The sequence below is a fragment of the Haloferula rosea genome (assembly GCF_016595525.1).
Classification (GTDB): Bacteria; Verrucomicrobiota; Verrucomicrobiia; order Verrucomicrobiales; family Akkermansiaceae; genus Haloferula; species Haloferula rosea.
Genome location: NZ_JAENII010000007.1, coordinates 1 through 57,671 on the forward strand (window position 1 = coordinate 1; position 57,671 = coordinate 57,671).

The following is a 57,671-nucleotide window of genomic DNA, read 5'->3' on the forward strand; positions in this document are numbered from 1 at the left end:
GGATCGATCCGCACGGAAGGTGGAGAGGTCATCATCCGTGCCCTGGGCAAACGCTTCTCGGCTGACGAGTTTCGCACGATCCCCGTGGCTACGCTTGCAGATGGCTCGGAGATTCTGCTGGAGGACGTCGCCGATGTCCTCGACGCATTCGAGGATGTTGACCTGTCTGCTCGCTTCGACGAGCGGGATGCAGTACTGGTGAATGTTTACCGTGTGGGCAATGAGGATACCCTCACTCTGGCCAAGTTGGTGAGGGAATACGTGAGTCAGGCCGAGCAGCGACTGCCCGAAGGAGTCACGGTATCGGTTTGGAACGACCAGAGTTCGTACCTCAAGGGGCGACTCGAGTTACTCCAACGGAATGCCATCGTGGGGCTGGGACTCGTGCTCCTGGTCCTGGCGCTGTTCCTGCGGCCGTCGCTGGCATTCCTCGTTGCCCTCGGGATTCCCGTCTCATTTGCAGGCGGAATCTGGCTGATGCCGCAGCTGGGGGTATCAATCAACATGATCTCGCTGTTCTCGTTCATCCTCGTGCTCGGGATCGTGGTGGATGATGCGATTGTCACCGGGGAGAACGTGTATTCCCGCATCCAGAAGGGGGAGCACCCACGCATCGCCTCCTACAAGGGCACCCATGAAGTCGGGACGGTGGTCGTATTCGGCGTTCTCACCACGATGATGGCCTTCACCCCGATGCTGGGTCTCAGCGGTGTGAGCGGAAAGATCTGGCCGAACATCCCGTGGGTGGTGATTCCGACCCTGGCATTCTCGCTCGTTCAGTCGAAGTTCGTGCTCCCAGCGCACCTGTCATTGCTTGCCCCGCATCGGGACGAGAAACCGACGAATCCCATCTTCCGTCTTCAGCGCTCGATTGCCGATGGCTTGGAACGGTTTGTCCAGAAGGTCTACAAGCCGCTGCTGGCTTTGGCCTTGAAATGGCGCTACGTCACGTGGTCCATCTTCATCGGTGTTCTGGTGATCGTCATGGGCTATACCGTGGCGGGTCATGTGAAGTTCAAGTTTTTCCCTGAAGTCGAGGGCGACGTGCTGACCGCCAAATTCGAACTTCCTCAGGGGGTGCCGTTCGAAGTCACCCAACAGGTTGCAAACCGTTTGGAGGCAGCGGCCTGGAGCGTCGGCAACCAATTAACCAACAACGCCGGCGAGCCCGTGGTGAAGCACGTTTTGACGAGTGCTGGAACGCAGCCCTTCCAGACGGGATTCAATCCGAACGGGCCTCCCAAGGCGACCCACATCGGCGAGGTGACCATGGAGTTGACCGCCGCCGCAGGACGCTCGGTGCTTGCCAAGGAGGTCATCGACGCTTGGCGGGATGCAGTCGGTGATGTTCCTGGTCTCGTTGACATGAATTTCAAGGCCGAGACTGCAGGTGGTGGCAATGCCTTCGACTTCAACCTGGTCGGTCCCGACATCGAGCGGTTGAAGGATGCCACCAACTGGGTGAAAACCGAGTTGGACAAGTATCCCGGAGTGATCGACATCGCCGACTCGACCCGTGAAGGGAAGGACGAGCTTCGGCTGGTGCAATTGACCCAGTCAGGCAAGGCGCTCGGCTTGCGGCTGCAGGATGTCGCCAGTCAGGTCCGTGACGCATTCTACGGCAGTGAGGCACAGCGTCTTCAGCGTGGCCGGGACGAGGTCAAGGTGATGATCCGCTTTCCTCAAAGCGACCGTCGCACCCTCGACGCGCTGGAAACGATGAAGATCCGGACCCGCGATGGTGCCGAAGTGCCTTTCCGTCAGGTCGTGGAATACGAATTCGGCAGGGGACCCGCCGTCATCAATCGGACTGATCGCCAGCGCTCGATCAAGATCACCGCTGACGTTTCAGGTCAGACCAATGCCAATGATGTGATGCGTTCATTCAAGCCGGATGTTCTCGACCAGGTTTCATCGAAATACCCCGGCGTGCGTTTCGTGCAGGAGGGTGAACAAAAGGACCAGGCGGACAGCGTGCGTGAGATCGGGTTGGGTTTCCTTGGCGCCCTCGTCGGCATGTATGTCCTGATTGCGATCCCACTCCGTTCCTACTGGCAGCCCTTGATCATCATGGCAGTGATTCCCTTTGGTCTGATCGGGGCCATCGGTGGACACATCCTGCTTGGGCTGAACCTCTCGATCATGTCGATGTGCGGTCTGGTGGCCTTGGCCGGCGTGGTGGTGAATGACTCGCTCGTTCTCGTTGACTTCGTCAATCGTCACAAGGATGGGCGCTCCACGATGGAGGCTGCATCGGCGGCCGGTGTGCGGAGATTCCGGGCGGTGATTCTGACTTCGCTGACCACCTTCGCCGGTCTCATGCCGATGCTTACGGAAACCGATGTGCAGGCACGTTTCCTTGTGCCGATGGCGGTCTCGCTTGGCTTCGGCATCCTATTCGCCACGGTGATCACGCTATTCCTCGTGCCATCGATCTACTTGATCCTCGAGGACGTCAGAAACCTGTTTTCCCGCAAGAACCGCCGCTCCCATGCATGAGGCGCATGTTCAGGCGAGGATCTGTTTCACCACATGCCCATGGACGTCGGTCAAACGGAACCGGCGGCCCTGGTGCTTGTGGATGATGGCGGTGTGATCGAGGCCGAGCTGATGGAGAATGGTCGCCTGAAGATCATGCACATGGACTGCATCCGGGTGATACGCATGCTTGTTCGGGTTGATCGGCATGCCATCGGCATCGACGATGCTGTAGCCATAGGGATCCGTGTTTCCGAAGGTCATGCCGGGACGGATGCCACCGCCCGCCATCCACATGCTGAAGCATCGTGGGTGGTGATCGCGGCCGTAGCTGGTGGCGGTCAGGCTCCCCTGTGAATACGCCGTGCGACCGAATTCACCGCCCCAGATGACGAGGGTGTCTTCGAGGAGACCCCGTTGTCTCAAATCCTTGATGAGTGCCGCAGATGCCTGATCGGTCTCCTTGGCCTGCCCACGAATGGCGGACGGCAGATTGTCATGCTGATCCCAACCCTGATGATACAGCTGGATGAATCTCACGCCGCGCTCGGCCAATCGACGTGCCAACAGACAGTTTGCGGCATATGTCCCGGGTTTCCGGCTATCCTCTCCATACATCTCGAAGGTCGCCTCCTTTTCCGATGAGAGATCGGTGGCATCCGGCACGCTCGTTTGCATCCGGTAAGCCATCTCATACTGGGCGATCTTGGATTCGATCTCCGGATCGAGTTCGTTTTTGAACTGGATTTGTTCCAGTTCATTCAGGGCATCCAGGGTCGAGCGTCGACTGCTTCGGCAGATTCCCTCGGGATTGGACAGATAGAGAACGGGATCCTTGCCCGAACGGAACTGCACCCCCTGATATCTGGAATCGAGAAACCCGGACCCCCACAGGCGGGAATAGAGCGGTTGGCCGCCTTGCCCGGCGGAAACGAGCACGATGAATGAGGGTAGATTCTGATTCATCGCCCCGAGTCCGTAGGAAATCCACGAGCCCATCGATGGGCGCCCGGCAATCTGGGATCCGGTTTGGAAAAAGGTGATCGCCGGATCATGATTGATGGCCTCGGTATACATCGAGCGAATCATGCAGATGTCGTCCGCGATCTCCCGGTGATGGGGAAGAAGTTCGCTGAGCCAGAGCCCGGAGTCTCCGTGTTGGCTGAACTCGAACTGTGACCCGGCCAACGGCAGCGATGACTGGTTCGCCGACATGCCCGTCAGTCGCTGACCTCCGCGCACCTCGGGCGGCAGTTGTTCACCGTTTCGCTCCCGGAGCAGGGGCTTCGGGTCAAACAGATCGTGTTGCGATGGGCCACCCGACTGAAAGAGGTAGATGACACGTTTCGCTTTCGGGGCGAAGTTGGCAACTTTCGCCGCCGGCCCGCTGCCAAACGCCGGGCCGAGCATGCTGCCCAAGGCCAGGCCTCCGAGTCCAGTGGCGCTCTGCTTGAAAAAGTGCCTGCGGTTGATCCGCAAAAAATCGTCAATCGATGGGGGCTTCATCTTTTCCAGAGCGTGGCGTCGAGGTTGAGGATGGCGAGGCAGACGCTGGTCGTCGCCGCAAGGTGGACTGGGTCGACTCCAGATGGCGCCGGCGCCTCTCCCTGGGCGATCAGCTTTGCCGCATCCTCCGGATGATCGGTGAAATAGGCCATCTCACTGCCATGCAGCCGGATGAGAATGTTCAGCTCTTCCGTCGAGGGCGGGCGCCCGGCGAGACGGACGAACGCCGCCGTGATCTCAGTGGAAGGGTCTTGATGATGAACCGCCGTAGCGAGGGCCCGGGCTGCTTCAACGAACTGCACGTCATTCAGCATCACCAGGGCTTGGAGCGGTGTATTGGTCCGCGGCCTCGATACGGCACAAACCTCACGAGTCGGCGCATCAAAGGCACTCATGTTCGGCAAGGGAGCGGTGCGTTTCCAAACCGAGTAGATGGAGCGACGGTGCAATGCCTTACCTGTCGACTGGCGGTAGGCCGGAGACATGCTGTTCGATTCCCTCCACAGATCTCCGCCAGGCTGATAGGGCGAGACCGGTGGTCCACCCACCGTGGGATCCATCAGGCCGGAGGCTTTCAATGCCGTATCTCGAATCTGTTCGGCAGCGAGCCGGTGAGCGGGCCCTCTTGCCAGCCTATGGTTCTCGGGATCCCGTTGGAGTGCATCCGGCGGGACACTTGAGTCTTGAGCGTAGGTATTCGACAGCGCAATGCGGCGACATAGATGATGGATGTCCCAGCCGTGGGCGATAAAGTCCCTCGCGAGCCAGTCCAGAAGGTCAGGGTGGGTCGGAAGGCTTCCCTGCAACCCGAAGTTGTCTGCCGTGGATACAAGACCGCGACCAAAGAAATTTGCCCACATTCGATTGACGAAGACACGGGCAGTCAGGGGGTGATCCGGCTGCGTCAGCCACCTTGCAAGATCGAGCCGGTCAGGTGTGGAACCGCGGGGCCGAAGTGGGGGGAGGGCCTTCGGGGTATCCCGTTCGACACGGGTGGATTCATCGGTGGGCGCATCATACTCCCCACGGGCCAGCACGTGGGTCTCACGCGGCTCCGGCAGTTCCCGCATGACCGGCATCGCACGGATTGATTCTTCGAGCATCACCTCGGCTTTGCGAGCTTCCATCATCTTCGCTGCGGCGGCCCTCGTGCCGGCATCCAGGGCCGATTGGAAATACTCGAGCAATTGTTCCCGCTGCGATCCAGGCTGGACCGCCAAACGGAGGATCGCATCCACATTCCCCTCATGTCTGACCTCCAACTCCGAGAGTTCCCTCCGGTAAATCTTCATTTGTCGGACTCCACCTCCTTGGAACCCTCGATCCCTGAAACGCTGTCCGAGGGTCAGATGGCCGGACCCATAGGTTCGGATCATCGTTCGTTGCTGCATGTGGTCACGGAGGATTTCGATAGGTGCAGGCTTGCCATTGAGATGGATCTTCAAGCCCGACGCCTTGCTTGAACCGTCGTATGTGATGGTGACACGGGTCCATTCGCCAAGCTCGATGGGAGATTGCGTCCGCACCCCGATCCCGTTTCCAGGCCACACCCGATAGAGGCGCGCCGAAAGATGGCCATCTTCCAACATCAGGTCGAACCCGTTGTATCCCACGTCCGTTCCGAAGCACTTTTGGAGCACGACCACCGGATGGGCCTGCCTCAAGGAATCATGAAGGGTGAGATCGATGGAAAACGGACTCCAGCGGTCGATCTGCAGGTGACCCGGAAACACCGGCCCATGATCTCCATCGAGAACCAGATGCCGCCCGGCACCCTCCTCGACGATTGCAGCGCCCGCGAGTTTGGCTCCCTTCGGGCCTCCGGAGGCCAGATTCACCATGGCCTGATCGGGATCGGAGGTGAAATCATAATGCGCCTCGAGATCCACAGCGGCAGCAGGGACCGCGGGTTCCTCCAGCCACTTGATGAAACGGACCACGGATTGGCTTCGCACCGAACGGTGATCAGCTTCGGCCCGGCGCCGGGTGGCTTGCGCCGCCTTCAGCCTTTCGGTCTGTTCATCAGTCGGCAGCAGCATGGCTGGAGCCGGGATCTTCACCGAGCTGTCGTAGAGACCATTCTCGTCGATGGAATTGAAGAAACCACTAAGCGCGTAGTAATCGTGCGCGCTGATCGGATCATACTTGTGGTCGTGACAGCGGGAACACTCGAGTGTCAGTGCAAGGAACGCGGTCCCGAACGTATGGACCCGATCCGCGGCATTCTCCGCCATCCACTCTTCGCGGATGGAACCTCCTTCGTTTGTGAGTCGATGAAGCCGGTTGAAGGCGGAGGCCAATTCCTGGTCCTTGGACGGTTGGTCGAAAACATCGCCGGCAATCTGCCAGGTTGCGAACTGATCATAGGGGAGGTTCGAATTGAATGCCCGGATCACCCAGTCTCGATAGGGCCACTGATGGTTGAGCTGGTCCGACTGGTAGCCATAGGAGTCGGCATAGCGGGCGGCGTCGAGCCAGGCGGATGCCATGTGTTCCCCGTAGGCCGGCGAATGCAGCAGGCGTTCAACGACCGCCTCCTTGGCCGCACGTCGATCCAATGAACCATCTGCCTTGAAAGCCTCAATCTCGGAGGAACTCGGTGGTAGACCGGTGAGATCAAGAGTCACACGTCTGAGCCATCGGGTGTCAGCAGCAGGAGTGTTTGGCTTCAGCCCATCGGATTCCAGCGAATCGAGGACGAAGGCATCGATCGGGTTCTCGACCCATCCTGCCATCTTCGGAGTGGGGACCTCGATGGCTTTCCGCAGTGGCACAAAGGCCCAGTGCGCTTCGTAGACCGCGCCCTGCTCGATCCACCGCTTCAGGATTTCCTTCTCCTGGCCACTCAATGAGAGATTCGAGTCAGGAGGCGGCATGATCTCGTCTTGATCGGTCGAAAGCATTCGCTTCCAGGCGACGGATGCTTCCGGGGAACCCGGGACGATGGCATGGCCGGATGACTCCTCGAGCGCCGCGTAGGCGGAGTCCGCGCGATCGAGGCGCAGCCCTGCCTTGTTGTTCTCCACATCCGGCCCGTGACAGAGAAAGCATTTGTCGGACAAGATCGGCCGGACCTGCTCGTTGTAGGAGATGGTCTCACCAAGAAGCGGCGAGATGAGCAGGAGGGCAGTGAGCTGACGAAACATGGGGCTGGTCGATCAGGAGAGAACGTGGGCGGGATCGATGAGACTATAATCTCAATTCAGGCACTTTCTTGCATGAAAGATGTGAAAAACAACCACGAACTTGAGCGCCATGCCCAGAGTGCAGGGTGTCCTTCCGGGCAACTTCGACCGATTCCAAGGTTTCCCATACGCACTGGCTTGCCCTAGCGTCCCGCCGGAATGTGGATGAGAACAATATTGGTGATTTGGGCGGCGATGGGTTTGTCATTGGGGCAGGCCGCCGCGTCTGCGGAGGTCGGTGAGCCTGATATCGCCGCGCCACCCGGCCAGACCAAGGTGACGGTCGGCGTCTACTTGATCGACTTGATCGAAGTGGATGGAGCCTCCCAGACGTTCACCGCGGACCTGTGGTTCAAGTTGAGCTGGAACGACCCTCGGCTGGCCAAGCCCGGCAGCGGCTTGCGTCGAATGGACCGGGCTGATGTCTGGTATCCCAAGCTTCTCCCATCCAATCAACGCTCCGGCGACCCCAAGTGGCCGGATGAGGTTCTGGTCGATGACGAAGGCACGGTGGTTTATCGGCAGAGGAGTGTCAGCACCTTCGCCTGCCCGTTGGACCTCAGGAAGTTCCCGCACGATGTTCAAAGCCTGCATGCTTTGGTGCTGGGGGTCGAATCGACACCCGAAGATCTGGTCTTCGAAGTCGACGAGGCGGGAAGTGGCCGCTCGAAATCCTTCACCATCACCGACTGGGAGGCCGGCGAGTTCCGTTTGACCTCAGGTACCCATCAGGTCGCGGGAGTATGCATCGAGGTCCCGAGTTTCCGGATCGACTTCAAGGTGACGCGGCTGAGTCGTTATTATCTGGGCACCATCTTCTCCACCGTTGCCATCATCGCCCTGATGGCCTGGCTGGTGTATTGGCTACCGGTGGGAACGCTGCCGCCACGCGTCAGTGTGTCAGTCACCTCAATGCTGGCCCTGATTGCCTATCGATTCGTCGCGGCCCAAGACCTCCCGAAGTTGCCCTACCTGACGAGCATGGATTTCTTCCTGCTTGGAGCCGCGGTGTTGATCCTTGTCGGGCTGACCACCGTGGTGGTCGTTGCCAATCAAGACGGGAAGGGGAACACCCAACTGGCGAAGCGGCTCAATCTGGTGTTCCGCTGGGCCTATCCGTTGGTGCTGCTCGCACTGTTGGCGGCTTTCGCCACGAGCTGATCTCTTGGGTTTGCAGGATGGAGCCGGGCGACTATGCTTTCCACCATGATCGATCTCAAGATTCAGCCGGACGGTGTGCTCATCATTCGTCCCACCAGCGGGCTTTCCGAAGCCGATTTCGACGGGCTGAATGATGCCGTAGATGCCCATCTCGCAGCGGGCGGACAGCTCCGCGGATTGGTGATCGATGCCCCGAGTTTCCCCGGTTGGGCCTCCCTTTCCGGCTTGGTTTCCCACATCAGGTTCGTGAAGGACCACCACCGCTTGTTGTCGCGCGTGGCATTCGTTTCGGACAACGGGTTCCTCCAAGCGCTGCCGAAGGTCGGGAGGCACTTCGTTCAGGCGGAGGTGCGGCACTTCGATGGCGGTGAGGCAGCCGAGGCGATTCAATGGGTCAGCGAAGCTCCCGTGAATCCGGACCACTCGCTGCGCTGGGCTTGGTTCCCCGAGGAGACCGTGATGTGGGTTTCGGTCGATGGGAAGGTGACCAGTGCGGGATACCGGAAGCTGCTCGACAAGATGGAGGAGATCCTGAAGCAGCAGTCACCCATCTCCTTTCTGGTCAATCTTGAGAATCTCGACGATTTCGAACTGGGCGCGATGATGGCGGACATGAGGTTCGGGTTTTCCCACCTCAAACACTTCAAGCGAATCGCCCTCGTGGGTCACGAAGGGTGGATCCGGAAACTGACCAGCCTGCCCAACCCGTTTTCCGTTCAGGTGAAGGCCTTCACCAAGGATGAGGAGGAGGGGGCTTGGAATTGGTTGGCGGAATGAGCACGACGGTCCCAGTGCGAAAGAATCGGCAAATCAGGGAAAGGTTCTTTCCGTCTTTCGGCCGCGATGGTAGAGCCCCGCTTGGATGACGCTCGAGCAGGCAAGACAGGTGTTGGGATTGGGACCGACGGATGATCCAGCGGCCCACGTGGACGCGCTCAGCGAGGCTCGGGAGCGACTCGCTGCCATGGTCCGCGATGCACCGAACGATACGATCGCGCTGCGTTATCAAGACAGCCTGCAGGAATACGACCGAGCCATGGCGGCCCTGCGGGAGGAGGCCGAGCGGAAGCGGAAGGAGAAGGTTGCCCCCATGATGGCTCTGGTGCCTGGATCCGTCACCGGAGAGCCCATTGATTCGAAACGAGGCGATTTCCTGAAGGAACCATCTCCATCGACTCCTTTTGCGGACAAGACCCCGCCTGAACCGGAGTCGAAACCGGCTGAGCCAGCAGCAGAGGCGAAGGCCGTGAGCGACGCGGCGGATGATGAGGGCACCGGTTCCAGCGGGCTTCGTTTCGCGCTCTACGCTATGATTTTCATCCTGATCGGGGGTGCCGGAGGGGGCTGGCTGTATTTCCACATGGAGGCGGAGCGTGAAGCGCGGCTCAAGACCGAGCTCATCTTCCTCGAGGGTGTGGGAGGCAAGTTGGTCGAAGCACGCCGCTGGGACGAGGCACGACTCGCCTTTGGCAAGATTGAAGGACTCGATCCTGGTTCTGAGGTAGCGCTGAGAGGACTCCGCAGCATCGAGGTTGGCATGCGTGAGGAGCAGGAGCAATTCGTCGGCTACTGGTCGGGTGAGGCGCTGGCCGCGTTTGAGGCCGGTCGTCTGGAGGATGCGCGGGAAGCGGCCGACAAGGTGATCAAGCGCTACCCCAAGGAAACGGAAGTGGTCGCGCTGCGAAAGAAAATCGGTGAGGCCCGCAGGGCGCAGCTTCGCTCCGAAGCACAGGAAGCCGTGCAGGCCGCGATTGACGAAAAGGATTGGGAGGCGGCCGGTGAGAGCGTTGCGGCCTTCAGTCTCGAGCTGCCCGGTGACGAATTGATCGTCAGCATGACGAAGTCCATTGAGGATGCGAAGGAGTTGCAGCGGAAGGAACACCAACGGGCAAGAGAGTTGGCAGACGCAGCAAGGCTCCGAGACCAAGGTCAATTCGACCCTCAGGTTCTGGAGTGGATGCGGGAAGCCGTCGCACTTTTCCCCGATGATCCCGAAATCCGGGCGCTTTATGAGAAGGTCGCATCCTACAGCCGGACGATCCAGATTCCCGGCGACATTCCGACCTTGGAGGAAGCGCTCGCTCAAGCCCGTGACCGGGATCGCCTGGTTCTTTCTGAAGGCACATTTGAAGCCGGACTGGCGGTCAATGTGGCGGTTCAACTTGAGGGGGCGGGCGAGGGAAAGACCATTCTCCAATCCCAGGCCGCCAGCTCACCGGCACTGACCTTCGGCCCGAAGGCGAAGGGAGCCACGGTGAGCGGGATTCTTTTCCGTCAGGAAGGATTCGATGCCAGTGAGAACCGCTACCCGGTGGTGCAGGTCCGTGCCGGGGAGGTCAGCTTCACCGACTGCATCTTTCGCGATGGCTCAGGTCACGGTCTTGAAGTGATCGACGGTGGTCGGATCGAAGCCTCCCGGTGTCTCTTCGAAGGGAATGGCTGGGATGGGGTGGCGGCCCGTGGCAGTGGCAGTCGAATGGTGGTTCGGGAGTCGCGGGCCAATGCGAATGTCGGGCATGGCTTCGAGGCTTGGGACGAAGCGGTCGCCTCGATTCAAGATTGCATCGCCAAGGGCAACGCCCGGAATGGCATCCTGATCGATTCCGCGGCCGACGGCCTGAACCTGGCGGGCAACGAGGTGATGGGAAACCGGGAATACGGCATCCTTCTTGCAGCGGGAGCTTCCGGTGTGGTCAGCAAGAATTCCAGCTATGCCAACCTGCTTGGTGGAATGCTGGTGCGTTTTGCATCGATCTCGGTGGAGGTCGAAGGCAACCGCCTCGAGAGCAATTCCGGTCCTGGGTTGATCCTGGAGCAGGGGTTGAGGCCGGAGATCTATCAGGGCAATACGGCACGCAAGAATCGCGGGACTCAGGTCATGAGTGGGGCTCGATTCAGCGAGTCGGAGTGAGCGGACTTGACCACCCGTGACGGGATTCTTACTTAGCGGCATGGAACTGCTTTATGAAGGCAAGGCAAAGCGCCTGTGGACGACCGAGGACCCGAATACGCTCCGCATGGAGTTCAAGAATGACGCCACTGCCTTCAATGGAGAGAAGAAAGCCCAGTTCGAGGAGAAGGGGCGCCTGAACAACGCCATCAGCACCCTGATCTACGGGATGCTGGAAAAGGAAGGCGTGCCGACCCACTTCGTGCGCGAGATCGACGAGACCAATGTCGAAGTCCGCAAGCTCGACATCCTGATGGTCGAGGTGATCGTCCGTAATTTCGCCGCAGGCAGCTTTTGCAAGCGCACAGGGGTCGAGGAGGGCCGGGAGTTCTCCAAGCCGATCGTCGAATTTTCGATCAAGAGCGATGAGCTCGGCGACCCGCTGGTCAACGACGCCTACATCACCGAGCTCGGGCTTGCGACCGAGGAGGACCTTGCGTTCTTCCGCGAATCAGCCCTGAAGGTGAATGATCTGCTGATCAAGTTCTTCGCCGAGTGCGGGCTGCAACTGGTCGACTTCAAGCTCGAGTATGGTCGCCTCTGTGAAGACCCATCGGTCATCGTGCTCGCAGATGAAATCAGCCCCGACGGATGCCGCCTCTGGGATCTCAAGACGGGTGAAAAGATGGACAAGGATCGTTTCCGCCGAGACCTCGGAAACGTCATGGAGGCCTATCAAGAGGTGCTTGAGCGTGTGAAGAAGGCCAGCGAGGCCTGAGCCTGCGTTGGCCTTCTACTCGATCTCGAAGAGATCGGCCGCGATGGCTTCCGCATTCGCGCGGTCGAGCAGGAATGGGTTCTCATCGCCGACGACCCTTCCGAAGTAAACGACCGAGCCCTCTTCTCCGACCTTGGCGATGACCAACCCGCGGTTCTTCAGGCCTGCGAACTCTCCTTCGTCATCGTATTCCTTGATTAGGAGGGAAAGGTTCAACCAAGGTTTCTTGAGTGCTGCGGTCGCAGCCGTGTGATCCGGACGAAGCCAGGCATCTGCCTTCAGATCGAGCAGGTTGTTGAGAAGAAGGTCGGCGCGCTTGTTCACCAGTTCCACCGAAAGATCCTTGCCTTCCTTCTTGGCCGTCCAGCGCTCGGTGACGAAATCGTAGCCCAACTCAAGGGCCGGCTCATTTCCGATCTGACGCTGAATCCCGACAACGTCGGGTTGCGAGATCTTCCACAGTTGGCGTTCGCGCCAATCCCATGGGCGCGTGGGAATGAGGGTGAGCATCGAAGGATCGACCTTCACCACCGTGGTCGTGCCGTCACGGACGGCATGGATGTCCCCGTCCTTTCCCTGGCCGAAGGAAAGCTGGATGACCTCGCCATCGAAGGACGCGAACCGGAGCACGAGGAAGGGTTGGTCGAGACCGTAGGGCTTCAGGTCGGTGGCGGTGTCGGAGACGAAGTCCGAGACCTTCGCTTCGGTCACGGTCTTGATGAGCGCATTCAGAGCCAGCACACTCGGTTCTTCGATCCTGCCATCGAGCAGGATGCTGAACCGGTCCTTCGGGGTGGCCCGTTGAAGAATGATGTCCTCGCCGTTCGCGGGGGAAACCAGAATACTCTTGAGTCCGAGGTGGTTGATCGAGGTCAGCGTGGGATCGCGGAGTTCGTTCACCGAAAGAGGGAGGTCCCTGATGCCGACCTCATCCTTGCCGCCCTCGAGCGATGCGTTGGTCAGCAGCGGCAGCTCGAACACTGCGTTGGGTCGATCACTGATCTTTGCCAGCACGCGATCCGCCTCGGGGGATTCGGGAGGATAAATCTCGAGCACGACTTCTTCGGCTGCACCGAAGAACTTCAAACCGATCTGCTCGACCTCCTTGGGGTCCACCGTAGGCAGCGTGACCTCAGAGCGATTCTTCACGTCGAGCGCCTCGAGATCATACAGACCCTGAAGCAAGCGCACGAGTGCTGCGCGATCCGACTTCAGGCCGAGCGGCTTGACGATCGACCAAAGCTCTTTCGGATGCTCCCTCGAGAGCACCATTTCACCCGTTCGGTTCTTCACGCGCAGGGACTGGACGATGGTCGGGTGGAACAGGAATGGATGGTGATCCCGCAGCGCCTTGAACTCATCCTTCAGCAGCGAGTGGATGTCGCCGGGGTCGGTGCATGCATAGAGGTAATCCTTCCGCCCCTTGTCCCGCGGCTGAACAAACACGGTGGGGATGGGTTCGGCGGTGTCCGGATCAGTTCCCCGCCATGCCGTGCGGTGACCGAGGATGTATTTGGCAATCGTGTCGCCGTTCGGGTCCGTGAAACCGAAACCGATCTGGCCGTCCTCGAAGCCGAAGTTGACGCTCTCGACCTTCTCAGAAGGGATGGCTCCTTCGACTCTGGCATTGAGGGTAAAGCCGAAGATGGCCTGAGCCGCACGCGGATCCATCCGGTCCTCCCACGGTGCCACCATCTGCCACCCGGCATCGGTCTTGCGGCAGTGGGCTGAGGTTCCGTTACCAAGCAGGTAGATGTTCTCCACAGCGTTCGGATCGAACTCATAGAGCTCTTCGCCAATCGGTGTGGATGGAAGACCGAACACCCGGGCAAGACTCCCTTCGCTCATCCGCATGACCGCCAGACTCCCCGACACGAAGGCGAGGAGGGCGAGCAGGATGGTGAAGAAGATGGAACGCATCGGACGAAGGGAAACTCAGGCGCGGCGACCAGCCCAGACCATCAAGCCGATCAGAAACAATCCGATTGGCAGGATGAGGAGGTTGATCCGGTTGATGAAGGTAATCTGCGCGGGGAGGATCGGAATGCGGTAGAGGCGCAGGTTCCGCGGTGCCTCACCGACGAGCGATTCCCGTCCGACCAACCAATTGGTGGCGCTGGCGAGGAAGTCGAGATTTGCCTGCCGTGCCCGATTCGGTTCGAGGAAGGCGGTATTGGAAATGACGATCATGCGGCCCGTGTCGGCCGCGAAACGTTCATCGGTCGCGGTTCCCTTGAGAACCGCGGCTGCAAGCGGCAGCGGCGCCATGTTGTCGTGATCCTTGTCGAATCCGACGCTATCCGCCGGGAACTCGCTCTCCCCCCAGTAACGAGGGTCTGCTTCCAGGAGACTGAAAGGAGCGATTCGCTGGTTGAGCAGGTCCTCGGCTCCTTCGCGGACCTCGAGGCTCTTCGTCGCCCCTTCAAACATGGTCGACTTCTCCCAGAGATCCTTCGTGAGCTCCATGCCCGAGGTGAAATGAGCCACCACGGCGGTGCGGACTTCGCCGGACTTGCTGGTCAGCACGCGGTCATTTCGGGGAGTCACGCCCTGCGTTCGGAGGAAGGAACGGAGGCGGGGTGGGACTTCCGCTTCACCCGTGGTCACGAGAATGGATGCTCTCGGACGCCCCCAGTAGGCTTCGAGGATTTTCAGTTCCTCGGCAGTGAAGTCGTAGCGGGCCCCGATGATGGCGATGGCGTCCACATCATCCGGAATGCTTTCTTTTCCGCCGAGCTGCACGCGCTCAGGGAGGACATTCTGCGATACGAGGTTGGCGCTGAGCACGGGCCACACGTCCGACCCGTTCTCCGTCCCCAGGTCGCTCTTGTCAGCGAGGACCCACATGCGGCGCGGCTTCCCTTCGATCGCATTGACCAGACCGGTGCGCAGTGCGTCCTCACCGAGGAACCCGCGGACCCGACGCTGGTTGTTGGCATCGGTCTCATAGACCACCATGTCCTCGAGTCGGGAAATGTGAACATGGGGGCTGACTTTCTGCCCTTTCGCCTCCTTACGTTCCTGACTGGTGCGGGCATCGATGATGACCAGATCCTGATTGAAGATGAGATTGTATTCCGCGGCGATGGACTCGGCCTGGTCGTTGGCCCGAATCGGATCGAGCAGCATCAACTGGATCTTCCCGTTCGACAAGCGGACGTATTCCTCCGCCACCGGTCGGATCCTTTCGTAGAAGGGGGAGTCCGCCCGGAATGCGACGATCATCCTGATCCGGTCTTCGCGATCGGCGACGTCCGGCGACGCCAGATATCGCTGGGTCGATGGTGCCAGGGTGAAACCGAGGTCATCGCTGATGTCGAAGGGGCGATGATGGAGCGAGGACAGGAAGTTCGCCGCAAAGAAGATGATGACGACCAGTATGATCTGGACGACTGACAGCACACCGACCCTGAAGCGTGGGGTCGACCGGGTCTTGGTTGTTTCTTCAGCACTCATCAGCGTTTCCAGCGGCGGTAGTCGACAATCTGGTAGGTAAGGAAGAGAACCATGAATGTCAGAGTGATGTAGTAGACGAACGGACGGGTATCGAGGAAACCCTTGGCGAAGAAGGCAAGGTGTTCCTGACAGGAGATGTAGTAGAAGATCCCGGCCCCCTGAAACGCGCCACCCCAGATGATCGGGATGAAGCCGAAGAAGAAGAGAAGCATCAGCAGACAGATGGTCAGCAAGCCGGCGATGATCTGGCTGGAGGTGAGCGAGGACGCGAGGCACCCGACCGCGGTGAATGCCATGCCCATCAGGATCAGAATCGTGTAGGTCCCGAAGACTTCACCGGGAGTCCAGGCATCGGGCAAATCCGCCACCCAAGAAAAAAGGTGGAACTGGAGCAGGGTGGGGATCCACAGAATGACGTAGAAGGCGAAGGCGGCACCGTATTTCGACAGCACGACCTGCCAGGTGCGGACGGGGGCGGTCAGCAGCGTCTCCAGGGTTCCCGATCGCTCTTCTTCGGCGAAGCTCCGCATCGTGATGAGCGGGAAGATGAACAGGAACCAGAACCAGAAAACCGGCGAGTGGAAGGTCGCGAAGATCAGGCTGTGCTGGGACGGCGAATCCACGAACCCCTTCATCGAGGTCGAGATTCCCACCCCATTGGCAATCGCCACCGCGGCGATGATGACCCAGCCAAACGGGTTCTGGAAAAAGCTTCGAAGTTCCTTTCGGAACAGGATGAACAAGGTTCGCATGAATTTGGGTCCGATCGTCGGTGGCTCAGGGCAGGAGCGTCGTGGATGAATGAGTTTGCCTGAAGTGCCTCACTGAAACCAGCGAACTCCTGCCTTGAAGAGCGGTTGGTGTTTCTCGCCCGGAATGTTCACCGCCACGCGCGATCCGCGTCGTTCGGTGTGGCCCATCTTACCGAAGACCTTGCCGCAGGGGCTTGTGATGCCTTCGACAGCGGCGGTTGATCCGTTCGGGTTGAACTCGATGTCCATGGTGGGTTCGCCGGACGCATCCACGTAGCGGGTGGCAATCTGCCCCTTGCGCGCCAGTTCACGGATGACAGCCTCGCTGGCAACGAACCGGCCTTCTCCGTGCGAAACCGGGATGCAGTGTCGGTCGCCGATCGAGCTCCCGGCGAGCCAGGGTGAAAGGTTGCTCTCCACACGGGTGTGGACGTAGCACGAGACGTGGCGGCCGATCGAATTGTGCGCCAGGGTCGGAGCCGAAGCCACCGGCTTGCGGATCTCGCCATAAGGCACGAGGCCGGTCTTCACGAGGGCTTGGAATCCATTGCAGATCCCGAGGATGAGGCCGTCGCGATTCTTGATCAGATCCATCACCGCGTCGGCCACCATCGGGTTGCGCAACACGGTGGCAATGAACTTGGCGGAGCCGTCCGGTTCGTCGCCTGCACTGAATCCACCCGGGATCATCAGGATTTCCGAACTGCGGATCGATTCGGCGAGTGCGGACAGGGATTGCTCAAGCGCCTGAGGCGTGAGGTTTCGGAATACCTGAATGGAAGGCGTCGCACCTGCTTCGGCAAACGCCTTGGCAGTGTCGTACTCCGAGTTCGTCCCGGGAAAGGCGGGGATGATGACCCGCGGAGAAGCCGAAGACGTGGGCAGGCTGCGGGTGGCAGGGCGGACATCCGGCGCGTCGAGTTCCAGAGAACCCGAAGGATCGATGCCTTCGGCTTGGGTCGGGTAGATGGGTTCCAGAGTACCCGTCCAGGCTTCCAGTAGCTCGTCGAGGTCGAGATCCTCACCGGACACGTTCAGCTTGGCTGCCTCGGTCGTTCGCCCGAGGGCGACGGCTCCAAGCGATGCCGGCAGATCTTCGCCGTGCTCGACGAGGAACGAGAATGGACGGGGTTCGAACAGGTCGAGCTCGGTATCGAGCTCGGCACCCAAGCCATTGCCGAAGCAACTCGTCGCGATCGCATGGCCGAGGCCCGCGGAGCCGATGGCCTTCACCGAAACCAAAAGCTCGTTGGATTGGTGAAGCTGCTCGGCGACTTCGAGAATCCTCGGGTAGTCCGGCAGGGATTCGGAGGTGAGCGGGATCTCGATCAGCGAGAGTCTGGAACCCGATTGCTTGAACTCGGGTGAGCGGGCCCGCGAGGCGGACCCGGGTGCGAGCGCAAACGACACCAGCGTCGGAGGCACATCGAGTTCGTTGAACGATCCGGACATCGAGTCTTTTCCGCCGATCGCGGCGAGACGCAATTGGTGCTGGGCCTCGAATGCTCCGAGCAGCGAAGCGAACGGAAGGCCCCACCGGGCTGGATCGTCACCGAGTTTGGGAAAGTATTCCTGAAGGGTCAGGCGGATGTCACTCAGGCGCGCGCCAGCGGCTACGGCCTTGCAGACCGACTCGGTGACGGCCCATGCCGCGCCGTGGAAGGGCGACCAGCAGGCGACATCCGGGTTGAAACCCCACGACATGTAGCTGCAGGCGTCGGTATCGCCTTCGAGCAGTGGAAGTTTGGCGACCATGGCATCGGGCGGCGTCAATTGATGAGCGCCACCGAAGGGCCACAACACCGTGCCGGCACCCACCGATCCGTCGAAGATCTCGCCGAGCCCCTTCTGCGAGGCATGATTGAGCTGGGAAAGCCGGGACTTGAGACGGGCGAGCAAGTTCTCTCCTTCGGCAGGCGCGGCGGCCTCGGGTGAGCCCAAGGGTATCGAGTTCACCTTGATCCGGGCTTCCTGCTGCACGCCATTGCTGTCGAGGAAGACGCGCGAGAGATCGACAATCGTCTTGCCGCGCCAATTGATCCTGAGCCGCCCGTGATCGGCCACGGTCGCGACATGGGTGCAGTCCAGATTCTCCTTGTCCGATTCCTGAATGAAGAAATCGAGGTCGGACGGGTCGACACAGACTGCCATCCGTTCCTGGGATTCCGAAATGGCCAATTCGGTGCCATCGAGCCCGTCGTACTTCTTCGGCACGGCATCCAGGTCGATATCGAGCGATGGGGCGATCTCGCCAATCGCCACCGACACGCCACCCGCTCCGAAGTCGTTGCAGACCTTGATTTTCCGCGCCAATTCCTGATGGCGGAACAGCCGTTGGACCTTCCGTTCCGTCGGTGCGTCACCCTTCTGGACCTCCGCAGAGTTATCGAGCGCATCGTCGCTGTGCTCCTTGGAAGAACCCGTGGCACCTCCCACACCATCGCGCCCCGTGCGTCCACCGATCAGGAGGATGAGGTCGCCAGTGGCAGGGCTGCCGCGAAAGACCTGACTGCGCGGCGCGGCTGCGACCACCGCACCGATCTCCATGCGCTTGGCGACGTAGCCCGGGTGATAGACCTCCGCGACCTGACCGGTTGCGAGACCGATCTGGTTGCCGTAGGACGAGTAGCCCTCCGCGGCGACCTGGCAGATCTTCTTCTGTGGAAGTTTCCCCGGCAGGGTTTCATTGAAGGGTGTCAGCGGGTTGGCCGCGCCGGTCACGCGCATCGCTTGATAGACGTAGGAACGTCCTGAAAGCGGGTCACGAATGCAGCCGCCAAGGCAAGTCGCGGCACCACCGAAGGGCTCGATCTCGGTTGGGTGGTTGTGCGTCTCGTTCTTGAACATCACCAGCCACTCTTCCTGCTTCTTTTCGCTGAAACTTGAGCCCGCTGTGGGTTCGATCTCAATCGGCACCACGATGGAGGCCGCGTTGATTTCGTCGGACTCCTCGAGGTTGTCGAGTTCCCCCGACTTGCGGAGTTCCCTCATCCCCATGAGCGCGATGTCCATCAGCGTGACAGGCCGATCGGTGTCTGGGCCGAACACATCGTTGCGGACGGATTGATAGGCTTCCCACGCCCGCTGAACCGGGCCGGTGTTTTCATCGAACTCCACGTCGGCGATCCGGGTCAGGAAAGTGGTGTGGCGGCAGTGGTCGGACCAATAGGTGTCGAGCACCCGGATTTCCGTCAGCGTTGGTGCCCGACCTTCCTCTTCACCAAAGTACTTTTGGCAGAAGGCGACATCCGCAGCGGACATCGCGAGTCCGAGCTCCTTGCAAGCGGTCGCCGGGTCGAGGGCATTGAAATTCTCGAGGGACTCGACGTCTTTCGGTTCCGGAGTCGGCACATGGAGTGATTCCGGGAGTTCCAGAGTTGCCTCATGGGAATCGACGCTGTTGATGATGAAGTGCTTCACCTTGTCGATCTCCTCCGGGCTCAGCCCACCTTGTAGGACATAGACGGTGGCCGAGGCAATCGTCGGGCGCTCCTTGGCCGTCAGGATCTGCAGGCACTGCGCCGCCGAGTCGGCACGTTGGTCGAATTGCCCCGGCAGGTATTCCACGGCAAATGCCTGCTCGCCGGCACCGAGGTGAAGGTCATCCGTCGCATGATCCACCTGGGGCTCCGAAAGAATCGAACCAACCGCGAGTTCAAACTCAGCACAGCTGAGACCGTCGATGTCGTAGCGCTGGATCACCCGCAGGCCCTGAAGGTGATCGAGGTGAAGGGACTCCCTGAGTTCCGGGAGGAGCGTGCGTGCCTCGTGGGCGAAGGCTGGTTTCTTTTCGACGAAAATGCGGTGCATGAAAAGGGGCGAACGGTGGAAGGCCGGGAGCGTAGCGACTCGCCGCATGAGGGCAAGACGCACTTGGCCCAATGCCAAGGATCATTCCCGAGGCCCACTGAGCCCGCGAAAATCGGAAATTCAGCCGAACTCCCAAGGACAGGACGCGACTATTCGCCGCGCAGCGCCTCGGCGCGTCCCTTGTCGATGCAGTTGCACAGCCAATCGATCAGGCGTGCGGCCTCCGAGCTTTCCCGGCGCAGGGTTTCGAAGGCATTCCAATCGATGTGCTGGCGATGTCGGGGAGCGGCAATCCGGTCGAAATTGATCCGTTCCATCAGGGCCTCGGTTTCCTTCGGATGAGCATTCAGGATATTCGCGGCCCGGGGCAGGTCGTCGAGGGTCTCGATGTCGATGCCAAAGGAGCTCACCCCAACGCCGAAGGCCGAGTTCAGCGCACGGAGCCCGTCCGCAAGCGCCTCGTCCTCGATCGGGACGGCATAGATCAACTCTCCGCCCTGGGTCCACATGGAGGCCGACAAAGCCTGAAAGAAGTCCTCGCGGAAAGAGTGCAGGTTGGCCTGGATGCGGAGCCGGGCCGAGGTGAGACGGAATGGGGGAAGCCCGAGACGCTGCTTCAGATTGAGCATTCGCGAGTCGAGTGACATTTCCTCCTCCGAATCCTCGCCGGTCTGCCAGTCGACCAGCGCCATTTCGGGGAACTTCCAAAGGTTTCCCAGCGGTGATCCGGACGTGAATGCCTCACGGAACTCGAAGGGAAATTTTCCATTCACCTCGTTGAAACGGTGGACGATCGCCCGAAATTTTTTGACCCGCTCGAGGGCGTGATCGACCGCCCCTCGGTCGGCATTGAGATCATCCAGCCGTCCCTGACTCAGGGAAACAAGTTCCTGGGCGCCGGAGAGGGCGGGGACGGGAGCGGAACGCCGGTAGTATCCCTGACCCTTCTCGACCTTCGCGATCGGCGAACCCGGGTCGCAGGACATGATGGAAAAGTGATACCGGAGCGAGGCATCGGAGTAGTTCCCAGTGAGCTGAAGCCTAACGAGCCGGATCAATTCGGTCCCCTTGATGGCCTCGGCGGGGTTCGTGGGGAGAAGCGAGGGGAGGAGGTCCGATAGCTGGCTGCGAAGACTCATGGGGTGCGGAAAGAACGGGGGGAGTTCGAGACCGAATCCAACGGCCCCCGTCGATTCCGGGCAAGCTTCAATGGCGAATTTTGAAAAAAACCCGCCCTTGGCCATTCCAAGCGCGCCCGGCTTTCGTCGGCACGCCGCCATCAAACAACGGCAACCCCGTTTCCAGCGGGGGGCTCCATTTGAATCAATTCGAAGCCTTGATCGTCAGAGCATGCAGCGCCATGTTTCGCCCAATGATCAACGTTTCCCGAATTTTCCCTGTCCTTTGCCTGCTCCTGCTAGGCCACGCGACCGCTCAGGATGCAGCCCAGTTGATGGAGCGCGCCCGGATGGCCGCGACCCTGCAAAACAACGACCTCCGCGGGACGATCCGCCAGGGCCGCACGAAGACGGACGTCTCGCTGTTCCTGCGGGGCAAGGATATCCAGTTCACCACCGGGGCGGGGCAGCAGCGTTTCCACATGCGGCTTGGCGATGACAAGTTCGACCTTTTCGAGATCATCAATGGAAAGACGGTCGCCTTTCCGGACAACAAGCTGAGACAACCGATCGCGGGTAGTGACCTGACCTACGAGGATCTTTCCATGCGCTTCTTTTACTGGCCGAACCCCAAGCTGGAAGGCGGAGAGCGCGTGCGGACCCACGACTGCTGGAAGATCCGAATCAATAACCCGGGACGGACCGGCGACTACGGTTTGGTCTATGTCTGGGTGCACAAGAAGTTCGGAGCCTTCATGAAGGTCGAGGGCTTCGATCGTCAGGGCAACAAACTGAAGCAGTTCACCGTGGAAGAGGTGATGAAGCTCAGCGACGGCACCCACACGCTGAAGCAGATGAAGGTCAGCTCCATTCGCGGAGGAAAGACCGTGAGCCACAGCTATCTCGAGTTCGACAAGCCTACTCGTCCCGCACCAAAGGGAGCTCGCTGAACGATGAGAACGACCCGAGTCCTTGCACTAATCGCCGTAATCGGACTGCTCGGTTTTGGAGGTCGGGCCTTGTTCGTTGCTCAATTCGGCATCCATCTCGACGCGGATGAATTCATCGAGATGGCGTCGGATCGCGATTCGATCGGGTCCATCCACAGCATCGAGTATGTGGGGCTTCGCGATGGCGTCGTTTCACTCGAAACCTGGCACCTCCACCGCTTCCCCGAGACCATCCGCTATTGGACGGAGCTGGAGAAGTTACCGGCACGAACCCAAGAGTCGATCCGCAGGGGTGCAGGTCGATGGGTGCTCGGGGAATCCGCTGGTATTTCTCCTGAGAGTGGATCCCGGTCCGATCCGAAAGATCCTGAGTTGGCATCCGCCGAACCGAACCGGAGCGAGCAAGCAGACGAAGGGCGCAGGTTGCAACTGGAACAGGAAATCGGAACCTTGACGAAAACAAGTCTCGAAGTCCGCGGTCAGGTTGCTCTGCTTCAAGATGAGCTAGACGAGGTGAAGAGAAAACTAGGTCAGATCCGCACACAGAAAACGGATTTGGCGAGAGAGCTCACCAAACTGGAGGAGGAACTGGATCTGGAGATGGAGGCAACCGAGCTCGCAAATAGCCACCAACCCATCATGCAAACCTTCCGCTCCCTCATGAAGGACATCGCCGCACTGAAGCGAGAGAAGGATGAGTTGAGGGAGCGTTCGGAGAACGGGGAGTGAGCCAGCGGCACCCTGGGGTGCCAATCAGGGAACCACCTGGAATGCAGCCGCCTGCTCCGGCGTCAATTCGATGCAGGTCCATGGAAGACCGTGGGCATTCAGGTCGGCCATGAAGGGGTCGGGGTCATGCTGTTCCATGTTCCAGACGCCGTCTTTCCTCCACGCACCTTCCAGCATCTGCTTCGCGCCAATCATGGCGGGAACTCCGGTCGTGTAGGAAATGGCCTGACTTCCGACTTCCTCGAAGCACTTTTCGTGGTCGCAGATGTTGTAGACGTAGACGGCCTTCGGCTGCCCATCCCTGAGGCCGGTGATGATGTTGCCAATGCACGTGCGGCCTTTGGTGCGCTCTCCGAGATCGCCGGGGTTGGGCAGCACGGCCTTGAGGAACTGGAGCGGGACGATCTTCTGCCCCTGATACTCGACTTCGTCGATCCGCGTCATCCCGACATTCCCGAGCACCTCGAGGTGCGTGAGATAGGCAGGGGAGAAGCTCATCCAGAACTGGGCACGCTTGATGGTCGGGATGTGCTTGGTCAGCGACTCGAGTTCCTCGTGATACATACGATAGATCTCGTAGCTCCCGACACCATCGGGGCAGTCGAACCCGCGGTGCTCGGACATCGGCGGGGTTTCGACGAAGCGACCGTCCTCCCAGTGGCGGCACTCCGCGGTCACTTCGCGAATATTGATCTCCGGGTTGAAGTTCGTCGCGAAGGCATGGCCATGGTCGCCGCCATTCACGTCGATGATGTCGAGCGTATGAATCTCATCGAAGTGATGCTTCAGAGCCCATGAGGTGAAGACGTTGGTGACTCCCGGATCAAAGCCTGATCCAAGGAGGGCGGAGCGACCTGCCGACTTGAAACGATCCTGATATTCCCATTGCCAGGAATACTCGAACTTGGCGACATCCTTGGGCTCATAGTTTGCCGTATCCAGGTAGTCGCACCCGGCCTCGAGGCAGGCATCCATGATGGTGAGGTCCTGATAGGGGAGAGCGACATTGATGACCAGGGAGGCTCCGGTCTTCCGAATGAGCTCGGCGGTCTGGGCGGAGTCATCGGCGTCCACCCTGGCGGTGGCGATGTCCCGGCCGGTCCGCTGCTTGACTTCCGCGGCGATGGCTTCGCACTTCGACAGAGTCCGGGAGGCGAGGGTGATCTCGCCGAAAACCTCGGGAACCATGGCACATTTGTGGGCCACGACATTGCCGACCCCGCCGGCACCAATGATGAGAACCTTATGCATGCCGCGGGGTTTAGCCGGGACGGAGCCGGATTGCCAAGAAATGAGCTGCAAAATCGAAGTTTCTGATCGGGCGGCAGGCTCCGCACCGGTTCAAATCATGGATTTCCGCCAAATTTCGCGAAACCCTTCGTATTTTGGTGGGTTCTGCCAGCGAAAGCTCCGGAAATTACCGACAAGTTTAGATTCGCACGGCGTTCTTTCTAGCGTAAGGCTTCGCGCCGCTACGACTCTGACACAACTCATGAAACGTCCTTCCACTACCAAGCGCCGCTATCGTGCGGGTTTCTCGCTCCTTGAAATGGTCATCGTCCTCGGGATCATCGCTGTCATCATCGGCGGTGCGATCTCCGTCATGGGACGGGTCGGCGATGGTGCCAAGCGCACCCGCGTTAGCGGTGATTTCCAGGCAGTGGGAGCTGCCCTCCGCATGTATCAGACGAACAACGGCCGCTACCCCACGACTTCCCAAGGACTCGACGCTCTGGTCAACAAGCCAAGCGGCACTCCGGTTCCAAAGCGCTGGGTCAAGTTGATGGACGAAGTTCCGCTCGACCCGTGGCAGGAGCCCTATGGCTACAAATTCCCCGGCACCCATGATCCGACCACCTTCGAGATCATTTCCAAAGGGCCGGATATGACTGAAGGCACCGAGGATGACATCAGCAGTCAGAAGGACGAGTAATCCTGGTGCTCGGGCTGGCTTCTCGCTGCTGGAGATCATCGTCGTACTCTCGCTGATGATGCTCGTCATCGGCGGGGCGATCGGCGCGATGTATCTCAATCGTGACGAGGCCCGCCTCAACGACGCAGTGCAGGAAATTGAAGTGCTCGCCAAGCGGGCACGAACGATTTCCACGCTGCAGCAGCGACCTTATGCTCTCGAGTTCACGGTTTCCGGAGTCAAACTCATGCCGTTTGCCGAAGCGATGATGGACGAGCAGGACCGCGAGTTCATGATCGAATCCCGGGAGAGTGATCGTTCGATGCTCGACGACGGATCTCCGGCACCTGCCGCCCAGACGGGGGTTCGGGACAGTTGGCAGCAGGAAGAGGATGATCCGATGCTGATGCTCGTGCGCCGGTGGGGCTCGACCGACTGGATCGAGCTGAAGCAGCGAGACAGCGAAGTCTGGCGTTTCGATCCGAACGGCATCTGCGAACCGGTCGGCCTTCGGCTTGAGATGGACAACGGTAACTGGATTTCCGCGTTCTTCCACCCGCTGACAGCCGCAGCCACTGAAATCGAGTCCGAGATCAAATGAGACGTTCTCCGAAATCTTCCAAACGAGCTGGCTTCCTGTTGATGGAGGTCATCCTCGCGCTTGGGATTTTCGGAATTGCCGCGACCGCTTTTGCCATTGCCCTGGGACGCACGGCGGATGCTGCGGCCATGGCACAACGACGCATGCAGATCGGGCGTATTCTGGAGAGTGCGTTGACCGAGGCTCTCTCGATGCCGGCCCTCGAGGAGGGAACCACCTCCGTGACCCTCGATGAGGAAATCGGCGGAGCCCAGGTCGAGGTCGACACCCTGATCGAACCACTGCTTGAGATGGAAAACCAGGACGGTCAGTTGCTTCAACAGATGTTCCGGATCCAGGTCAGCGCCCACTGGTACGACGGTGGCGCTTGGATGGAAGAAACCGCCGAAACCTGGCGCTACGCCCGACTCTATCAACCATGAAGTCGGCCGCATTCCATCGCGCGGGCAACCGCGGTTTCACGCTCCTGGAACTGGTGCTGGCGATCGGCCTGCTGGCTCTGCTGGTAGGCATGATCTTCTCCGTGGCGACGCAGAACATCGCCCTGGGGAACGCAGTGGTGGCCCGCCAGAACGAAGAGAGCCTTGAGGCTGCGTTCATTGATCTGCTGGGTGACCAGTTTTCCGCCATGCCGGGCAATGCGCGGATGGAGCTGACCTCGGAAGATACCGGCGCCCAGTACCTTTCCGATCTCACGATCCAGAACGTGCCGTTGAGCTTCACGTGGGGCGGAGCGGAGCGTATTGCCAAGGCGGTCCAGATTTCCACCGTGCGCCGGCGCGACGGGCTTCTCGACATCGTCATGCGTTACTACGAGAACGAGGTTCTCGAGGAGACGCAAGAGGTTGGAGACAGCCCCTCGGTGTTGGACGACGAGCCTTTTGCAGAAGTGATCCTACTGGAGGACGTTCAGGCCTTTGAATGGCAGGTCCTCGATGGTCGGACGATGGAGTGGCAGTATGATTGGGATCTGGTGGGTCGCCTGCCACTGCAGATGGAGTTGGTCTATGCGATGGCACCGGAAGACATCGAAACGCCGGTGCGACAGATTTTTTGGATCACCCCGAAGCAGAATCCCGAGGTGATGATGCGCCAGTTGCAGCAACAGGGTCAGCAGGACCAGCAAGGCGGTGGTGATGGTGGTTCAGCCAATCCCGGTGATGGCGAGACTCCAAGCGTGAGCATTCCCAATCCTCCCACCGATGGAGGTGGGGGTGGCCGCGGCGACGGAGGAGGCGGTGGACGTGGTGGTTCGTCCGGACAGAGAGGAGGAGGGCGGTGAAGCGAGGTCAACGAAACGGATCGGCCTTGGTCGCCGTCCTCTGGCTGATCGCCCTGCTTTCCTTCGCCGCGGTGGCGGCCATTCGGGTGGTTTCCTTCGATCTCGATGTGGCATCCGCCAACATCCACGGTTTCCGCGCCAAGCAGCTTGCTGAGATGGGCATTGCGGTAGGAGCCAACCCGGTGGTCGAGCGGTCGGATCCGATACTCGTCCAGTATTCCGAGGCCGACGGCGAAGGCTTCGAGGTGAAGATCGTTTCCGAAGGCGGCAAGTTCAACATCAACAGCATCATCCTCAAGGATGATACCAACCTGCTGAAGAGCATGTTCATCGACTGGGGCCTGGATATCGATCAGGCAGCCGCTGTGGCCGATGGCCTGGTCGACTGGGTCGACACCAACGACGAAGAGTCCCTGAATGGTGCCGAGGTCGACTGGTATGAGGCGGCCGGACGGATCAATCAGCCGTTCAACCGCCCGTTCTACAGCCTCGATGAAATGCGACTGGTCCGCGGCATGGATCTCGTCGAGGCGATGCGCCCGGATTGGCAATCATGGTTCACGGTTTGGAGTTCCGGCCCGCTCGATCTGAACGAAGCCACCGACGAAATGATTGCCGTGGCGGCCGAGGTTCCGATCGAGCAGGCGGCAATTATTCCGGAAACCGTGCGTGGTCCGGATGGCATTCGCGACACGGACGATGACGCACCTTTCCGATCCGCGCAGGAAGCTCTTGAACTCTTGGGCGTAGATCGCACTCTGCGCCCCGACATTGTGAGCCGATTCAGCGTGAACGAAACCACCACCCGCATTGAGAGCATCGGCAGTTCGCCGGGCGCTCGTCGCAAGATCACCTTGGTGGTGCGCAACCGGACCGGCCAGCCGGCCATCCTAGAACGAACCGAGGAGGTTATCCCTTGAGCAAAAAGCCCGTAGAAATGTCACTTCTCGTCCCCGGTCCATTGGGCTGGGAACTCTGGAAGCAGTTACCGGACGGCGGCTACCAGCGGGCCGACGATGAGGGGCCGATGGTGGTCGGCGAGATGTCCAGGCTCCCGAGCGGGGACCTGGCCATGTTGTTTCCGGTCCGTCAGGTGCACGCCCTTCCCTTCAAGGCACCGAGCACCGATGAAGATCTCTTTGAAGATCTCGCCACCATGCATGCGGAGCGGCTCGGCATTCGTCCGGATGTGATGGCCGGGGAGTTGACCGACAGCTTTCTGGTCAGTCAGGAAGACGAGTCCAGCGTGCTGCTTCATGTCGTCATCCGCAGCCCGGGCGAAGGCGAACTGCCGGTCCGCACCCCCAAGGATTTCGATCTTTCCGCCCGCGGTTTCCCCGTCGAGGGAGATGCGGTCTGCGTGTGGAAAGAACTCGGCCGCTGGGTGTTCAGCATCTTCAAGGAAGGCAAACTGATCTACTGCCAGCCCAGTTCTTCATCCGCTGAAACCCCCGACAACGATGTGGTACGTGACATCCATCTCAGTCTTGGCCAGCTCACGCTTCAGGGACTCAAGGTGAAGCCTGAGCGGGTCCACCTGTGGGGCCCCCAAGGTGAACTGGGAGAACCCGGTGCCCTTGCGGAAGCCTTCGATGTGCCGATCGAGATCGCTCATCGTCCGGACCCGGTCATGCCCGATCCTCCGAGCCGGATCCTCCCGGCGGACGTGCACGCTGCACGACGGGCCAAGGCCCAGCGCAACAAGGTGCTCACCTTGGTTGGTGCCGCGGCGGTCGTCTACCTGGGCTTCGCAGGCTGGTTGGGATGGGGCCTCTGGCAAACGCTTCAGGAGCGAAAGGAGATCAAGGCCGAGATGGCTCAGTATGCGGAAGTGGAAGCGGTCTTCGGCGAACACACCGCCCGCTGGGACGAGCTCAGCCGAGTCGTGGAATCACGATACAACCCGGTTGAGACAATGCTCAACATCGCCAATTCGATTCCCAAGAACAGCGGTCTCCGGCTGACCACTGCCGACATCGACTTTTCCGAGAGCGAACCACTGGTGACGTTGCGCGGAGCGGCACCGGCCTCGGCACCGGTCACCACGTTTTCCTTGGCGCTGAAGCGCAATGCGGATCTCGAATGGCTGGAGTGGAACAACGAACCGGCCAACAAGACGCAGAAAGGCTGGGAGTTTCTGTTCAAAGGTGCACCTCTGGAGCCATGATCCAATTTCTGACCAACAATTCATCCTCCCGGCGGCGTTTCTCCGGCAACTTGACCACATGAACCAACGGGAACAACGACTACTCATCGCACTGGGCACCGCGCTCTTTGCGGTGGTGACCCTGTATGGGTTCAAGGCCATCACGGCCAAGAATGACGCCGTGAAGGCCGAAATTCGCGGACTTGAGACGCAATTGGACGGCCTCATCATGCTCGACCGCACCCGCGAGAGCATGATGGATGATGTCGAGTGGCTGTCGAGGAACCAACCGGACCCGAAGGAAGGGGAGCTCGCTCCGTCGCAACTCGAGAATCTGGTGACCAAAGCCGCGACTCAGGCCGGTCTGAGCGTGAATCGCCCCAAGATTCTTCCGAATATCGAAGGGGAGGGATTCTATGATCGGGCACGCTTCCAGATCTCGGTTTCCGGCGAGGAAGTCGGGCTTTACCGCTGGCTCGTGCAGATGCACAGCCCCAAGGACTTCCGCGCGGTGACGTCGCTGCGCTTCTCCCCGAATCGCGAGGACGACACGAAGATTGATGTGGTGGCCACCATTGAGGAGTGGTTCACCCCGGCGATAGCCGAAGAAATTGAACCCGCAAGTCAAGCTGAAGGCGCATGAAAACGATCCTGCTTTTGCTCATCACCGCGATGGTCGGCACTGCGACCGGCGAACCTCCGAAGCAGTTGATGCTCGGGCGCTACAAGCCTCTCTGGGAGGACTCTCCGTTCACCAGCAAACCGATCGTCACGGGTCCGGCACCGGTGGCCAACCCATTGGAAGACTACTCGCTCGGCGGCATCACCAAGCTTGCCGACGGCTACTTCGCGATTCTCTTCAACAAGAAGGACCCGAAGATCAAGGAAGTCGTCAGCCCCGGATCAAGTAGCGAATTCTCCATCGTCAAGGTCGACTGGGCCGAGAACTGGAAGGAGACCGTGGTCACCCTACGCAAGGGATCCACCACGGGCACCGTGACCTTCGAAGACAAACTCATTACCATCAAGGCGCCGGTCGCGCAAAAGAAGGCGCCGACCAACGCCGCGGCCCGTCCGCCAATTCCAACCAAGCCCAGTTCGGGTTCAACCCGAACACCCCGTCCTCGGGTTGTCACCCCACCCAAGCGTTGACCCTCCGTCCATCTGAATTTTTCCCACTCCACCGAGTTCATGCAACGTAGCCTTCTCTGCCTTCTCGCCAGCGCGACTGTCGCCCTGGCCCAAAACCCTCCTGGCAACCCGACTCCTCCCGGCGTTCCGGCACCTCCGGCTCCGGGTGTTCCGGTCGCCCCGGGTGCCCCGGCCGCACCCGTTCCTGCCCCGGCAGTTCCAGCGGGAGTCGTCGACCCCGAAACGGTCCTGCGGGAGGATCAGATCTTCCCAAAGATGACGGGAGACGAGCTATCCGATCTCTATCGCAAATTCACCGGACGTCGTGTGACCGTCAGCGTGGCCGCTTCGGCTGCGGAATTCCGCTTCATCCAGCGTGCGCCCCTCACTTATGGGGAAGCATCACAGCTCCTCAAAAAGGCTGCCTTGATGGAGGGTTTCGTCTTTGTTCCCGACCCAAACATGGCCGGACACGACGTGCTGGTGGTGGCGACGGGTGGCGAGAACCCGAAGGGTGTCGGGGTGGAGATCATCATCGATCCAGCAGATCTTCCCAACGACGATCGGGTGGTTTCGTATGTGATGAACCTGCGCTACATCAAGCCCGATGAAATCGTCCGAACCTTTACCACCATCGTCGGTCAGTTCGGAGCCTACGGTTCGATCACGCCAGTCCCCAATGCGGGTGCCGTCGTCATTACTGAGAAGACCTCATTGATCCGACGCTTGATTGAACTGCAAGAGGAGATCGACGTTTCGGCCTCGGTTGCGACACGCTTCATCAAGGTCCAGTACGCGGATGTCGATGAACTCGCAGAAACGCTCAACGAAATCCTCAACACCCAACAATCCGGCCAACGCTCGGCGGGTGTGCAACGCGTTGGCAACAATGCCACGCCTCCTGGCGTTCCAGGTGCCGTAGCTGCTGCCGGTGGAAGCAGTGCCGCCGAGGACGTGCCCATTCAAATCGTGGCGGACAGCCGAACCAACCGGATCTTCGCGATGGGTCGTCCGGTCGACATCGTCTTCATTGAAGGCCTGGTTGCCGAGTTCGACAGCGCCACCGATGAACGCAATTTCCTGCGACGGAAGCTCAAGTTCGTTGCCGTTGCCGATTTCCTCGAAATCGCCGAACCCGCTCTGGAGCGTGCGTTTTCCAGTTCCTCGAATGGCAGCTCCACAGGCGGAGGACGCAGCACCGGGGCCAACTTCGGAAACAACAGCCGGAGTACCTCCAACAACCGCAGCACCACCTCGAACAATCGCAGCAATTCCAACAGCAGCATCGGTGGCAATAGTGGCGGGAGCCTTAGCGGCGGAGGTGGCCTAGGGGACCCCACGGTCAATAGCGCCCCGGAAGCCCGATTGGTGGGACGCACCCTCCTGGTCGCCGACAACATCACCAACTCCCTGGTCGTTCAGGGACCTCCTGCTGGTGTCGAGATCATCACCAATCTCCTCGACGAAATTGATGTGAAGGCCGATCAGGTGATGATTTCGGCCGTATTCGGCCAGCTCACGCTCGGCGATGACTTCGAATTCGGAGTGGATTACGTGCAGGCACTCAACGGCGACCGCTTCGCGGGTCGCGGTGGTAGCGGTGATTTTCCACTGGTTCCTTTGGACGGTCTTACCGCCTTTGATCCAGGTAGCCTGGCCGCAGCAGCTGGTCTTTCGCTCTACGGGCGGATCGGCGACGATTTCAATATTGTCGTCAACGCCCTGCAGTCGGACAATCGTTTCAAGGTGCTCTCGCGGCCGACGATTTTCACCGCCAACAACCGCAAGGGCACGATTCAAGCGGGTGAGCGAATCGCCGTTCCAACCAATACTTTCAACAATGGCGGCGTTAATGGCTCAAGTCAGAGCACCAACATCGAATACCAAGACGTCCTTCTCAGCCTGGAAGTGATCCCGCTGGTCAACTCCGAGGATGAAGTGACCCTGGAGATCGCCCTCTTGAACGACGAGGTCATCGGTGAGCAGTTCATCGAGGGTGTGGGTGCGGTGCCAACCATCGGGCGTCGCGAGGTCCTTACGACAGTAACGGTTCCCGACGGCTCCACGATCGTCCTCGGTGGATTGATCGTCAGCCGGAAGCGCGAGAGCGTCTCCGGGATCCCACTGCTCAGCGACATCCCGGGCCTCGGCAAGCTGTTCTCATCCACTTCCACAGAGGACGAGAGGGCGGAGCTGATGGTGTTCATTCAGCCAAAGATCGTCCGCGATTCCAAAACCCTCTACGACGCACAGGTCGATATGGACTCCCGTTTCGAAGTTGCTCCGGCCGCCAACCAGTTTGCCAATGGGCCGGGCGTATTGCCGACGCAATCCGACATCGAACCCGTCAGTCAAAAGGGGGCGCCAGCGCCGGAACCACAACCCGCGACCAGCACCAGCTCCCGGAAGAAGTTCGGCCGGCCTGGATCCGCTTGGCGGCGCTAATCCGCGCAGCCGATTCAGGCTCCCAGTTCCCTCGAGCGGCGTCATGTCGTCGCTTTGTAGGGACATCGTCGGGATGAGGCCGGATTGTTGGCGGAATTCCGCGACGGGGGGCTTGCCAAGGGGCGGGGGAGCTAGCATTTTCTGAGCCTCCGCACACGTCGATCGATCGCGTGCAAAAACAACCTGTTTTCCAAAAATCCACCATGCCCGAAATTACCGAAGCCGAATTGGACCCCAGTGTGAAAGCGCTCTGGCTGAAAGGTCTGGCCGCAGTTCAAAACAAGAATCACGGATACGCCATCAAGCTCCTCCAAGGGGTGCTGAAAGATGCCCCGGGATTCCTCGACGGCCGCAAAGTCCTGCGCAAATGCGAGGGGCTTGAGACTGGTGGTCCCAAGAAGAAGTCCGGCCTGTTCGGCATGAAGTCCGGAGGTGGACTGGGTACCATGAAGCTGGTGAGTGCGGTCAAGAAGGACCCCGCTGCAGCCATTCCGATGATTGAAGCGGAACTTGAGAAGGACCCGTACAACCCTGAAATCAACGACGCACTGTTCGAGGCATTCCTTGCTCTCGACATGAAGGAGAGCGCCGCCTTTGCCCTGGAAACCGTCCGGAAAGGGCACCCTGAGCAAACCAAGTTTCTACACAAGCTGGCTGAGTTCTACATTACCGAAACCCAGGGCCTGAAGGCCGCTGAGGTGTATCAGGACATCCTGAAGCACGACCCAACCGACAGTGCCGCCATCAAGGGGGAGAAGGACGCGACCGCCAGAGCGTCGATGGAGAAGCAAAAGTGGGGTGAGGACACCAACATGCGCGACCTGATGCGCAACAAGGGCGAGGCCGAGAAGATGGACAAGCAGGCGAGGTCCGGCATGACCCGGGACCAGATGGAAGCGCGCCGGGATGAACTCGCCCAAGCCTATGCGGATAATCAAAACGACCTCGGAACCGTCAAGGAACTCGCCTCGGTCTATGAACGTCTGGAAGACTGGGCAAACGCCCTGAGCTTCTACGAGTGGGCGTTCTCGCTGAGTAATGGCGACGTCGCACTCCGCTCAAAGGCCGAAGCCATGAGCGATAAGGTGAAGTCGGCGGAGATGGCTGAACTGGAGCGCCGTGCCGCCGAGAACCCCGATGACCCGGAAGTCATCGCGATGCTCGCAGAGCGACGCAAATCGAGCATTGAGGATGCAGTGGCCGAAGCGACCCGGCGGGTGGATCAAAACCCGACCGACCCGGTTCTTCGTTATGAACTCGGCAGAGCCCTGTTCGATGCCGAGGACTACAGTGGTGCCATTCCTCAGCTTCAGCAGGCGAAACGGAATCCGCACATCCAATCCAAGGTGCTCCTCCTCCTCGGCCGTACCTTCAAGGCGAAAGGGATGCTCGACATGGGTGTCAAACAACTTGAGTCCGCTCTGGAGGACCTCACCGCCATGGACAACACCAAAAAGGAGGTTCTCTACGAGAAGGGCCTCCTGCACGAGGCGATGGACGACAAGGAGAACGCGATCGCTTGCTTCAAGGAGATCTACGAGGTCGACTACGGCTACCGGGATGTTGCGCAGCGCGTCGAGTCCTCGTACGGCGACTGAGGGCACCGACAAGTCCGGAATTTCAAAAGCGTGGTGGGGCCTAGCGGCGTCGCCACGCTTTTCTATTCATCAACGACCCGGAGAATATGCAGAAGCCGCGAGGTCACCGGGTGCTGAGCCGGGTAATGCACCAGCTTCAGGCTCATTGTCCTCCCCGAGCCCGGATCATTTCGTCCAGAGCGACATCGGACTTCACCCAGGTATCGGAGAGCACGCGGGTAATCTCGAACTGCTTGTCCGCTGATTCCGGCTTCCGTTCGACCTCTACCATGATCCTTGAACGAATCTGTCTCGGGTCCTTGGTGGCCGTCTCCCCAGCGGCTGCCTTGGCTTCAACGGCAAGAAGGGCTGCCATTGCATCACTGTCATACGCGCAGTAGCCGTAGATGACTGCATCCGACTGGGCGGATCGAAGCGCAAAGCAGGCAAAGCGGGACTCGTCCGTGTAAATGCCGTTGTAGTAGGTGTCCCGGTTGGCCAGCACGCGGAGGGTTCCCGAACTGGCCTTTCCCGACACCAAGGCTTCCAAACGAGGCTCGGAAAGCTGCGCGAATGCATCGAAATCAATCATCCAATTTCCCGAATTGTCAGGCGTGAACAGGACAAGGCGCCCGCGGCCTTCCGCATAGGGAACCAATACCGCCTCAAGAGGGCGCATCAGGGAATCGACGCTCCCCATCCACCGGGGCGATTGAGGAGGTCCCTGGTCGATTGAAAGATCGTGGAGAACCTGAACTGCTTGCACCGCCGAAATCTTGCCCGGGCGGATCAATCCGCGCAGGTCGTCGGCCGAGCGCGCATTGACCAGACTCCGGGCATTCGAGATGGCGACCTCCGTCGTCAGAGGAATTACCGCCCCGTCATCCTGTGCCACGTTTGATGGCATCGCCGTTCCATTGCCAGGTGCATCGGTCTCCGATCCTCCCTGGCGGAGTAGAGACCACGTCAGCATGCAGCAAAACAGCGCGCCACCCCCGATGAGGATGAGCATCAACCAGCGCCGGAGAACCGCCCCATCTCCGGGCCGGGACGGAGAGCTACTTCGGCGGCGGCGCCCCGATCGCCGACGGCCCTTGCCGGCTTCAGGCCGGTTCGCGATTCGTGACAGCTGACCCAGATCCGGGCTGCTTCCCGCGACCCGCGATTGGACAGGACGTTGTGAGTTACGGGGTTTTTGGGGAATACGGCTCATCGGCTGATCATTCAGCGGGAATATACGGTTATCCGGTAAGGATCATAACGATCATCCGGACGGAATATCCAACCGGGTTGCCGGTTCAGCACTTCGTACCCGGTCAACATGAACTCTGGCAAAACCTGATTGCTGTTCGGGTCGTAAACCTTGCTGCCCGTGAAGTAGCCATTCAGCTTGTATTCGTAGTTCTGATCAAAGCCGTAGCGCTGGTTGCCGCTTCCATTCTCGGGGTAGCGATCGGGCGTCCGTTTCTTGTCCTCCCTCATGACCACCAACTTCGAACGGTCCCATGACTGCCCAGGTCGGCGCACATAACCCCAGAATCGGGTTTTCTTCACGTAATAGCGGCGTCCCACGAAATAGTCGCCCTTGGGTTCCGCCGCAATCTGGGCCTTTCGCTCCTCGACCGTCGGGCCTCCCATGTTTCCTGATCCGAACGAGCCCGCGCACTGGCAGAGCAATGTGGTGGCGAGAACAATCAGCGTGCGACTCCAAAGGTGGCTCATGTGTCCGTTGAGGCTAGCGGCGATGGAGGGCCCGCCGCAAGAGCCAATCAGGGCTGTCTCTACTGGCTTCCGGGCATCGCTACTACATGGTAAATGCCGCTTGCATCGGTGGTATGACAAAGCTAGTCAAGGCCCTCGCCGGGTGCTCACACCTGTCGGTTTTTCCAGCATGAAGCTCGCTTCCCTTCTCACGCCCGACCAGATCGTCTTGGACATGCGCACCGAGGAGCACATGGGCGCCATTCTCGAACTGGTGGATCACCTGGTGGAGGTGGAACGACTCAGTCCATCCCTACGGGAAGAGGTCGTCGAATCGTTGCGCGCCCGGGAAGAACAGGTCAGCACCGGGATTGGCTATGGTGTCGCAATTCCCCATGCCTTCTCCGAAAAACTCGATCAGGTCGTCACCGTTTTCGGGCGTTCGGCCAAGGGCATCGACTTTGAAGCACTGGATCACTGCCCGGTCCATTTCGTGGTGCTCTTCCTCGTCCCGAAGAAGGACTACCACATGCACCTGCAGACGCTGGCAGCCATCGCGAAGATGTTCACCAACTGTGAGATCCGAAAACAATTGGCGGCAGCCGAGTGCAGGACGGAGATTTTGAATATTTTGGCTGGTAAGGGATCGCGGAACGTCGCCTGACTTCCTGCATGACGCTTCAGCAGGAAATCGAGGTCGCCCTGTCAGCTGCCTTCGAGAAGGTGGTCGGCGAAAAAGTGAGCACACCGGTCGTTGCCTCGGCGGATCTCCGTTTCGGGGACTACCAGAGCAATGCCGCCATGGCACAGGCCAAACAGCGCCGCACGAACCCACGGGCCCTTGCCCAGCAAGTGGTCGATGCGATTGAGCTTGGCGGCATCGCCACCACGGACATCGCAGGTCCGGGATTCATCAATTTCAAGGTCACCCCGGAGGCCTTCGCCAAGCGTGCCCGTCGACAACTCGACGACCCTCGACTGGGAGTTCCGAGCCTGGGGGATGGCCGCCGAATCGTCGTCGACTTCTCCGCTCCCAATGTCGCGAAGCCCATGCATGTCGGCCACATCCGCTCGACCATTCTGGGTGATTCCCTTGCGAGGATTGCCGAGTTTCTCGGCTTCGAAGTAATCCGTGACAACCACATCGGCGACTGGGGCACCCAATTCGGGATGATCCTCCACGGATGGAAGACCCGCCTCAACCACGAGGCGCTCGAAACGGATCCGATCGTCGAATTGGTGCGCGTCTATCGGGAGGTCAATGCCGCGACCAAGGATGACCCAGCGACGCTCGATGTCTGCAAAGCCGAATTGGTCAAACTTCAGGCAGGTGACGAAGAGAATCTCGCGATCTGGCAACAGTGCATCGACCTCTCAAAACTCGGACTGCAGCGAATCTATGACCGACTGGATGTGAAGTTCGACTACTGGTTGGGAGAAAGCTTCTACAACGAACGCCTGCCCGGTCTGGTCGACGAGTTCCTCGAGAAGGAGCTGGCCCGTGTCAGCGATGGTGCTGTCTGCATCTTCTCATCCGGCGAACTTCAGGACGAACAGGATCCTTTCAGAATCCATAAGGAGGACGGATGGCAGGACAATCCGGCCATCATCCGGAAGGCGGATGGCGGGTTCCTTTACGCGACGACCGACCTTGCGACCGTCGAATACCGCATCGACGAATGGAAGGCCGACGAAGTCTGGTATGTCGTGGGCACTCCCCAGCAACTTCATTTCCGCCAGCTGTTCGATGCATGTGCGCGCTGGGGGAAGGATGGTGAATTCCATCACATCGCCTTCGGTTCCATTCTCGGCGAAGACCGCAAGTTGATGAAAACACGGTCGGGCGACAACGTGCAACTGGTCGACGTGCTTGAGGAAGCCGTCGACCGGTCGGCCAAGGTCATTGCAGAGAAGAATCCGAATCTGACGGAGGAGGAGATCCGGGAGATTGCTGAAGTCGTCGGGATCGGAGCAGTGAAGTTTGCGGAGCTTTCGCAGAACCGTCTCACGGACTACGTGTTCTCATGGGATCGAATGCTGGCGCTGCAGGGCGACACCGCACCGTATCTGCAATACAGCGACGTGCGCATCCGCTCGATCTTCCGCAAGCTCGACGGCGATTTCCAACCTGCGGAGCTCCAGCTCGGTGAAGATGCCGAGATCCACCTCGCACGGATGCTGATCCGCTACGGGGAAGTCCTCCCGACAATCCTCGACGATCATCGTCCCAACCTGCTCGCCAATTACCTCCTCGAACTGGCCCGGAGTTTCCACTCCTTCTTCGAAGCATGCCCGGTCCTCAAGGCCGAGGAAGATATCCGCAGCAGCCGATTGACACTCTGCGCACTGACTTCGAAGGTGCTTCGCCACGGTCTTGGACTACTGGGAATCCAGTGCCCGGACCGAATGTAACCCATCGACTGATTCACCCCCATGCCCGCCCCAAGACTGCCGTTCTATGTGATCGGTCACCTGAATCCGGATACCGACGCCATCTGCTCGGCGATCGGACACGCGGCCTTGCTTCGTGAAACCGGAGAGCCCGATGCAACGGCAGCCCGCTGCGGTCAGGTACCGCCGCGTACTGCCTGGGTCCTGGAGAAGGCAGGCATTCCTCAACCGGAGCTGGTCGAGGACGTCCGAGCTACCGCAGGCATGATTTGCCGTCGCAATGTCGTGTGGGCCAAGGCGGGGGACACGTTCCTCGCCGCCTACCGGAGCATGCTCGCCAACGGGGTTCGATGCGTCCCTGTCGTGGATGGGAACAACCGCCCGACGGGAATTCTACGGTATCTCGATCTTCTTGAGCTCCTGCTCCCCGGAGACGGAAGCGACATGATGGCCCGGATGATCCAAGTGGCACTCCGAAAGGTGGCCACGACCTTGAATGCCGAGTCGGTGGGAGCCGATCTCCCTGAAGGGAGCGACGACGAGGACCTGATCGTGTTGGTGGGAGCTTCGTCCCAGGCCACCGTGAATCGCAGGCTCAAGGCGGCGACCAAGGAAGGAACGATCGGCCGTTATCTGGTGATGTGTGGGGATCGTCCCGTCGTTCAACACTATGCGATCGAACATGGAGCGCGTGCCTTGTTGGTCACCGGGGACAATGGAGTGGAACCCCAACTGCGTGAGATGGCCAAGCAGAAGGGAGTCATCATTCTCCTGTGCTCCCAGGATACCGCAAGCGCCACGACCTTGATCCGTTGCTCCAGAACGGTCGGGCAGGTGATGGAGCGTCAGTTTCAGACAGTCACCACCGGGGAGCCCGTGGTCCGTCTCCGCAAATCCTTGGCCAGCCTCGATCAGGATCTTTTTCCTGTGGTCGATCGGGTCAGTGGCGAAATGGAAGGGGTTCTTTCGAAATCGGACCTGGTTGATCCTCCCCGCACGCGTGTCGCCCTCGTGGACCACAACGAGTATGCTCAGGCAGTCCGGGGAGTGGAAGACGCCCATGTCGTTGAAGTCATCGATCACCACCGTTTGGCCGGTGACCTGATTTCCCGTGAACCGATCCGCTACCTCAATGAACCGGTCGGATCCACATCGACCCTTGTCGGGCGGAAGTTCCTCCACCGCGACCTTGAACCCGAGCCCGGGGTGGCCATGTGCCTGTGTGCCGGGATCATCTCCGACACGCTTTGCCTGACCTCCCCGACCACGACCGATCTCGACCGCCGGATGCTCGAGTGGTTGAGTGGCATCGCCGGCGTGAAGCCTGAAGAGTTCAAGAGTGAGTTCTTCGCCGTCGGTTCGCTATTGGCATCCGGTTCGGTCGACGAGGTCTTGAATGCCGACCGCAAGGAGTTCCTAGATGAAGGGGTGCGGATCACCATCGCACAAATCGAGGAACTTGGATTGGAAGCCTTCGACGACCGCCGGAAGGTCTTGGAGGAGGGTCTGGCGAAACTCGCTGCCGACGAACGATTTGATATCGCCGTGCTGGCAGTGACCGACATTGCAAAGCACCACAGCCTGGTCCTCGCCGCGGGCGATGAGCGCCTGGTAAGGGCGATTCCCTTCGAGGCGATCGATGACACACTGTTCAGTGCTCACGGTGTCGTGAGCCGTAAGAAACAGATTTTCCCCGCTGTCTGTCAGGCAGTTAGGACGACCCGATAGCTCTCCACTCCTACTTCCGGTCCTTGGCCCGCATGTAGCGGGACCGGCGCTCGGAAGGAGTCGTCTCAGGGGCGGCCTTCGCGGGTTCCGCCTTCTGATCGCTGGCTGAGGACGGCTCAACCACGGGAACCTCGGGAACGTTCGGCTTGGGTTTCCTGGTTTTCGTGACCTTCGCACGACGCTCCGACTTGGCGAGATTCGGCAAGCTGGGCAAGGGGAGTCGCCAGCCCGTCCGTGTGACCAAGGCTTCGATCACCAAAAGACTGAGAAGGGCGACCACAAGCCACAGCCTCAAGGCCACTTCGTGATCATGAGGGGGTCGAAGCCATGCCTCTGACAAATTCAACAACTCGCGCCCGCCCGTCTGGCCAGACAACGCACGAAGCTCAGCAAGGCGCTCCGGCTCGAAGGCCCACTCGACCGACGAACCAACCGTCAGTGGGCCGAAGGGAAGTGCATGGCGACCAAGCTGGACGGCACCACGGATCACCGAGCCTTCCTCCATGTCACGCGACACCGCGAAGTGTCCCGGCTCGATCCGCCGCCATGGCACCTCGTAGGATCCTTCACCAAGTCCTGACTCAAGCAGGCGGATGGTCGGCGGATTGGCGCTCAACTTGTCGGCCCACAACTCAGGGTCGTAGAGCAAATCGAGATTGAGCCGGGTGCCGTCGATCTCATGGCGAAGGCCGACACCAGGCGGTAGATCCAAGCCCATCAACCAGCGCGTCATCGTCTGGACGAAGTCGGCATAGCCCGGCCACTCACGCGCCGGCTCCGAGAATTCACCACCCAGCGGAAAGCTGATGGCAGCAGTCCGGCCCAGCCCCCGCCGCGCATGGGCCACCAGAGGGGCCACGTATTCATCAGTCGTCACCAAGGAAGTGGTCGCATCCTCCCGCGCATACGAGAGATTGTAACCACCCGCCTCGGGGAGCCACTTCAGTTGCTTCGGGGACACCTCGGCCCAACGTCCGGTAGGCGCGGCGCCAACCGGCTCCTCCACGAAGGCCGAGCGAGCGATGGTCACCGTCTCCTGAGCGAAAATCTTGGGGATGTCCACGGCCCGCTCTGAGAAGAAAACCCGTCCGTTGCCCCGCTTGGCGATATCTTCCAACAACTTTGCATCGGGGTCCTTTTTGGTGCCGAGTCCGATCACTGAAACGCTCGCTCCCTCGGCCTTCATCTTCTCCAGCAAACGTTTGTAGTCGCCGGGTTCCTCCGAGTCCGCCGCATCGGAAAAGAGGATCACGTGACGAGTGCCAACATTGGCCTTCTTCAGTTCATCCCACGCGGCCTTCAGTCCTTCATACACGTAGATGCCTCCGCCCTGGGACTGGATCTTCCTCACCCGGGTCATCAGCTTCTTCTTGTTTCCGCCGATCTTCGTGAGTGGAACGATCTTGTGCGGGGCGCTGTCGACCGCGAGCACCGACACCTGGTCCATCGGACCGAGGAGGTTGATGGCCTCCGCGGCACCGGCATTCGCCAGGTCCATCTTGGTCCGTGTTTTCGCACCGGCGTTGACGGTGACTCCCATGGATCCCGAGCGGTCGAGCACCACGGCCAAGGCCACGGCGAGCTTCCGGTGCTCGGTCTTCAACTCCATGGAGATCGGCAGCAGTGGATCGATCGACGACTGGAAGTATCCACCCGATCCGAACGAATGCTTGCCGCCCACCATGAGAAAACCACCTGCTTGTTCCCTGACGAAGAAATCCAGGGCATCGAGGAAGCGCTGGGGAACCTCGTGGGCTGGCACGTTGTTGAGGATCACGGCGCGGGCACCCGAAAGCCGTCCGGGTTCCAGTGACTGGGAGTTCATCTCCACATCGACCGTGAAATCCAATGAACGCAGTACTTCAGCAAGCGGATCATTCTCGTAGCGGGTCACCACGAGCACCCGAGGACCACCGGTGATCTCAATCCACCTTGATGCGCGGTTGTTGCCGGGGTGGGCATCGGTCTCCGGGCTGAGTTCAGCTTCATACTCAAAGGAGCCGGTCAGCGGAATCCGGTCGGTGAACTCGGCACGTCCAACGCCATTGAGAAGTTCGACTTCGGTCTCGATCAAGGTGCTTCCACCACGTCGGATGGTGAGCGGCACCTTTCCGTCCACGGACCCACGGACGAGAACGGAGAAGAGGAAGGGCTCTCCGGCTTGGACCCGAGCCGGAAGGTCGAGCCGGGCAACCCGGTAGTCATCCAGCGTCTCGTCCCGGATCAAACGGAAGTCCAAGGGAATGCCGCGAGCTTCGAGTCGATCGGCAGCCTCCTGCAGCGGTTCGGTGGCATAGCCATCGGTGAACAGGAGCACGCGGGATGGCTGATCCTCTTCAGCGAGAGCCGCCACGTGGGACAGCGCCAGCCCCGTTCGGGTAAGTTTCCGGGATCCCGTGAAATTGGCACCATCTGCACCGTGCTCGACGATCTCCGCGGCGTAGTCGAGTAGGATCATCTTGTCCCGTCGCGATGGTTTGGAGCGTTCAAGCAGCCGCTGCCACTCGGGGAGCCCCTGATCCACCAATTCTTCGGTGGAGTCCGAACGGTCGAGGAGGACCCACAGATCGAGCGAGTTGTCCTTCAAGACCACTCTGGGGTCGGCGAGGACGATCGTGCCGATGACGATGATCAACAACCTGAGCGGCGAAAACAGCCGCAGCGACCGCCACAACCAACCGATCAAAAGGGCGGCGGGCAGGACGAGAAACCACTCAGGCGAACTGAAACTCATGAAATCGTGGGGTTAGGCGCGGGATTTGGCAGGGGATGACGACCCGTCCGCAACATCCGAAACAGCGGGGCCCGACTTGGAAAAGTGCCATGAAATGATCAGCGCGACCAGCAGCAACAACACCCAGGCACGCCACCAGTGGTCTTCCTGGGTATGACGTTGAATGGCTTCCGACCGAGCGTCGCTGAGCGTGTTGGCCGGAGCGCACTGGCTGAAGTCGGCCTCACGGGTATCGGCGAAATACAAGGCTGCTTCGAGCAGGGGCTGATCGCCCTGATCGACACGGAGAAAGCCCGGGGTTCCAGGTGCGGAGAATTTCACCAGGCTCGAAGCTGGAACGCTTCGACTCGAGATTGCCTCACCGGTAATGGAGTCGTGGGTCACCCTCAAAGCCGGAACCGATCCATCACCTTGGAGGGTCTCGGCAGCCAATTCGATGGGCTGACCCGTCTCAAGGTTGTCGCGCACTTCGGCAACCTTGGATTGACGGATCTCCTCGATGAATCGATGAAGACAGACGATGAACGCGGGTTGCTGATCGGCGTTCGACAAACGGAGGTCGAAGTTGAAGCACAACTGAGTGCCCTCAAGGCGGCCGTTCTCATCCTTGATCTCCCTCAGGAAAATCAGTGGTCGCTCGCCCTGCCAAAGCAAGACGTCGTCCGTCGGGCTGCGCTCGAGCTGGATCGATTCACGCACCAGGAGAGACTGCCAGTTCAGCCCGTCGACCAGCGGATGCGGTTCGGCCACAATACCTCCCTTGAGGTACGCTCCAGCACGCGTCCCATCATTGACGAAGACCGCGGCGTCTCCACGAGGAAGCACCGGGTCGAGAGGGTCATAGGAGACCAGTGAAAAGTCGGCTACCGAACTGTCGTTGACCGATTCAATCGCTTCAAGCGATCGGATCATGCGTGCAGCCAATTTCGAGAATTCGGGGGATGTCGCCGAATACAGGGCGATGGTCTTCGGCTTCGGCCGAACCATTGGCACCGTGTCGTCCAGAGTGAACCGGTCTTCGGAGAGCACGAAGTTCGCGCGTTCCTTCCCGGCAGGCAGGGCACCCTGCAACGAAACCAAGCCACCTGGTTGAAGGTCAAAGGACTTGGGTTCGGACGCGGTTCCATCAGGAAAACGTAGTTGCCAGGTCCGAGAGGTCGGCTCCGGTCCGTAGTTCCTGACGACTGCATTCCAGACATCGGCACCTTCCTTTCGACTGAATCGCACCCCCGTCACCCCCACGTTGTCCACCTTCTCGCCCACGGACAACAAACGGGTGTCGTAGGGCGGGGTGTCGACGGGCGTATCCGTCGCGTAGATCAAAATGCCCTCTTTCCCAACCAGAGATCGGGCAATGCGAAGGGCCGGAGACGGGTCGATCAGCCCGGACTGAGGTTGCCACGTCTGCATCACCGCCATCGCGTTCTCGATCGAAGCCCCGGAATACAGCCGCTCCTTTGACGGGTTGCTGTCGAGGATTGTGAGTTCGAGGTGAGTCGCCGGCCCCTTCAGGTCGGGAAGAGCCTCGGTGAGCGACTCGATCAAGTCCTCCTTGAAGACCGACATCGATGCGGACGAATCCAGAACGATACCAATCCGCTGCGTACTACGGGCTTTCTGGTAGCGAGGCTCAGCGAGAATCCAGGCGAGGAGCAGGACACCCAACAACTGCATCCAGAGCGGGACCGAATTCATCAGTCGGTCGAATCGACGACCGCTGGCGGATTCACGCTGGGTTTTCTCCAAGAGGAAAAGGGTGCTGACGGGCAGCACGACCGCCTGCCGCTGCAGAAAGTGGATCGCCAACACGGCAGGAATGCCGAGAAGGGCCCAGAGACCGGCGGGGTTGGCGAGTGTGATCATGCAGGGAAAAGGATGGGTCAGTGGGCGATCTCCAAGGCACCCGTGGGTACCGCTTCAGTGAACAGCGCCGTCTGAAAGTCGGGCTCCGAGGCCACGCGAGCGAATGCGCTGCGATGTCGTTGTGCCGACTGCTTCCACAAGGCGAAGTGCTTGGCATACGTCGCTTTGTAGCGCTTGAGCACGGTCGGCTCGATTCGGTGGGGGTGGCGGGTATTCCTTTCGCTGTCGACGAACTCGTAGTTCCCGGACCATTCCGGGTTCGCCTCGGCATTCACATGGGGAACCAGCAGGATGGGGGACCCTTGACGAGCCGCCAGCAAGTGGAGGATGGGTTCGGGATTGGCCTCGAAGAGAAGGTCCGAGATGAAGACCCGAATCGCATTCTGCCGAAACGCGATGCGCGACAAATCGGGAGCCGCCCCGGCATCCTTCACTTCGAGACTCCGCGCCTCATCGAGCCACTGATGGTGGTCGACACCTTCGGCGGGCGTCGGACGCACGGTATCGCCGCGAACCATGTGAACTGATGTGGCGGCTCCGGATCGCCGTGCGGACTCGACGGCGAAGTAGAACAACTCGGCGACCCTGGTCGCCTTGGCCGGGTCGAAGAACATGGACTCCGACGCATCCAACACCACATCCACGATCGGGCGGACCTCTTCGCGATAGAGCTTCATGGTGTAGTTGCCGGTCCGGGCGTAGGCCTGCCAGTTGATGTGGCGGGGATCATCGCCGGGCACGTAAGTCCGGTGATCCTGGAAATCCAGCGAGGAACCGACACCTGCCCCCATGAACTCCCCGGCCTGTCCTTTCCAAACCTTTGAGCGCAGCGGGAGGCGCAACCGTCCGGTGGCTGCCGAGGCGTGACCGTGGGCCCTGATCAGTTCCTCCTTGGTCATGAGCTCACCTCCATATCCTCGGCTTCCCTCTCTACCTCCGCGATGCACCTCGTCTTGATCAGCGCCGTGACCAGCAGAATTACCGTGTAGGCTGCGGTCGCGATCGACATCCAAATCAGCAGTGAAACCGGCGAGAACTTCATCGGATAGTTGACCATGATGAACCCGCTCTGCGGCAGCCAAGCGAGCCATGCCATGAAGCCACGGGAGTCCGCTGGAAGCTCATTGACAAGCACCGCCAGTACGATGGTGACGATGGCATTCGTAGAAAGGAGGAGAAGATACAAGGACAGCCGGTGTTTGATGCGCTTGTCGAAGAACGACATCACCGCGGCAGGCATCAGCAGGCTCCCGAGCAGGGATGTGACGACGGTCTGTCCGCTTGTCGGCATCGTGGAAATACCGGCAAAGTGGCAGGACAAGCCTGCCAGACCGATCATCACCAGCGAGAATAGGACACCGCAGGGCCAACCCGGATAAAGGAAACGTCCTGCGATTTTCCCGAGCGCTCCCTTTTCCACGAATGGCCGGCACACCGGGGGCAGCAATACGAGTGGTTCGGTCATCTCGATGATGAGCGACGGAATCAGAACGAGGGCAATCACGATCACCCAGCCTTCCACCGGCACCGAGGTGATCCCGGAAACTGCCACCAGAAGCAGCATCAGGCCAAGCGTCAGAAGGCGACGGACCGAACTGTGGTTCTCCGCAGCAGGAGCAATCATGGCGGCGCCGACGCCGAGCGCCGTCCATCCGATGTAGACCGCGCAAAGCACACCGAGCACCACCCCCCAGAAACTCTCAGGGGACTGCATCGCCGCAAGGGTAACGAGTTCATCGAACTCCCCTTCGAAACACAGCAGGGGGATGGCCCATAGACCGAAAGCTGCGGCGATCAGAGGGACCAGACCACGCAGAATGACGGAGGGCACGCAGGAGATCCCTACGATGATCGCCGTAATGACAGTGGACCCCAGAAAAACCAGACAGAGGAGCGAAAGTTCCCCGAACAAGTTCATGTCGCCGAACCAGTATCTCAGGATCAGGTAGGGGACGATTGCGGCAAAGATCAACGCGGATTGGCTAACAATCGAAACCCATTTCCCGAGCACGATCTTCCATGCGCTGAGACGGGTGAGCACCATCAATTCGATGGTCTGCCCCTGAACCTCGCGATGGAGTGCTCCGATGCCGCGGATCGGCTGGATGACGAGCACCGCCACACCGAAGAACATGAAGATGATGCTGGTGATGGCCTCACCGGCATTCTGCGGTGCTTCGGCGGAGGCGATCGAGGTGAGCAGCACCAAGGCAAGCAAGCCCTGAAGCGTCAGGAAAACGATGACAAAGGTCTTCGCTCGAAGTCCTTGCCTGAGTTCCTTCACCAGCATCGGCGAGAGCCGATCGCTGAAGTCGGCGAGCCGATCGGCAACCAAGGGCATTTCCGGTGGCTCGGCGGTATTGACGTTCTCGGACATCTAGGAAGTCGGAGCGCTTGGAGTGAATGAGGGTTCCTGCGGTGCAGGGGTTTCAGCCATGGCGGTCTCGCCCCGGTCAATCCGGCCCAGCATATCGATGAAGGCATCCTCAAGGTTGCGTTGCTCCTTGTGGAACTCATGGATCGTCAAGCCATCCTTGATCATCCTGCCAAGGATGTCCGATGCCCGTTTCGGGTCGTTCCCCTCGATCCTGATTCTGCCGCCTTGCTTGCGCGATTCGAGGAACTCGACGTGCGGCTGGACGACGCACCAGTCCGAGATTGCCTGTGGATCACCGCAGACCTGGATGTCATAAAGCATGCCTCCTGCCGCGTCCGTACCCTGCTTGAGCGACTCCGAGTCGCCGTGGTGCACGATGCGTCCTTCATTCACGAACAGGAGCGAGTCGCACATCTCCCCCAGCTCGGAGAGGATGTGGGATGAGATGAAGATCGTCTTCCCTTCGTCGGCCAGCACCCGGATCAGGTGTTTCAGTTCCACCCGGGCCTTGGGATCGAGTCCCGCGGCCGGCTCATCCATGATGAGGACCTGGGGGTCGTGAAGAAGGGAGCGCCCCAAGCAGAGTCGCTGGGTCATGCCCTTCGAGAGCTTATTGGAGAACCGGTCGGCAAGCGGAATGAGATCCGTGAACTCCATGACCTCCTGGACACGGGTCCGCCGTTCCTTGCCCGAGTAGCCGAATGCCCGGGCGTAGAAATCCAAGTACTCGAGCACCGTCATGTGCTCATAGTTCCCGAAGTGATCCGGCATCCAGCCAATCAGGCGGCGGACCTCTTCCGGGTGGTGGACCACGTTGATCCCACAGACCTCGGCGAGCCCCATGGTCGGGTAGTCAAGCGAGGCGAGAATCCGCATGGTCGTGGTCTTGCCGGCGCCATTGGCGCCCACGAAGCCGCAGACCGAACCATGGGGGATCTCGAACGAGATCCCGTTCACCGCCTTCAGTTGTCCGAAGTAGCGGTAGAGATTGTGAACACGAATGGCGGAATCAGACATTGGACGGGTGAGCGGAATTCAACGAACGATGGGTCCGGTAATGATGGTTTGGGTGGAGATCCAGTCGATCGAGTCGAATGTCTCCACAGCGGGTGCCTCGCTGGTGACTGCGAAGAAATGGCCGGCCCGCCCGGTTGCCTCGAGCAGGCTTCGCCGTTGCCGAAGGGCCAGCTTGGAACCCTCCGTATCCCTTGCGAGCTCGTACTCCGCGCGATTGATCGGCGACGCCTTGACCGAGTTTCCCGCCTCGAGATCCACAGCCTTCCAGTAGCCGCCGCTACGATCTTTGTAGTAGAGCGACTCGATCGGAAACTCGAAGGTTGAACTGAGGATCGGAGCGCCGCTGCTGTTCTTGATCTCGATCCGTCCCCGGGTCGGGACCACTGCCTGGATGAGTTGGGCTTGCTCGGACCGGCTCTGGAACCAGTCGCCGGTCACATCAAGATTCCCTTCCTTGAACTTCGCCGTATAGCGCATGCCACCTCCACCCATCCCTGGGGAAAGGCGGGCCCACGCACTGTTTTCGATGGGCACCGGCGTGATCGCCGCGTCCTCGGTGAGCCCGAACGACCCGCCAACCAGCACACCGGTGCGCGACACCTGCTCCTGCGTCACATAGGCGCGGTTCTCGCTTTGTCCGGGAACGACCTCGATCAGGGCAACCCGCATGCCGCGACCACCGACACCATCCTTGGCAAGGATGAGCACAATCAGTAGGACTGAGGTGGCAAGCGAGATGATGGGAGTGGTGATGAACAGCTTGTGCCGCTGGCCTGACTTCGCGAACACGAACAGATTGACCGGTCCGACAAGGACGCCGAAGACAATCAAGACGATGATGAAGAGAGCGTAGCTGAACTTCTGCTGACCGAAGGCGATATGGAGCGGCCATGCGCTGCTGTAGTCCTTGATCAGGCTCAGCCGGTGGGGACGCCCAGCTTTGGAACCACCTGAGAATCGCGATACGGTCTTCTTGGCAGAGAGTCCCGTGCCTACTTGCTGGATCGAGTCGAGTTCGAACGAGCCGTAGCCGTAGGGCATCGTGGAACCATCCGGCTCGCCCTCGATACCCAGGCTGTTGAAGCTTCCTGATCCTCCGATGCGATAGATGACCACGCGTCCTCCCATCCGGACCCACTGTTCGATCCCGTTGCGGGCGTCCGCAGGCACCTTGTTCCAATCCGTATTCGTCAGAAGAAGCGCGTCGTAACCGACATACGCCCTCCAATCCGCGGGCATCCGGGTCGGCTCAAATCGAGCGGCGAACTCATAGCTCCCGTAACCGCTCGACCGACCGTTCAACTCGGCATCGAGGGTCGATGAACTCGGGGTGTAAAGCGACTCACTCATCAACACCGCTGCGCTGTCCGGGGCAAAGCTTGAACTAACCCCTCCGCTATTCCTTCCAAAGCTTCCACCCATGGTGACTCGGACCGTGGTCCCGTCACCCTCGAAGTCCGTGGTCAGCGGCACCAACAGGTCATGACTGGTTGCCGTCGCGGATTTGGAAAACAACTCGAACTCGGAGGTCAGCTCGCTGTCCGATGAAGGATCGCTGCCGGTTTCAGAGCGTGTGCTGATATTGATCGATCCATCGGTCTTGCGCTGATTGACGATGTTCACCCTCACCGGCAGGTAGCCGTGTGGGGGAGGCTTGCTGAAAAGCGCCTCGAACTCCACGCGGGTCTTGTCCTCCGGATAGGTGGCGCGCGGAACCTCCATGAAGAGGGTTTCCTGCGCGCGGGAGACCGAGAACGCGCAGAGCAATCCGGCGAGTAAAAGTCGAACGATGATCATGTGTCTCAAGCGCTGGGGGCGGTCTTCATCGTCTTTGGAGTCGCACCGGCTTGGGCTGGAACCTCTTCGAGAATCGAACGGACCACATCGTTGTTGGTCAGGCCCTCGACCTTGGCGTGGTATTCGAGCACGATACGGTGACGTAGAACCGACGGTGCGACAAATTTCACGTCCTCGAACGAGGCATGGGTCCGTTCATTCATCAGCGCGCGTGCCTTTGCCGCGGATGCCAGTGAAAGGGCGGCCCGCGGGCTCGCTCCGTAGCGGATCGCACGGGCAGCGGAGGACTGCCCGGGGTGGGTGGCATCGACGATGCGCGCGATGTAGTTACCCACCACCTCGGGCAGGAAGATGCGTCGGACCAGCGCCAGGGTGGCGTCGAGCGTCGCGGCATCCATGATGGATTCGATCTCCGGCTCGGTGCCCAACTCCCGGTGATTGACGATTCGCTCGAGCGTATCGACATCGTTCCGCGTCACCTCGAGTTTGAACAAAAAACGGTCGAGCTGCGCTTCGGGCAAGGGGTAGGTCCCCTCGAGCTCGATCGGGTTCTGCGTGGCGAGCACGAAGAACGGTTTCGGGAGTTCATGGGATTCGCCAAGCACGGTGACCCGGCGTTCCTGCATCGCTTCCAGCAGGGCGGACTGGGTTTTGGGTGAAGCCCGGTTGATTTCGTCGGCAAGCGCGATGTTCGTGAAGAGCGGGCCGGGCTGGAACACGAACGAGCGGTTGCCATTGACCTCCTGAAGGACCGGGTTACCGGTGATGTCACCCGGCAGCAGATCCGGTGTGAACTGGATCCGCTTGGTGTCCAATCGGAGCGTTTTCGACAAGCCCTTCACCAGTTCGGTCTTTCCCAGCCCCGGCAGGCCTTCAAGAAGGATGTGTCCGCGGGCGAGAACCCCGGTCAAAACGAGATCAATGAGCTCCTCCTGACCGAAAAGAACTTGATTCAGGGCGGCGCTCAGGGAGCGAACGTGCTTGCCGGCATCGGCGACTTCGGTTTCGGAGGCAAATTCCATGGTCTAACGGAGTGAAAACTCTCACGATTATTAGAAACTCGGATGAAAGCGCGATGAAAAAGGAGCAGCGTTTTCGGAATCACAAGATGCCGTCAGAGATCGGAACCTGATCGACCAAGGCGGATGGTCCGGGGGGGGGGGCAGGAGGGCAGGGAACCCACCCACTTCCGGGGCGGCTCACTTCAATAATACCCGGACACGGTCTTTTCGCTCAATGGGTCGTCGTCGCGGCGTCTCCGTCCCACTTCCAATTCGGATGGTGTACATAGGCGAGCGCTTCCTCGGACGTCATCCCGTTCTTGGCGATAGCGATGTTGTTCGATCGGTGCTGCTGCCAGACCCGCCACTCGGCCTCTGTGGGAGTGTGGCGCTTCTGGTATGGCACTTGGTTTCCGATGAACATCTGAAGGAAACCCTCAAGGCCGAAATTCGCCGCATGACCACGCAGAAGATGCCTTGCGAATCCGATGGGGCCATTCTCCTGGAAGAACTCCAGAACGGGCGCCGCGCCGGCAATATCAACTTCGTTCCGGCAGGTCTTCCAGAACGGCGTATCCAGCATGGTATTGAATTTGTAGTGGAGCGACAGAAAGTCACGGATTTCATCCCATGTGTCCGCGAAGTAATTGTTGTACATCGTCCGAATCGTAGGCGTCGGCTCAAGCCCGGTATGGATCAGGAAATTGGTGAGGTTCTGAGCCTCCTGGCAGACAATCATGAGTGCGGTGGACTCCAGAGGTTCCACAAAGCCCGAGGCATTACCCACGCCGACCACATTACCCACCCACGAACGTTGATAGCGCCCCGATCTGAACTTGATGATCCGGGTGTTGCCCAACTTCGGGTTTTTCGCTCGGAACTCAGCCTCGGCCTCATCGTCGCTGATGGCCTGGGATGAGTATACGTAACCCCGGCTGAGGCTTTTCTCGTGCTCGATCTGCCAGGCCCAACCGCAGTTCATGGTCTCGGCGGTGGTATAGGGAAGGATGGGTTCGTCCTTCCCGCGTGACCACGCCCCGACCAAGGCCCGGTCCGTGAAGAGTGACGCAGAATAGTCCACGAAAGGCTCATCAAGGGCGCCACCCAACAACTCGCTCCGGAAGCCGCTGGAATCGATGAAGAAGTCGGCCTCCAGCGTGCGCCCATCTTCCAATTGAACCGAAGAGATGCCATGGGGAGCCTTGACCGCATCGACCACTTTACCATCGATGATCTCCACACCAATTCCGCGCGCGAACTCTTCCAAGGTCGAGACCAGCGGTTCGTTGTCGAGGTGAAAGGCATGCCACTTCTGGATGTCGGGACATCCATTCTGCAACCGAGGGAATGCCTTGTCATGCCGCATCAGCGCCGTCACCACATCGCAACAACTGAACTCGTCATCGCAGTAGAAGCCATTCGGACGTGGCAGGGTCGACACCTGACTGTCCAGCGCCAGCGCGAAGCCATAGTCGAATCGTCCCCGGGGACCCCAAAGGAATCGGATACCTTTCTTCCAGGTGGGACGCACCTTGGAGTAGAAGTAGCTACGACTGATTCCCAGGTAGGAGAAAAGAAAAGGTGGGAGATTCGGAGTGGTCGCTTCTCCCACGGTAATGACTCCAATTTGAGGACTGCGAACCATGCGAACCTTCAGCCCGGGAATCTTGAGCTTGAGGGAAAGCCCGAACAACAAGCCCGCGCTACCGGATCCAACGATGAGAACGTCCTTAATCATGATTATCGACGAAGCCCCTTCTCAGACCTCGTGGAATGAGTCCACATGAACGGGAAAGGTAGTAAAGCCGAAACGGGCCCCTGCGAAGCCGCCCGCCATCCATGCCACCCCAAAAAGAAGCCCGCCCGAGGAATGGAATTCCTCGGGCGGGTGCCATCGGCCGCTGAATCGGCCATCCTGCAAAGGTCGTCCGGGCTCTAGTCCAAAGGCTGAGCGGAAACGAAGAGGGCCGAACCCTCCGCAAGAACGGTTTTGGAATGGTAGCGCTCGTCGCTCAAGCCATTGAGACGCTTGAGTCGGGCGATATCCATGTCGTATTGATCAGCAAATTGCTGAAGAGTGATCTGCTCCGTGATGGGAACCCGGCGCACGGTGGGCCGCTTGTTGAGGATTGTCTGAGAACCGCCGAGGTCCTGAGGAGCTTCCTCCGCTGACTCCACAGGGGCAGGGGAACTGCTCGTGCTGGATGATTCAGCGCGGCGGGCGACGAGTTGGAGCTCCTGGCCGACTCGCAGAGCCCGTGGATTGACGCTTGGGTTTGCCGACCCGAGTGCCTTCACGCTGAGGCCGTAAGTCTTGGCGATGCTGTAGAAGGTCTCACCTTGCTTCACCTTGTGCGTGCCCCGCACCACGAGATCATCGGTCGTCGGCTTCACAGGAGCAGCATCCGGCTGGGAGGCCGCCAAGGGAAGCTTGAGACGCTGACCAATTTGAATGACTTCGGCATTCTTGAGCTGGTTGCACTTCACAAGTTCAGAAGTCTTCAACCCGTGCTTCTTGGCAATCCCTGACAGGGTTTCGCCCGCTTTCACAATGTGCACGGGCTGGGCTTTCGGCGCAGGCACTGACGAGGTGCTCGACTCCGCAGTCGCTTTCGGGGCGCTCACGGGCGTCGTCTTCGCCTGGGTGGTTGTGCTGACCCCAGCTGAACGCAGCCGGCTGTTCTCAAGCTCAAGGCGCTCGATTTGCCGTTCCTGCTCGGCACAACGGCGTTCCAAATCCGCAAGACGATCCGAACTCCATGCAGGAGTGGCGGTGAGCATCATTGCCGAAAAACTCAAACAGAACATCGCCTTCATGACGTGAAGACTTTCAAATTTTTAAAAAGGCGACAAACAAAAAGTTAAGATTTCCTAAATATTCACGATGCAGGCACGGAGAGTCCCGGAAAGTCCGCGGATAAAAGTTTTCCGTTTCCGGTCTTCAGGAGCCGCTGATTTCTTCAGCGGGCGTCGCCACCGAGATCGATTCGATCACTTCCACCGGAGCGCCATCAGGCGCATAGGGGAGGCGAGTCGTCGACAGCCACTGGCCTGCCTCCAGACCGTCACGCACGATCAGAACCTCACTGGTGGACCAGATGGGTTCGATGGTCGTGCGGATGATGGCGGGATCTTCCCGATCCACCAGATAGATGCGGCCGACGCCACGCAGGGCGAGCCTTGGGATGACGAAGACATCCTTGAGCACCCGGCCCTCGACGCTGGCACGCACCGGTTGACCGATGCGTAGAGGTGGCTTGCCGGATTTCAGACCAAACGGGTCATCCACTCTGGCAATGGCGAACAGTTCACGGGAAGCGTCATCGAGAGCTCCCTCGGAGCGAACGATTTTTGCCGGCCATTGTTGCGATTCACCTTCGGGCGAGACCGAGTGGGCGCTGGTCAATGTCACCTCGAGTGCCTCGTCGTCGGGACGACTTGGAAGGTCGATGAAGGCCAGCTGGTTTGGAGTCAGCGGGAGGCGGACCTCTGCGTAGTCGGTGGCATACACCTCTCCGAGAGGGGTGGAATTGCCGACCGCTTGGCCAAGCCCGACGTTCCGGACCCGTACGCGTCCGTCAAAGGGCGCGCGAATCTTGGTACGTTCGAGGTTCAGACTGGCTTGCTCATATTCCGCGCGGGCCGCCTCGACATTGGCATTTGCCTCCTTGAGTTGTGGAATGCGCAGGACGAGTGGGGAGGGCTCACCATCGTATCCGAGGTCCTCCCAATTCAATCGGGCTTGCTTGGCACGAGCCTCTTCCTGAGCGAGGGCGGCTTCAGCACGGGCGACCCGTGAGCTGGCTGCGGCGAGCGAGGCTTGAAAGTCGGCTGGATCGAGTTCGGCGAGGACCTCGTCTTTCGAGAAGAAAGCGCCGTCCTCGAACCCGGGATGAATCGCGATGATGGTGCCACTGACCGCAGCAGTCAGGGGGGTCTCATAGTGAGCGCGCACGACGCCTTGGGTGTCGAGCAGGACCGGGTAATCGGTCCGCTGTAGTTCAACCACCTCGGTTCTGAGCTTCTGGGGCGGTACGTGCTGGGGGGTCGGCGGCTCGATGGCCGTCGAGAGTTTCCTGGCGGCGAAGTAGCCGACCGTCAGGATCACGATAGGGATGAGAATGCGCAGCAGCATGGACTGGGTCGTACCAATGGGTGACGCCGGGAAGGTGCCCCAGAGTTGGATATTTGCCAAATACGAAGAATCTTGGCTCAGCCTTGCGGAAATCTCGTCACTTTGAAGGTTCCCGGGTTCTGAAGTCCCCTCCGAGCGCCAAGTGCAGGTCGATTCGGTTCTGCAGACGACTGTTTCGCAGGCGAATCAAGCTGGAGCGGGCATTATTCGCCCGCCTTTGGGACTCCAGCACATTGAGGATGCCGGCACCCTCAATTCCGTCCGCATAGTCCCGGGTGGCTTGTTTTTCGGCGAGAGCTGCCTGCTCGACCTCCGTGATGAGGAACTGCTCCTGCGCAGCGAGCGAACGGTCAGCGGCCAGTGCGGTCTCGACTTCCCGAAACGCCTCCAGCGCTGCCTGCTCGTAGTCGGTGATCGCCGCCTTGTTACGCTCCAGCGCGGCGCGCGCCTGATTGCTCAGTTCACCCCCTGCGTAGAGCGTCTGCCCGATATTTGCCGCGATGCTTGCGGCGAGCCACTGCGGATCGAGCAATTGCCGGAAGCGATCGACAGGCGTGCCGGCCGAGGTGGTCAGCGCCAGGGACGGCAGCAAGGATTTCCTCGCCGCGTCCGCCCGCTTCGCCGTCGCGAAGATGCGGGCCCGAGCGATGGCAAGATCCGGACGGCGGTCGAGCAACTCAGAGGGAAGGCCGGCCGGGACCGATCCGCGGAGGGAAGGGAGTTCGTTGCCTGCACGGGTCGTTCCCGAGGGATAGGATCCCGTCAGCACTTCGAGGGTTCGCGCCGCTTCGTCGCGGGCCAACTGGCTCGATTCCAGAGCCCGCTTCGCAGCCGCCACGTTCGTTCGTCCGAACTGGACGTCGATCGAACCCTGACCGGTCCCTTCGTAGTTGCGTTCACTGATCCGCAGGTTCCGCTCGAACGAGTCGAGGATGACCTTGGCCAACTCGTGCTGCTGGTCGGCCGCGATCAGATTGCACCAAGCCCGGGCCGTGCTCGCAGCCAATGACAACCGAGCCCCACGGAGTGAGGCCTGGGAGGCATACAGGTCCGCACTGTCAGCAGCAGTCAGGTCACGCAGTCGCCCCCAGATGTCAGCTTCCCATGAGGCGGAAACGGTCAGGCCATAGCTCTCCGTCTCACGCGCCGGCAGGGGCCCCCGCTCTGAGACCGAAAAGCTTCCCGACGTCGCCAACCTTGCTTGAGGCAGAAGCCGTGATCGCCCGGCAATCGCGACGAACTCCGCCTCCCTCATCCTCGCTTCAGCCGAGGCGAGGTCACGATTGTTCGCCATCGCCTTGTCGATCATGCGCCGCATGCCGGCATCGTTGAAGTCGCTGACCCAGCCTCTGCTGATCTTGGCATCGGCACCGCTGGCTCCACTCTGCCAGGCGCCGGGGGCATGAAAGTCGGCCAACTCGGTCGGGCTACCGAACTGCAGGGATTTGCAGCCGGGAAAAAGCGTTATCGCGACAAGCAAACAAGCTGTCGGCATTCGGGAATTCCATTGCATTTGCTAAAGATCAGTGATGAAACAGGCCGCGCGTGACCTATCAACCTTCGGCCCTTACGTCCATTGTCTGTGTTCTCTGTCTTTGCAAGGGCGGAGAGTTGCTTGCCGCCGAAGACTCGGCTCCAGAAAAGGCCAAGGTTCCCGCGAAGGAACAGGTCGAGCAAACCGACACGCCCGCCAAGGAGAAGGAGGAGAAGGCTCCTGAGAAAAAGGAGGACTCCGACGATCCGGCCGAAGCGGAGCGCCAGGAGATCGAAGCCGCGGTTGCGCTGCCCGTCTCCGCCGACCCAACCCAGATCTATGGCTGGCGCGAGTGGGTCGTCATTTCAGATGGCACGACCGAACAGAAGATGCCGGCCAAGCTTGATACGGGGGCACTGACCAGTTCGATTCACGCCGAGGAAAAGAAGCTCTTCGAGCGTGACGGCAAGAAGTGGGTTCGCTTTGTGGTGACCGACCCTCGCAACAAGGAATCGAAGCGGATGCGGATCGAAGCGCCATTGGTTCGCATCGCGCGCATCAAGGAACCCGGCGGAGAATCCGAGGAGCGCGAGGTGGTGAGGCTCAGCTTCAAGATCGGGGACCGCAAGATGCTTGCCGATTTCACGCTCAATAATCGCATCAACATGCTCAGTCCCGTGCTGATCGGTCGCCGCACCATCTGCGAGCTGGGTTGGGTGGATCCGAGTCGCGCCTATCTCGCCGACAAGAAGCTGATGCGCTGAGCATCAATTCGATCATTTCCCACCACCATGGCATCCCGGATCAAGCTGATCGCCATCGTCCTCATCCTGACCCTTGTGGGCGGTGGTCTGGCGGCTTACAAACACACGCAACTCGGCATTCCGCTGAAGGTAGGTGAAGAACCTGCCGAGTGGCTCGTTGAGGCGAAAGTGAGTTTCATCGCCACCGAGGAGGCGGTCACGGCGCGTCTGTCGCTGCCCGCCTCCGCGATCGAGGAGAAGACGGGTGTGGACTCGCGCTCGACCGGATACAGCTTCATGATCGAAGACCAGCTCGGTGAATACACCGCAGTCTGGTCCGCCGACAAGCGCGAGGGCAACGAGGCGCTTTACTATCGGGTTCGCTTCCCTGAGCGGGGCATCGTCAGCGGTGGGCCGATCTCGCCATCAGGCAAGCCACCCGAGCCCGATGACCCGGGAATGGCCCGGAGCATCCGGGTCGCCGCTGAAAGCATCGTCCGACGGACGAAGGAACTCTCCTCGAATCCCGACACACTGGTCGCCGGCATCTTCCGTGAACTCAACAACGACGAGCCATCCCAGGAGACCTCGTTGCTGAAGGATCACTACGAGGAATTGGTCGGGGATCGCGCCAAGATCACATTGGCGATCGACCTTTTGAAAATGTCCGGGGTGGCCGCGAGGTTGGCCTACGGCGTCCAGCTCGATGAAATCCGCGGCGCTCAGGAACCCATCCGCCTGCTTGAGTACTACGACGGAGTTTACTGGCAGGTTCGCGACCCGGAGGCACCCACTTCGGTGCT

43 protein-coding genes (1 of these 43 running past the window's edge) are annotated in these 57,671 nt (G+C 60.0%); 22 read left to right on the plus strand and 21 right to left on the minus strand.

The genetic code is table 11. The features are described 5' to 3' along the window. Positions 1–2,499 (plus strand): efflux RND transporter permease subunit (locus JIN81_RS10085; RefSeq protein WP_200278823.1); only part of this gene is annotated, 2,499 nt, incomplete at its 5' end. A gap of 9 nt (positions 2,500–2,508) precedes the next feature. Here the strand turns inward: JIN81_RS10085 and JIN81_RS10090 are convergent. Both JIN81_RS10090 and JIN81_RS10095 read right to left on the minus strand, forming a co-directional pair. After that, positions 2,509–3,984, minus strand: a complete 1,476-nt coding sequence (locus JIN81_RS10090) for a DUF1501 domain-containing protein (protein ID WP_200278824.1) — start codon at positions 3,982–3,984, stop codon at positions 2,509–2,511. Then, positions 3,981–7,130: a DUF1553 domain-containing protein gene (locus tag JIN81_RS10095; protein ID WP_200278825.1), complete on the minus strand. Its 3,150-nt coding sequence runs from the start codon at positions 7,128–7,130 to the stop codon at positions 3,981–3,983. Before JIN81_RS10095 ends, JIN81_RS10090 begins: the two co-directional genes overlap by 4 nt. A gap of 204 nt (positions 7,131–7,334) precedes the next feature. On the opposite strand from JIN81_RS10095, the gene JIN81_RS10100 reads away from it, so the two are divergent. The 4 genes from JIN81_RS10100 to purC all read left to right on the plus strand — a co-directional run bounded on the left by JIN81_RS10100 (position 7,335) and on the right by purC (position 11,998). Continuing rightward, positions 7,335–8,330: a ligand-gated ion channel gene (locus JIN81_RS10100; RefSeq protein ID WP_200278826.1), complete on the plus strand. Its 996-nt coding sequence runs from the start codon at positions 7,335–7,337 to the stop codon at positions 8,328–8,330. A gap of 45 nt (positions 8,331–8,375) precedes the next feature. Next, positions 8,376–9,107 (plus strand): SpoIIAA family protein, encoded by a 732-nt coding sequence (locus JIN81_RS10105; RefSeq protein WP_200278827.1) that lies wholly within the window; start codon positions 8,376–8,378, stop codon positions 9,105–9,107. Positions 9,108–9,192: 85 nt separating this feature from the next. Next, positions 9,193–11,241, plus strand: a complete 2,049-nt coding sequence (locus JIN81_RS10110; protein ID WP_200278828.1) for a right-handed parallel beta-helix repeat-containing protein — start codon at positions 9,193–9,195, stop codon at positions 11,239–11,241. Between the two features lie 40 nt (positions 11,242–11,281). Beyond that, positions 11,282–11,998, plus strand: a complete 717-nt coding sequence (purC, locus tag JIN81_RS10115) for a phosphoribosylaminoimidazolesuccinocarboxamide synthase (RefSeq protein WP_200278829.1) — start codon at positions 11,282–11,284, stop codon at positions 11,996–11,998. A gap of 15 nt (positions 11,999–12,013) precedes the next feature. Here the strand turns inward: purC and JIN81_RS10120 are convergent, their stop codons facing one another. From JIN81_RS10120 to JIN81_RS10140, 5 genes are all read right to left on the minus strand, one after another. Continuing rightward, positions 12,014–13,918 (minus strand): DUF4340 domain-containing protein, encoded by a 1,905-nt coding sequence (locus tag JIN81_RS10120; protein WP_200278830.1) that lies wholly within the window; start codon positions 13,916–13,918, stop codon positions 12,014–12,016. A 15-nt stretch (positions 13,919–13,933) separates the two neighbouring features. After that, positions 13,934–15,454 (minus strand): motility-associated ABC transporter substrate-binding family protein, encoded by a 1,521-nt coding sequence (locus tag JIN81_RS10125; RefSeq protein WP_200278831.1) that lies wholly within the window; start codon positions 15,452–15,454, stop codon positions 13,934–13,936. Continuing rightward, entirely contained in the window at positions 15,454–16,206 is a 753-nt protein-coding gene (locus tag JIN81_RS10130; RefSeq protein WP_200278832.1) for an ABC transporter permease, read from the minus strand. The genes JIN81_RS10125 and JIN81_RS10130 overlap by 1 nt, the downstream gene beginning before the upstream one ends. A 69-nt stretch (positions 16,207–16,275) precedes the next feature. Then, positions 16,276–20,016, minus strand: a complete 3,741-nt coding sequence (locus tag JIN81_RS10135; protein ID WP_200278833.1) for a phosphoribosylformylglycinamidine synthase — start codon at positions 20,014–20,016, stop codon at positions 16,276–16,278. Positions 20,017–20,165: 149 nt separating this feature from the next. Beyond that, positions 20,166–21,155, minus strand: coding sequence for a hypothetical protein (locus tag JIN81_RS10140; protein WP_200278834.1), 990 nt, complete (start codon positions 21,153–21,155; stop codon positions 20,166–20,168). Between the two features lie 233 nt (positions 21,156–21,388). Here JIN81_RS10140 and JIN81_RS10145 point away from each other — a divergent pair, with 233 nt between their 5' ends. Both JIN81_RS10145 and JIN81_RS10150 read left to right on the plus strand, forming a co-directional pair. Beyond that, positions 21,389–22,084, plus strand: coding sequence for an outer membrane lipoprotein-sorting protein (locus JIN81_RS10145; RefSeq protein ID WP_234044696.1), 696 nt, complete (start codon positions 21,389–21,391; stop codon positions 22,082–22,084). Between the two features lie 3 nt (positions 22,085–22,087). Further along, a complete protein-coding gene (locus JIN81_RS10150; protein ID WP_200278836.1) occupies positions 22,088–22,813 on the plus strand; it encodes a hypothetical protein in 726 nt (241 codons plus the stop codon). 24 nt (positions 22,814–22,837) lie between these two features. On the opposite strand, the gene JIN81_RS10155 is transcribed toward JIN81_RS10150, so the two are convergent. Further along, positions 22,838–24,064 carry a saccharopine dehydrogenase family protein gene (locus JIN81_RS10155; protein ID WP_200278837.1) on the minus strand — a complete coding sequence of 409 codons (1,227 nt, stop codon included), beginning with the start codon at positions 24,062–24,064 and terminating at the stop codon, positions 22,838–22,840. Between the two features lie 241 nt (positions 24,065–24,305). Between JIN81_RS10155 and gspG the strand changes: the two genes are divergently transcribed. The 10 genes from gspG (at position 24,306) to JIN81_RS10205 (ending at position 33,928) form a co-directional block, all read left to right on the plus strand. Further along, entirely contained in the window at positions 24,306–24,746 is a 441-nt protein-coding gene (gene gspG / locus JIN81_RS10160) for a type II secretion system major pseudopilin GspG (protein WP_200278838.1), read from the plus strand. Beyond that, positions 24,718–25,326, plus strand: coding sequence for a pilus assembly FimT family protein (locus JIN81_RS10165; RefSeq protein WP_200278839.1), 609 nt, complete (start codon positions 24,718–24,720; stop codon positions 25,324–25,326). The genes gspG and JIN81_RS10165 overlap by 29 nt, the downstream gene beginning before the upstream one ends. After that, positions 25,323–25,748 (plus strand): type II secretion system protein, encoded by a 426-nt coding sequence (locus JIN81_RS10170; RefSeq protein ID WP_200278840.1) that lies wholly within the window; start codon positions 25,323–25,325, stop codon positions 25,746–25,748. Before JIN81_RS10165 ends, JIN81_RS10170 begins: the two co-directional genes overlap by 4 nt. Then, on the plus strand, positions 25,745–26,608 hold the full coding sequence (locus tag JIN81_RS10175; RefSeq protein WP_200278841.1) for a type II secretion system protein: 864 nt from the start codon (positions 25,745–25,747) through the stop codon (positions 26,606–26,608). Before JIN81_RS10170 ends, JIN81_RS10175 begins: the two co-directional genes overlap by 4 nt. Beyond that, the gene (locus tag JIN81_RS10180) at positions 26,605–27,528 is read left to right on the plus strand and encodes a type II secretion system minor pseudopilin (RefSeq protein WP_200278842.1); all 924 of its coding nucleotides are present in this window, start codon (positions 26,605–26,607) and stop codon (positions 27,526–27,528) included. The genes JIN81_RS10175 and JIN81_RS10180 overlap by 4 nt, the downstream gene beginning before the upstream one ends. A 17-nt stretch (positions 27,529–27,545) precedes the next feature. Continuing rightward, positions 27,546–28,775, plus strand: a complete 1,230-nt coding sequence (locus JIN81_RS10185; protein WP_200278843.1) for a hypothetical protein — start codon at positions 27,546–27,548, stop codon at positions 28,773–28,775. A gap of 58 nt (positions 28,776–28,833) precedes the next feature. Continuing rightward, the gene (locus JIN81_RS10190; protein WP_200278844.1) at positions 28,834–29,397 is read left to right on the plus strand and encodes a hypothetical protein; all 564 of its coding nucleotides are present in this window, start codon (positions 28,834–28,836) and stop codon (positions 29,395–29,397) included. After that, positions 29,394–29,906, plus strand: a complete 513-nt coding sequence (locus JIN81_RS10195) for a hypothetical protein (RefSeq protein ID WP_200278845.1) — start codon at positions 29,394–29,396, stop codon at positions 29,904–29,906. Before JIN81_RS10190 ends, JIN81_RS10195 begins: the two co-directional genes overlap by 4 nt. A 39-nt stretch (positions 29,907–29,945) precedes the next feature. Continuing rightward, on the plus strand, positions 29,946–32,330 hold the full coding sequence (locus tag JIN81_RS10200; protein WP_200278846.1) for a secretin N-terminal domain-containing protein: 2,385 nt from the start codon (positions 29,946–29,948) through the stop codon (positions 32,328–32,330). Between the two features lie 203 nt (positions 32,331–32,533). Beyond that, on the plus strand, positions 32,534–33,928 hold the full coding sequence (locus JIN81_RS10205) for a tetratricopeptide repeat protein (RefSeq protein WP_200278847.1): 1,395 nt from the start codon (positions 32,534–32,536) through the stop codon (positions 33,926–33,928). Positions 33,929–34,070: 142 nt separating this feature from the next. Here the strand turns inward: JIN81_RS10205 and JIN81_RS10210 are convergent, their stop codons facing one another. Both JIN81_RS10210 and JIN81_RS10215 read right to left on the minus strand, forming a co-directional pair. After that, entirely contained in the window at positions 34,071–34,919 is an 849-nt protein-coding gene (locus JIN81_RS10210) for a hypothetical protein (protein ID WP_234044698.1), read from the minus strand. A 212-nt stretch (positions 34,920–35,131) separates the two neighbouring features. Next, complete coding sequence (locus JIN81_RS10215) at positions 35,132–35,629, minus strand: hypothetical protein (protein ID WP_234044699.1); 498 nt, start codon at positions 35,627–35,629, stop codon at positions 35,132–35,134. A 169-nt stretch (positions 35,630–35,798) separates the two neighbouring features. On the opposite strand from JIN81_RS10215, the gene JIN81_RS10220 reads away from it, so the two are divergent. The 3 genes from JIN81_RS10220 to JIN81_RS10230 are packed head-to-tail and all read left to right on the plus strand — an operon-like array spanning position 35,799 to position 39,727. After that, positions 35,799–36,272 (plus strand): PTS sugar transporter subunit IIA, encoded by a 474-nt coding sequence (locus tag JIN81_RS10220; protein WP_200278849.1) that lies wholly within the window; start codon positions 35,799–35,801, stop codon positions 36,270–36,272. 8 nt (positions 36,273–36,280) lie between these two features. Further along, positions 36,281–38,020: an arginine--tRNA ligase gene (gene argS, locus JIN81_RS10225; RefSeq protein ID WP_200278850.1), complete on the plus strand. Its 1,740-nt coding sequence runs from the start codon at positions 36,281–36,283 to the stop codon at positions 38,018–38,020. Positions 38,021–38,041: 21 nt separating this feature from the next. Continuing rightward, positions 38,042–39,727 (plus strand): putative manganese-dependent inorganic diphosphatase, encoded by a 1,686-nt coding sequence (locus tag JIN81_RS10230; RefSeq protein ID WP_200278851.1) that lies wholly within the window; start codon positions 38,042–38,044, stop codon positions 39,725–39,727. 10 nt (positions 39,728–39,737) lie between these two features. Here JIN81_RS10230 and JIN81_RS10235 read toward each other — a convergent pair whose 3' ends face one another. The 11 genes from JIN81_RS10235 to JIN81_RS10285 all read right to left on the minus strand — a co-directional run bounded on the left by JIN81_RS10235 (position 39,738) and on the right by JIN81_RS10285 (position 56,146). Next, positions 39,738–42,461: a VWA domain-containing protein gene (locus tag JIN81_RS10235; protein ID WP_200278852.1), complete on the minus strand. Its 2,724-nt coding sequence runs from the start codon at positions 42,459–42,461 to the stop codon at positions 39,738–39,740. A 12-nt stretch (positions 42,462–42,473) separates the two neighbouring features. Further along, positions 42,474–44,324, minus strand: coding sequence for a BatA domain-containing protein (locus JIN81_RS10240; RefSeq protein ID WP_200278853.1), 1,851 nt, complete (start codon positions 44,322–44,324; stop codon positions 42,474–42,476). Between the two features lie 17 nt (positions 44,325–44,341). Beyond that, positions 44,342–45,223, minus strand: a complete 882-nt coding sequence (locus JIN81_RS10245) for a DUF58 domain-containing protein (protein ID WP_200278854.1) — start codon at positions 45,221–45,223, stop codon at positions 44,342–44,344. After that, positions 45,220–46,701 (minus strand): hypothetical protein, encoded by a 1,482-nt coding sequence (locus JIN81_RS10250; protein ID WP_200278855.1) that lies wholly within the window; start codon positions 46,699–46,701, stop codon positions 45,220–45,222. The genes JIN81_RS10245 and JIN81_RS10250 overlap by 4 nt, the downstream gene beginning before the upstream one ends. Then, a complete protein-coding gene (locus JIN81_RS10255; RefSeq protein ID WP_200278856.1) occupies positions 46,702–47,718 on the minus strand; it encodes an ABC transporter ATP-binding protein in 1,017 nt (338 codons plus the stop codon). It abuts the gene before it with no gap. 18 nt (positions 47,719–47,736) lie between these two features. Beyond that, positions 47,737–49,515: a hypothetical protein gene (locus JIN81_RS10260; protein ID WP_200278857.1), complete on the minus strand. Its 1,779-nt coding sequence runs from the start codon at positions 49,513–49,515 to the stop codon at positions 47,737–47,739. 5 nt (positions 49,516–49,520) lie between these two features. After that, positions 49,521–50,537 (minus strand): AAA family ATPase, encoded by a 1,017-nt coding sequence (locus JIN81_RS10265; protein ID WP_200278858.1) that lies wholly within the window; start codon positions 50,535–50,537, stop codon positions 49,521–49,523. 211 nt (positions 50,538–50,748) lie between these two features. Beyond that, positions 50,749–52,254: a tryptophan 7-halogenase gene (locus JIN81_RS10270; RefSeq protein ID WP_200278859.1), complete on the minus strand. Its 1,506-nt coding sequence runs from the start codon at positions 52,252–52,254 to the stop codon at positions 50,749–50,751. A gap of 197 nt (positions 52,255–52,451) precedes the next feature. Beyond that, on the minus strand, positions 52,452–53,333 hold the full coding sequence (locus tag JIN81_RS10275) for a LysM peptidoglycan-binding domain-containing protein (protein ID WP_200278860.1): 882 nt from the start codon (positions 53,331–53,333) through the stop codon (positions 52,452–52,454). Positions 53,334–53,457: 124 nt separating this feature from the next. Further along, positions 53,458–54,651 carry an efflux RND transporter periplasmic adaptor subunit gene (locus JIN81_RS10280; RefSeq protein ID WP_200278861.1) on the minus strand — a complete coding sequence of 398 codons (1,194 nt, stop codon included), beginning with the start codon at positions 54,649–54,651 and terminating at the stop codon, positions 53,458–53,460. A gap of 97 nt (positions 54,652–54,748) precedes the next feature. Further along, on the minus strand, positions 54,749–56,146 hold the full coding sequence (locus JIN81_RS10285) for an efflux transporter outer membrane subunit (protein WP_200278862.1): 1,398 nt from the start codon (positions 56,144–56,146) through the stop codon (positions 54,749–54,751). A gap of 50 nt (positions 56,147–56,196) precedes the next feature. On the opposite strand from JIN81_RS10285, the gene JIN81_RS19310 reads away from it, so the two are divergent. Together JIN81_RS19310 and JIN81_RS10295 are read left to right on the plus strand one after the other, a co-directional pair. Then, positions 56,197–56,889, plus strand: a complete 693-nt coding sequence (locus tag JIN81_RS19310) for an ATP-dependent zinc protease family protein (RefSeq protein WP_200278863.1) — start codon at positions 56,197–56,199, stop codon at positions 56,887–56,889. A 27-nt stretch (positions 56,890–56,916) separates the two neighbouring features. Beyond that, positions 56,917–57,671: the 5' portion of a UUP1 family membrane protein gene (locus tag JIN81_RS10295; protein ID WP_200278864.1), read on the plus strand. The gene runs 781 nt beyond the window's last position; the window shows 755 of its 1,536 coding nt (coding positions 1–755); its start codon is at positions 56,917–56,919; its stop codon lies off the right edge, out of view.

Bases quoted from the DNA above. Each gene is read 5' to 3' on its own strand.
- JIN81_RS10090 (WP_200278824.1), bottom strand. From the start codon at position 3,984: ATGAAGCCCCCATCGATTGACGATTTTTTGCGGATCAACCGCAGGCAC.
- JIN81_RS10095 (WP_200278825.1), bottom strand. From the start codon at position 7,130: ATGTTTCGTCAGCTCACTGCCCTCCTGCTCATCTCGCCGCTTCTTGGT.
- JIN81_RS10100 (WP_200278826.1), top strand. From the start codon at position 7,335: ATGAGAACAATATTGGTGATTTGGGCGGCGATGGGTTTGTCATTGGGG.
- JIN81_RS10105 (WP_200278827.1), top strand. From the start codon at position 8,376: ATGATCGATCTCAAGATTCAGCCGGACGGTGTGCTCATCATTCGTCCC.
- JIN81_RS10110 (WP_200278828.1), top strand. From the start codon at position 9,193: ATGACGCTCGAGCAGGCAAGACAGGTGTTGGGATTGGGACCGACGGAT.
- purC (WP_200278829.1), top strand. From the start codon at position 11,282: ATGGAACTGCTTTATGAAGGCAAGGCAAAGCGCCTGTGGACGACCGAG.
- JIN81_RS10120 (WP_200278830.1), bottom strand. From the start codon at position 13,918: ATGCGTTCCATCTTCTTCACCATCCTGCTCGCCCTCCTCGCCTTCGTG.
- JIN81_RS10125 (WP_200278831.1), bottom strand. From the start codon at position 15,454: ATGAGTGCTGAAGAAACAACCAAGACCCGGTCGACCCCACGCTTCAGG.
- JIN81_RS10130 (WP_200278832.1), bottom strand. From the start codon at position 16,206: ATGCGAACCTTGTTCATCCTGTTCCGAAAGGAACTTCGAAGCTTTTTC.
- JIN81_RS10135 (WP_200278833.1), bottom strand. From the start codon at position 20,016: ATGCACCGCATTTTCGTCGAAAAGAAACCAGCCTTCGCCCACGAGGCA.
- JIN81_RS10140 (WP_200278834.1), bottom strand. From the start codon at position 21,155: ATGAGTCTTCGCAGCCAGCTATCGGACCTCCTCCCCTCGCTTCTCCCC.
- JIN81_RS10145 (WP_234044696.1), top strand. From the start codon at position 21,389: ATGATCAACGTTTCCCGAATTTTCCCTGTCCTTTGCCTGCTCCTGCTA.
- JIN81_RS10150 (WP_200278836.1), top strand. From the start codon at position 22,088: ATGAGAACGACCCGAGTCCTTGCACTAATCGCCGTAATCGGACTGCTC.
- JIN81_RS10155 (WP_200278837.1), bottom strand. From the start codon at position 24,064: ATGCATAAGGTTCTCATCATTGGTGCCGGCGGGGTCGGCAATGTCGTG.
- gspG (WP_200278838.1), top strand. From the start codon at position 24,306: ATGAAACGTCCTTCCACTACCAAGCGCCGCTATCGTGCGGGTTTCTCG.
- JIN81_RS10165 (WP_200278839.1), top strand. From the start codon at position 24,718: ATGACATCAGCAGTCAGAAGGACGAGTAATCCTGGTGCTCGGGCTGGC.
- JIN81_RS10170 (WP_200278840.1), top strand. From the start codon at position 25,323: ATGAGACGTTCTCCGAAATCTTCCAAACGAGCTGGCTTCCTGTTGATG.
- JIN81_RS10175 (WP_200278841.1), top strand. From the start codon at position 25,745: ATGAAGTCGGCCGCATTCCATCGCGCGGGCAACCGCGGTTTCACGCTC.
- JIN81_RS10185 (WP_200278843.1), top strand. From the start codon at position 27,546: ATGTCACTTCTCGTCCCCGGTCCATTGGGCTGGGAACTCTGGAAGCAG.
- JIN81_RS10190 (WP_200278844.1), top strand. From the start codon at position 28,834: ATGAACCAACGGGAACAACGACTACTCATCGCACTGGGCACCGCGCTC.
- JIN81_RS10195 (WP_200278845.1), top strand. From the start codon at position 29,394: ATGAAAACGATCCTGCTTTTGCTCATCACCGCGATGGTCGGCACTGCG.
- JIN81_RS10200 (WP_200278846.1), top strand. From the start codon at position 29,946: ATGCAACGTAGCCTTCTCTGCCTTCTCGCCAGCGCGACTGTCGCCCTG.
- JIN81_RS10205 (WP_200278847.1), top strand. From the start codon at position 32,534: ATGCCCGAAATTACCGAAGCCGAATTGGACCCCAGTGTGAAAGCGCTC.
- JIN81_RS10210 (WP_234044698.1), bottom strand. From the start codon at position 34,919: ATGCTCATCCTCATCGGGGGTGGCGCGCTGTTTTGCTGCATGCTGACG.
- JIN81_RS10215 (WP_234044699.1), bottom strand. From the start codon at position 35,629: ATGAGCCACCTTTGGAGTCGCACGCTGATTGTTCTCGCCACCACATTG.
- JIN81_RS10220 (WP_200278849.1), top strand. From the start codon at position 35,799: ATGAAGCTCGCTTCCCTTCTCACGCCCGACCAGATCGTCTTGGACATG.
- argS (WP_200278850.1), top strand. From the start codon at position 36,281: ATGACGCTTCAGCAGGAAATCGAGGTCGCCCTGTCAGCTGCCTTCGAG.
- JIN81_RS10230 (WP_200278851.1), top strand. From the start codon at position 38,042: ATGCCCGCCCCAAGACTGCCGTTCTATGTGATCGGTCACCTGAATCCG.
- JIN81_RS10235 (WP_200278852.1), bottom strand. From the start codon at position 42,461: ATGAGTTTCAGTTCGCCTGAGTGGTTTCTCGTCCTGCCCGCCGCCCTT.
- JIN81_RS10240 (WP_200278853.1), bottom strand. From the start codon at position 44,324: ATGATCACACTCGCCAACCCCGCCGGTCTCTGGGCCCTTCTCGGCATT.
- JIN81_RS10245 (WP_200278854.1), bottom strand. From the start codon at position 45,223: ATGACCAAGGAGGAACTGATCAGGGCCCACGGTCACGCCTCGGCAGCC.
- JIN81_RS10250 (WP_200278855.1), bottom strand. From the start codon at position 46,701: ATGTCCGAGAACGTCAATACCGCCGAGCCACCGGAAATGCCCTTGGTT.
- JIN81_RS10255 (WP_200278856.1), bottom strand. From the start codon at position 47,718: ATGTCTGATTCCGCCATTCGTGTTCACAATCTCTACCGCTACTTCGGA.
- JIN81_RS10260 (WP_200278857.1), bottom strand. From the start codon at position 49,515: ATGATCATCGTTCGACTTTTACTCGCCGGATTGCTCTGCGCGTTCTCG.
- JIN81_RS10265 (WP_200278858.1), bottom strand. From the start codon at position 50,537: ATGGAATTTGCCTCCGAAACCGAAGTCGCCGATGCCGGCAAGCACGTT.
- JIN81_RS10270 (WP_200278859.1), bottom strand. From the start codon at position 52,254: ATGATTAAGGACGTTCTCATCGTTGGATCCGGTAGCGCGGGCTTGTTG.
- JIN81_RS10275 (WP_200278860.1), bottom strand. From the start codon at position 53,333: ATGAAGGCGATGTTCTGTTTGAGTTTTTCGGCAATGATGCTCACCGCC.
- JIN81_RS10280 (WP_200278861.1), bottom strand. From the start codon at position 54,651: ATGCTGCTGCGCATTCTCATCCCTATCGTGATCCTGACGGTCGGCTAC.
- JIN81_RS10285 (WP_200278862.1), bottom strand. From the start codon at position 56,146: ATGCCGACAGCTTGTTTGCTTGTCGCGATAACGCTTTTTCCCGGCTGC.